The following is a 55,403-nucleotide window of genomic DNA, read 5'->3' as shown; positions in this document are numbered from 1 at the left end:
TTACTGATTTTATTGGGTAGTTTCGTGAATTGGCGCGAAAGCGGGAAAATGGACGGGATATTCCGACGTTTCGCCAGGCGCTTCGATGCCCCCGCTCCATGCCTCATCGCAAATGGCACCCAAGGAACCGCAATTTTGCCGGCGGAGCATTCGCCCGATCCTTATATACGGCTGTCAAAGCACGGGGCCGTGCATTAGAAACGGCCTATGAGACGCTCAAACACCACCCCAGATGCCGCAGGCCTGTTTGCATGACCACAACACCCGTTCCCATAAAGACCGAATTGCCCGAACTTCCCGTCACTGCGGTTCTCAGCGATATCGCCGAGGCCCTGGCTGGGGCGAAGCGCGCCGTTCTTTCGGCCCCCCCGGGCGCGGGTAAAACGACACTCGTACCACTTCATCTCTTGCATCAGGAATGGCGGGGTGACGGCAAGATCATTCTTCTCGAACCACGCCGGCTTGCCGCCCGTGCCGCCGCCGGGCGCATGGCCGAGCTGCTTCACGAAGATGTAGGACAAACTGTCGGCTACCGCATGCGGCTCGACAATCGCGTCTCCTCAAGGACACGGATAGAAGTGGTGACGGAAGGCGTGTTCGCACGGATGGTTCTTGATGATCCCGAGCTTGCCGGCGTTTCGACGGTGATTTTCGACGAGTTTCACGAACGTTCGCTCGATGGCGATTTCGGGCTGGCGCTTGCTCTCGACGTCCAACTTGGATTGCGAGACGATCTGCGCCTCCTCGTGATGTCCGCCACTCTCGATGTGGAACGCATCAGCGCGTTAATGGGTGACGCCCCTGTCATTCAGAGCCTTGGCCGGACATTTCCGATCGACACGCGCTATGAGGACCGGTGGTCGGGTGTGCCGGTTGAAGAGAAAGTCGCAAAGGCGATTACCGAAGCCCATGGATCGGAGACGGGCTCCATCCTCGCCTTTCTGCCGGGGCAGGCGGAGATCACCCGAACAGCCACGCGGCTGGAGGGACGTTTTCCCGATGATACGGATATCATCCCCCTTTACGGCAATCTTTCGCAGCAGGAGCAGGATGCGGCGATCAGGCCGGCACCGGCCGGACGGCGCAAGATCGTGCTGGCCACCTCAATCGCCGAAACCTCGATTACCATCGATGGCGTGCGTGTGGTGATCGACAGCGGTTTGCAGCGACTGCCGGTCTTCGAGCCGGCAACCGGGATCACGAGGCTTGAGACGGTACGGGTGTCTCGGGCCTCCGCCGACCAGAGGGCGGGCCGCGCCGGGCGAACGGAACCCGGTGTCGCGATCCGCCTGTGGCATTCGGGACAGACGGCCGCGCTCAACGCTTTTACGCCGCCGCAAATTCTGGCGAGCGATCTTTCCGGCCTCGCACTCGATCTCGCCCATTGGGGTGTTCCCGATCCTTCCGCGCTCGCATTTCTGGATGCGCCTCCCGAAGCGGCTCTGAAGGAATCGGTCGCGCTTCTCAAAAATCTGGGTGCGCTCGACCAAGGCGGTGCGCTGACGCAGCGAGGTCGTCTGATGCGCGGTCTTTCACTGCCGCCGCGGCTGGCGGCCATGGTGATAGCGGCAACGGATGAGGGTGTGGGGAAAAAGGCGGCGATGCTTGCCGTCATGCTGACGGAACAAGGACTGGGCGGAAACGATACCGATCTCGACGAACGGCTACGGCGCTTTCTTTCCGACAGAAGCGAAAGGGCGCAGGCGGCGCGCAAGCTGGCATCGAGGCTGTTCGACACGATTGGCGGTGCGAAAGCGGCAACCGAACAGGCAAGCGAGGCTGGTCCGTTGCTGCTGCACGCCTATCCGGACCGAATTGCGCTTCAGCGTGGAGCACGCGGCCGTTATGTGATGGCGAATGGCCGGGGTGCCGAACTCGCCGAAACTGAACGGCTTGCGGCAAGCAGGATGCTGGTCGTAGCCGATATTACCGGGCGGGCGGCACAACCGCGCATCCTGGCGGCAGCTATTATCGAAAGGACTGATATAGAGGAGCGGATGCCGCAGCTCATCGTTCAGCAGGACCAACTGCTCTTCGACAAGGCGAGCGGTCAGGCGCGTGCGCGCCGCGTCACGCGCCTTGGCGCCATTATTCTGGACGAGACGCCCCTGCCCCGCCCGGAAGGTGAACAGGCAGCGCAGGCGCTCGCCAACGGCGTTCGGGAATTCGGCATCGGCATTCTTCCTCTGTCTAAAGAAACCCAGCAGCTGCGCGACAGGATAGGGTTTCTGCACGCCAGCATCGGTGACCCCTGGCCAGATGTCAGCGATGCGGCATTGCTTTTACGACTGGATGAATGGTTCGTGCCTTTCCAGAACGGCGCACGCAGCCTTCAGGACATCCGCGCCGGAAGTCTTTCAGAAGGGCTTTTAGCCCTGGTACCCTATGAAGTGGCGCGCGATCTCGGCAGGCTCGCGCCGACGCATTTCGAAGCGCCGACGGGCCAGCGGCATCCCATTCGTTACGATGCGAGCGAACCGACGCTTTCCATTCGCGTGCAGGAGCTTTTCGGACTGACGGCCCACCCTGCCATCGCGCAGGGACGATTGCCGCTGCTTCTGGAATTGACCTCGCCGGCGCACAGGCCGATACAGACGACACGCGATCTTCCCGGTTTCTGGGCGGGATCGTGGAAGGACGTGCGGGCGGACATGCGGGGCCGTTATCCGCGCCACCCCTGGCCGGAGGATCCGGCATCGGCATTGCCGACCAGCCGTGCAAAACCGCGCGGAACATGACGACGATGACAAAGGTGAAGGAGACGAAGGTGGCTGGCCATCCGATCGAAACCACGAGGCTTGGCCGCGCCAGCCGCAGGATAAGACTGCAAACCATCGTATGGTTGCGCTGGCTGGCAGTTGCGGGGCAGACCGCCACGATCCTGTTCGTCGCTTTCGGGCTGAATTTCCCTTTGCCGCTTCTGGCCTGCGGCCTTTTGATCGCGGCTCTGGCGCTTGCCAATCTGTTTCTCACCGCCCGCTTTCCCTCCACCTATCGCCTCGAACCCTGGGAAGCGACGCTGCTGCTTGCTTTCGACCTTCTGCAATTGACCGCGCTGATCTATATTACCGGCGGACTTTCCAATCCTTTCGCGCCGCTGATCTGCGTGCAGGTCATCATCGCCTTTGCCTCGCAGCCGCTTCGGCATTCTCTTATTCTTCTTGCCTTTGCCGTTATCTGCTCGACTGCCATCGCGTTTTCGCCGTTTCCGGTTCCCTGGTATCCCGATGAGGTGCTGCCGATCCAGCTTCTGCTGCATGTCGGCACCTGGGTCGCGATCATTGCCACCACCTCCTTCGCAGCCTTTTATGCCTATCGCGTTTCGCACGAGGCCAACCAGCTGGCGGATGCGCTGGCTGCGACCGAACTGGTGCTGGAGCGGGAAAAACACCTGTCGCAGCTGGACGGGCTGGCCGCCGCCGCCGCCCATGAGCTGGGCACGCCGCTGGCGACAATCAGCGTCGTCGCCAAGGAAATGGAGCGAGAACTCGGCAATGATGACAGGTATGGCGAGGACATAGCGCTATTGCGCAGTCAGAGCGAAAGATGCCGCGATATTCTGCGTCGCCTGACATCGCTTTCCGCCGACAATGAAGAACATATGCGCCGCCTGCCGCTCTCCTCACTGATCGAGGAGGTGATGGCGCCGCACCGGGAATTCGGCATTCGCCTTGAACTCGTGGAAAAGAACAGCCGGGCCGACGAGCCGGTCGGTATCCGCAACGCCGGGATTATTTACGGGCTGGGCAACCTCATCGAAAACGGCGTGGACTATGCACGAGAAAAAGTGACCCTGACCGTGGATTACGATTCGCAGAATGTCGTCGTCGTCATCGAGGATGACGGTCCTGGTTATGCCCATGACGTGCTTGCCCGCATCGGCGAGCCCTATGTGACCGAACGTCACAACGACACGCGGGCCGGTGGGCTGGGGCTCGGGCTTTTCATCGCCAAGACGTTGCTGGAAAGGTCCGGCGCCACCGTCACTTTCGGAAATCGCGGTTCAAGCGAAACCGGCGCGCGGGTCACAATCGTCTGGCCTCGGGCACTTATGGACGATAAAAGAAGCCGTTGACTTTACCATCCACGTTGAAGCGGCGATAAGAAGACAGCCGACGAAGTTGCCGGAAGGCCGGAAACATGAAAACAGAAGATCAGAACCCATCCACCAGCGCGCCGACGGACGACGAAGATCCGATCGGACCCGACAGATCGCTTTTGATCGTTGATGATGACGGCCCGTTTCTGCGCCGGCTTGCGCGGGCGATGGAAACACGCGGTTTTGCCGTCGACACCGCCGAGACGGTCAGCGAGGGTATTGCCCGTTCCAAGGCTGCGCCGCCTAAATATGCGGTCGTCGATTTGAGACTTGCGGATGGCAACGGTCTGGAGGTCATCGAAGCCATCAGGCAGAACCGGGACGATACGCAGATCGTGGTGCTGACCGGCTACGGCAATATCGCCACCGCCGTCACCGCCGTGAAACTCGGGGCGCTGGACTATCTCGCAAAACCCGCCGATGCGGACGATGTCTTTAATGCGCTCACACAGCGCAAGGGTGAAAAGACGGAAGTTCCTGAGAACCCCATGTCGGCCGACCGGGTACGGTGGGAGCATATTCAGCGCGTTTATGAAATGTGCGAACGCAACGTCTCGGAAACGGCTCGCCGGCTCAACATGCACCGACGGACATTGCAGCGCATTCTGGCAAAACGCGCGCCGAAGTAGAGTATTTCCAGTAAAAATGCGAAGCGGTTCTGCGTCCGGAAAATGCGGCCAGAGCCGGCATTATTCACCGAAACTGCGGCCCGTTGTCCATTCCGCCAGCATCAGGCGGGTTGCAGCGGTTCTCGAGAAATCGAGCATCACCGATTTGCGGGTCGCCGGCGGCAATTTGTGCTCCGGCGCATCGCGCAGCATATGCGCGCCATATCCATCCGACAGGATAAGGCCGCATTCCTCGGGGAATATTTCGGTGGGCACTTCCGGGTGCGTGGCGAAAAACAGCCGGTCGCAATGCAGACGATAGTCCGGCCACTTGCGATCGACGCGGAAATCCTCAATCGAGGATTTGATCTCGATGATCCATATCTCGCCCTTTGCCGACAGGCTGATGAGATCAGCCCGCCGTCCGCTGGCAAGCGGAAGTTCCGGCAGCACCGAATGGCGCATCTCGTGCAAAAGCACCTGCACGCCGCGGCGCACCAGCATCGCTTTGTCCGACTGGCGACCATCTATTAACGGATTATTGTTGGTAACGGAAAGAATAGTCATGGATAAAGGCTGCTGAAGCGTTTGGCCTATTGTTGCAAAAAGGCAATCAACCGGCAATTTTAAATGCACAACCGTCTTGCGGCGGCGCAACGGCTTGCCAAGAGCGGCTGAATGGAAAATAACCGATTTATCCAATTAAGCCTACTCCTTCGCACAATTTGGCGAATTTTCCGCGAGAACGACATGCGCATCCGTACCCCATTGACCGCACTCGGTCTGACGGCAGCACTGGCTCTGGCCGGCTGCGCCGAAACCACTTCCCAATCATCTGCGCCGACATCCGGCAAGATCGCGGCCTCCGTGCCGGTCGCCGACCCGGTTCCGGCGAAGGTCGAAACAGTGCAGATCTTCAACGATGTTTACGGCCCCGTGACTGATGCGGGTTATGCGCTGCCGGCCATTCCGATCAATCGTGTGAACGAGAAGTTCCGTCGCCAGATCGTCGAGTTTCAGACCAGCGAACGGCCGGGCACGATCATCGTCAATACGCGCGACCGTTACCTCTATTATATCCTGTCTGGCAACCGTGCGGTTCGTTACGGCATCGGTGTCGGCAAGGCCGGTTTCGCCTGGGCCGGTGAGGCTTATGTCGCCTGGAAGCAGGAATGGCCGATGTGGCATCCGCCAAAGGAAATGGCGGACCGCAAGCCGGAAGTCGCGAAATATGTCGAGGCAGGCATGGGTCCGGGTCTTACCAACCCGCTCGGTGCGCGCGCCATGTATCTCTTCAATGAAAAGGGACAGGACACACTGTTCCGCATCCATGGTTCGCCCGAATGGGCTTCGATCGGCACCGCCGCCTCTTCCGGCTGCATCCGCATGATCAACCAGGACGTCATGGATCTTTACAGCCGCGTCCGTCCGGGCCGCAGCTCCAAGGTCGTCGTGATCCAGTAAAGATCACATACCTGACAAGAAAAAGCCGCCGTGGATTTCCCCGGCGGCTTTTTTGTTTCTCAGGACTGCTGACGGCTTCAGGCCGCCTGTTTTGCCTTCAGTTCCAGACGACGGCGGTGCAGAACCGGCTCGGTGTAGCCGTTCGGTTGTTCACGGCCCTTCAGCACCAGTTCGACAGCCGCCTGAAATGCGACCGATCCGTCGAAGTCGGATGCCATCGGCAGATAGGCCGGATCGCCGGCATTCTGCGCATCGACAACAGCTGCCATGCGCTTCATCGTCTCGACGATCTGTTCCTGTGTCACCACGCCATGGCGCAGCCAGTTCGCCATATGCTGCGCGGAGATACGCAGTGTGGCGCGATCCTCCATCAGCCCGACATTGTTGATATCGGGCACCTTGGAGCAACCAACGCCCTGATCGACCCAGCGCACGACATATCCCAGAATACCCTGTGCATTATTGTCGAGTTCGCGCTGAATTTCCTCCGGCGTCCAGTTGGGACGCGGTGCGACCGGCACGGACAGGATATCGGAGAGCTTCGCGCGGCCGCGGCTTTTCAAGCCTTCCTGAACGGCAGCAACATCAACCTTGTGATAATGCGTGGCATGCAGCGTCGCGGCCGTCGGTGATGGCACCCAGGCGGTGTTGGCACCGGCTTTCGGATGGGCGATCTTCTGCTCCAGCATCGCCGCCATCAGGTCCGGCATGGCCCACATGCCCTTGCCGATCTGCGCATGGCCTGAGAGACCGCATTCCAGCCCGATATCGACGTTCCAGTTCTCGTATGCCGCGATCCAGGCCGCCTGCTTCATATCGCCCTTGCGGATCATCGGACCCGCTTCCATCGAGGTATGGATTTCGTCACCCGTGCGGTCGAGGAAGCCGGTATTGATGAAGACGACCCGGTCCTTTGCCGCGCGGATGCTTTCCTTGAGATTGACCGTGGTGCGGCGCTCCTCGTCCATGATGCCCATTTTCATGGTGTTCGGCGCCATGCCGACAAGCTGTTCGACGCGGGTGAAAATCTCGTTGGCGAAGGCGACTTCCTCCGGCCCATGCATCTTCGGCTTGACCACATACATGGAGCCGGCGCGGGAATTCTGCCGCCGCCCGGACGGACCGACGTCGTAAAGCGCGATCAGAGCCGTGACGACAGCGTCCATGATGCCTTCCGGCACCTCGCGACCATCCCTGTCGAGGATTGCCGGATTGGTCATGAGATGACCGACATTGCGCACCAGCATCAGGGAGCGCCCCGGCAGAGTGAGCGCCGACCCATCGGGGGCGGTATAATAACGATCCGGATTGAGGCTTCTGATGAAGGTCTTGCCACCCTTCGAAACCTCTTCCGTCAGGTCGCCGCGCATCAGGCCGAGCCAGTTGCCATAGACCAGCACCTTGTCTTCGGCATCGACGGCGGCAACCGAATCCTCGCAATCCATGATGGTTGTGAGGGCGGATTCGAGAATGACATCCGAGATACCTGCCCTGTCGCCTCTGCCGATTTCGGTCGACGGATCGATGACGATCTCCGTGTGCAAACCGTTCTTGCCAAGCAGAATCGTTGCCGGCTTTGCCGCCTCACCGGTAAAGCCCTTGAATTGAGCGGCGTCCTTGAGGCCGGTCGTGCCGTCCCCGATTGCAAGCTGCAATGCGCCGTCAACGATCTTGAAGCCAGTCACATCCGACCAGCCCGCCGTTTCGAGCGGGGCCGATTCATCAAGGAAGTTTCTCGCCCAGGCGATGACTTTGTCGCCGCGCTTCGGATTGTAGCCCCTGCCCTTTTCCGCGCCGTCGGCATCAGAAATGGCGTCCGTGCCGTAAAGCGCGTCGTAAAGCGAACCCCAGCGGGCATTGGCGGCGTTCAGCGCATAACGCGCATTCATGACGGGAACAACCAGCTGCGGGCCTGCGACAAGGGCAATTTCCGGGTCGACATTGCCGGTTTCCACCCTGAAGCCGGGGCCTTCCGGCAGCAGGTAACCGATTTCCTTTAGAAAGCCTTCATAGGCATCGAAATCCAGGGGAGCGCCGTTCTGCCGGTACCAGCCATCCAGTTTTTCCTGTAGGGAATCGCGCCTGGCAAGCAGCTCACGGTTCTTCGGGGACAGCTCGTGGACAATGCTGGAAAAGCCCTTGAAAAAGGTTTCGCTGTCCAGACCCGTGCCCGGCAGCACCTCGTCCGTCAAAAAGGCATAAAGCCTGTCATCGATGGAAAGACCGAATTTATCCGTGCGGCTCATATGCGCCTCCTCATTATTCTATGCGTCCAGATTGGACGCTGAGGCGGGCGCTCGTCAATTGCGGCAGGCAGCCAAATATTATTTCCTTTTTGGAAATAATACGATCGATAATCGTCTTTTTCTACAAAAGCGCCTGCAAATCCTTGATGCGGTCATTCACAAGCCAGCCATAGTAGTTTTCTTCCGGCAATAGGGGCTGCTCCCCACCCGAGGCGCGCTGGCGGTTCTTCTGGGCAAGGGCAGCGGCGCGCTGCTGCGAACCACCGACATTATAAAGGGTGGAGGTCACGCCCGGGTTTTTTGAAATATCCATATCGGCAATCGATCTGTAATCGTCGATCGACTTGCGGATCGAAGCGGCCATGAAGGCCAGCGAGCGGTCAGGATCCATGATCGCCGTGTAAACGGCGGTAGCGTCATTCTCATCCAGCTTCTCATAGCCCGACGTTCTCGACACCATATCGGACAGCATCAGTGCCGTCAGCGGATTGATCTGGCCAAGACCGAAAGTCTGGCCGGCATAAAAGGGCTGGAAGAATACGGCGCTGAAACGGTTGTTCGGATAAGCGACGCCATCCACCGTCTTGCCGCGGAAACTGTCTTCCCAGACATCTTCCCGACAGTTCCAGACACTGTAGGAATCCTTTTTCGACTGGCACTTGGCAAATTGCGAATGGGCCAGAAACTGCGCGATGGTTTCGTCCTTATAGCCGAAACGGAAGCTGTTGCCCGCATAAGAGGCCGCTTTGACGTAATAGGACTGCAGCCGATCATAGGCGTCGACATTATAAGTGTGTTCACCGACGATCGCGCCGATCATATGGATCGGATCGATACCGTAGCGTCCGGCAGTCGACTTGATCTTGGCGATCAGCGCCTTGTCAGAGGACAGAAGGTCGATCACCTTCTGATATTTACGGTCGAAAGAGCTGTTGGACGCCTTGGTCCTGCGCGCGGAAGCCCCAGGAACGCCCGGCTGTTCGGCATTGCGATTGCCCGGTGGAACGACCGTCGCAGCCTCGGCATAAGAAGACGAGACGACGGTGAACGTCAAAGCAGCGGCAAATGCCAGAAGAGTTTTGCGCACGAGCGAATGCCTTTTCTCAAGCCTGCGGCTTCCCTTCGAAACACGTGAGGAAAACCGGACCATTCCACGAAAGCGGTTCCAACCGGAATGCAGCCCTTCCCATAAACAAAATGCGGGCTGAATGCGAGATGAGGCAGATAAAATAAAAGAGTGCGGCAAATATGGCCGCACTCCCTTATCTTTAGTCTCTATAGTCTTCAAAGAATATAGCGGGACAAGTCCGTATCGGCAGCAAGATCGCCGACATGTTTTTTGACGTATTCCTGATCGATCTTGACGGCGGAACCGCCGCGATCCGGTGCGTTGAAGGAAATCTCGTCCAGAACCCGCTCCATCACCGTTTGCAGGCGGCGCGCCCCGATATTCTCAACCGAGGAGTTGAGATGAACGGCCACATCGGCCAGCGCATCGATCGCGTCATCAGTAAAGTCGAGGTCAAGTTCTTCCGTCGCCATCAGCGCCTTGTACTGGCGGATGAGGCTTGCTTCCGTCTCCGTCAGGATACGGCGGAAATCCTCCTTGGTCAGCGGCTTCAACTCGACGCGGATCGGCAGACGGCCCTGAAGCTCCGGCAGAAGATCCGACGGCTTTGCCACATGGAAAGCGCCCGATGCGATGAAGAGAACGTGGTCGGTCTTCACCGGTCCGTATTTCGTCGAAACAGTCGTGCCTTCGACCAGCGGAAGCAAATCGCGCTGCACGCCTTCGCGCGAGACGCCGGCACCCATGCCACCGTCGCGGGCGGCGATCTTGTCGATCTCGTCAAGGAAAACGATGCCATCATTTTCGACGGACTTCACCGCCTCGCGCTGGATCATTTCATTGTCGAGCAGCTTGTCGGATTCATCGCGGATAAGATCGGCATAGGATTTCGATACTGTCGTGCGCACCTTCTTGGTGCGTCCGCCCATGGCCTTGCCAAACATTTCCGACAGGTTGAGAACGCCGATATTGGCGCCCGGCATGCCGGGAATTTCGAAACCGGGCATGCCCGAGCCGCTATCCGCCACTTCGATATCGATTTCCTTGTCGTCCAGTTCGCCGTCGCGCAGCTTCTTGCGGAAGCTTTCACGCGTACCGGGCGATGCGGTTGCGCCAACCAGCGCATCGAGCACCCGCTCTTCGGCGCTCTGATGCGCCTTGGCCTGTACTTCGGCGCGTTTCTTTTCACGCACGAGGCCGATGCCGATCTCGACCAGATCGCGAATGATCTGCTCGACATCGCGGCCGACATAACCGACTTCGGTGAACTTGGTCGCCTCGACCTTGATGAAGGGCGCACCGGCCAGCTTCGCAAGGCGGCGCGAAATCTCCGTCTTGCCGACACCGGTCGGCCCGATCATGAGAATGTTTTTCGGCATGACTTCGTCGCGCAGGCTCTCATCGAGCTGCTGGCGGCGCCAGCGGTTACGCAGCGCAATCGCCACCGCGCGTTTGGCCTCATGCTGGCCGATGATGAAGCGGTCGAGTTCCGAGACGATTTCCCGGGGAGAAAAAGTGGTCATTCTATCCTCTCGGCTTTCCTGTTCCGGCCGGCCATTCCGGCCCGGCCCACAGGACCCTTGGGTGAGAAATGGGGTTGCTTATTCGGCGTCGAGCGTTTCGACGACGAGATTGTGATTGGTATAAACGCAGATATCGGCGGCGATATCGAGCGACTGGCGCGCCACGTCCTCAGCCGATTTGTCCGTGTCCATCATGGCGCGGGCAGCCGCGAAGGCATAGTTGCCGCCGGAACCGATGGCGATCGCGCCGTGCTCGGGCTCCAGCACATCGCCATTGCCGGTGATGGCGAGCGTGGTGGATTTATCGGCCACCAGCATCATGGCTTCGAGATTGCGCAGATATTTATCCGTGCGCCAGTCCTTCGCAAGCTCCACGGCGGCGCGCATGAGCTGGCCGGGATATTGCTCGAGTTTCTTTTCAAGACGGTCAAGCAGCGTGAAAGCATCCGCCGTCGCGCCGGCAAAACCGGCAATCACTTCACCCTTGCCGATGCGGCGAACCTTGCGGGCATTACCCTTCATGACGGTCTGGCCGAGGCTTACCTGACCATCGCCAGCCATGACGACCTTGCCGCCCTTCCTGACTGTAATAATCGTTGTCATCAAACACCTGTCTGCCCTGCCGGGCCTGCTGTTAACGGACCGGGATGCGGCCCTTCTCGAGTTCTATGTAAGTTTGCTTTTCGCGATTGCAATCATCCTTGCCACGCGCAGTTTTATGCAGGCCAGACAAGACGATGGAACAACTGGATATTTGTGTCCCGTGCTGATAAGGAACGGCAACATTTCCACGGAGCGGCCAAAATGGCAGAACGTAAAGGCGAGATTATCCGCAAGACCAACGAAACCTCGGTTTCGGTGCGCGTGGATATCGACGGCACCGGCAAATCGAAAATTTCCACCGGCGTGGGATTTTTCGACCATATGCTGGACCAGCTCAGCCGCCATTCGCTGATCGACATGGAGATCGAGGTAGAGGGTGATCTGCATATCGATGATCATCACACGGTGGAAGATACCGGCATCGCCATCGGCCAGGCGATTGCCAGGGCGCTGGGCGACCGGCGCGGCATTACCCGTTATGCCTCGCTCGATCTTGCCATGGACGAGACAATGACCAAGGCCGCCGTCGATATTTCCGGCCGGCCTTTCCTCGTCTGGAACGTCAATTTTTCCGCGCCGAAGATCGGCACCTTCGACACGGAACTGGTGCGTGAATTCTTTCAGGCGCTGGCCCAGAATGCCGGCATCACATTGCATATCCTGAACCATTACGGCGCCAACAACCATCATATCGCCGAAACATGCTTCAAGGCCGTTGCCCGCGTTCTTCGCACGGCAACCGAGATCGACCCCCGGCAGGCAGGCCGCGTTCCCTCCACGAAGGGCATGCTGGCCTGACGCCAAAGCTGTCAGGAAGCCCATGACAAGCTATCTCGTTCTGGAAGCCCCCAACGGGCCGGACAGGGACCACAAGACGACCCGCTTCATTGCAGACCGTTTTGTCTGGCTGGCGCTGATCGCGCCCTGGCTATGGCTTGCGATAAACCGGCTGTGGCTCGCCGCAACCGTCGTTTTCATCGCCCTTCTTCTGGCCGGGCAGGCATCAATGTTACCCGGATTCGAACCGGCGGGCATTTTGTGTGGTTTCGCCATCGCCCTCATCACGGCGCTGGAGGGACGCAATTTCCTTGCCCGGCATCTTGTCCGTAAAGGCTGGAAGATGACATCCATCGTTTCCGCCCCTGATCTTTCGAGTGCCGAAGAGATATATTTCTCCGGTCTCGGCGAAAACACCGAGTGGGCGGAACAGCTGTCCCAGCCGGTCTGGACCCCTTCGCCGCAAAAGAGCGGCGACAAAAACTTCGTCAACGATCCCGCCGGATCGTTTCTTTTCGACTTGAATGGAAGGCGCTGACATGCGTGTCGCGATCATCGACTACGGTTCGGGCAATCTGCGTTCGGCCACCAAAGCTTTCGAGCGTGCCGCCCGTGAAGCCGGCATCAATGCAACCATCGACCTGACCGACAAGCCGGATCATGTCGCCTCGGCGGATCGCATCGTTCTGCCGGGCGTCGGCGCCTATGCGGATTGCCGCGCCGGTCTTGACGCCGTTCCCGGCATGCATGAAGCGCTCATCGAAGCCGTGGAGAAAAAGGCCCATCCGTTCCTTGGTATCTGCGTCGGCATGCAGCTGATGTCCTCGCGCGGGCTGGAAAAGACTGTCAGCAAGGGCCTTGGCTGGATCGAAGGCGATGTCGTGGAAATGACGCCGTCCGATCCGAGCCTGAAGATTCCGCAGATCGGCTGGAACACGCTGGAAATCCGTCACGCCCACCCACTATTCGACGGTATCAAGACCGGCGCGGACGGATTGCACGCCTATTTCGTACATTCCTATCATCTGGCAGCCAAGCATTCGACGGATGTCATCGCCACCACCAATTACGGTGGCGCGATGACGGCTTTCGTCGGGCGCGACAATATGGCGGGCGCACAGTTCCACCCGGAAAAAAGCCAGACGCTCGGCCTTGCCCTGATTTCCAATTTCCTGCGCTGGAAGCCCTGACATGATTCTTTTTCCCGCAATCGACCTTAAAGACGGCCAGTGCGTTCGCCTGAAACTCGGCGATATGGAGCAGGCCACCGTCTATAACGAGGACCCCGGCGCGCAGGCGAAAGCCTTCGAGGATCAGGGCTTCGAATGGCTGCATGTCGTTGATCTCAACGGCGCCTTTGCCGGCCAGACAGTCAATGGCGAGGCGGTCGACGCCATTCTGAAAGCCACGAAAAACCCGGTGCAGCTTGGCGGCGGCATCCGTACGCTCGACCACATCGAAGCGTGGCTCAGCCGTGGGCTTGCCCGTGTCATTCTCGGCACCGTGGCGGTTCGTGATCCGGTTCTGGTCATCGAAGCCTGCAAGCGTTTCCCCGGCCAGGTCGCCGTCGGCATCGATGCCAAGGGCGGCAAAGTCGCTGTTGAAGGCTGGGCAGAGGCGTCCGAACTCGGCGTCATCGAACTGGCCAAACGTTTCGAAGGTGCCGGCGTCGCGGCCATCATCTACACCGATATTGATCGCGACGGCATTCTGGCCGGCATCAACTGGGCTTCGACGCTGGAACTGGCGAATGCCGTGTCGATCCCGGTCATCGCCTCCGGCGGTCTCGCATCCATCGATGACATAAAGCGCATGTTGCAGCCCGATGCCGCAAAGCTCGAAGGCGCAATTTCCGGCCGCGCCCTTTACGACGGCCGCATCGATCCCACCGAGGCGCTTGCCCTCATCAAGGCTGCGAAGGAGGTAAACGCATGACCCTCAAAGCCCGCGTTATTCCCTGCCTGGATGTGAAGGACGGCCGTGTCGTCAAGGGCGTGAACTTCGTTGACCTGGTCGATGCCGGCGACCCGGTCGAGGCGGCGAAGGCCTATGATGCGGCGGGAGCGGACGAACTCTGCTTCCTCGACATCACCGCCTCCTCGGATAATCGCGACACGATCTTCGATGTCGTCTCGCGCACCGCAGATCATTGTTTCATGCCGGTAACGGTTGGCGGTGGGGTTCGCAGTGTTGCGGATATCCGCAAGCTGCTTCTGTGCGGCGCCGACAAGGTCTCGATCAATTCCGCAGCCGTCAAGGATCCGGATTTCGTGGCGCAGGCGGCCGACAAGTTCGGCAACCAGTGCATCGTTGTTTCCATCGACGCCAAGCGGGTGTCGAAAGATAGAGAAATCGACCGCTGGGAAATATTCACCCATGGTGGACGCCAGCCGACCGGGATCGATGCCGTGGAATTCGCCATCAAGATGGTCGAACGCGGCGCCGGCGAATTGCTGGTTACCTCGATGGATCGCGACGGCACCAAGAGCGGATACGATATTGGCCTGACGCGCAGCATTGCCGATCAGGTTCGCGTGCCCGTCATCGCCTCGGGCGGCGTCGGCACCCTGGATGATCTGGTGGCAGGTGTGCGTGATGGCCATGCGACAGCGGTACTCGCCGCCTCCATCTTCCACTTCGGCACCTATTCGATCGGGCAAGCCAAGACCTATATGGCCGAGCATGGCATCGCCATGCGTCTCGACTGATTGCAGGAATTTTCCATGAGCGCATTTTCCCTTTCCGATCTGGAACGCATTGTCGCGACACGCGCCGCTGCCTCTCCTGACGAATCCTGGACGGCCAAGCTGGTTGCTGCCGGCCAGGAGCGTGCGGCGAAAAAACTGGGCGAAGAGGCTGTCGAAGCCGTTATCGCCGCTATCGCGAAGGATCGCGACGGGCTGAAAAACGAGGCCGCCGATCTGCTTTACCATCTGCTGGTGGTGCTGAAGATCGCCGACATTGCGTTGGACGATGTTTTTGCCGAGCTGGAGCGCCGGACGGGTCAAACCGGCCTTGCTGAAAAGGCAGCGAGGCCTAACTCATGAATGTCGGGGCAGGCAGCGGGGAGAGAGGCATGCCGAGCACACTCGATCATTTCCGACCAGATGAATATTCACCCTACCACTTCTTCAGTTCGGAAGAATGGTCGAAGTTTCGTGCCGACACGCCACTGACGCTTTCCGCCGACGAGGTCAAGCGACTGCGCTCACTGGACGATCCGATCGATCTGGACGAAGTGCGGCGCATCTATCTGTCGCTGTCGCGCCTGCTGTCTTCGCATGTGGAAGCGTCGCAGCTGCTGTTCGAGCAGCGCAACCGCTTCCTCAACATGGGGGATGTCAACAAGACGCCTTTCGTCATCGGTATTGCCGGTTCGGTGGCCGTTGGTAAATCGACGACGGCGCGTATCCTGAAGGAGCTTCTGGCCCGCTGGCCCTCCAGCCCGAAAGTCGATCTCATCACCACCGACGGCTTTCTTTACCCGAACGAGGTGCTGAGACGCGAGAACCTGATGGAGCGCAAGGGCTTTCCTGAAAGCTACGATATCGGTGCGCTCTTACGTTTCCTCTCGGCAATCAAGGCGGGCCAGCCCAATGTGAAGGCACCACGCTATTCGCACCTGACCTATGACGTGCTGCCGAACGAATTCACCGTCATCGATCAGCCGGATATCCTGATCTTCGAAGGCATCAACGTCCTGCAATCGCGTGATCTACCCGCAGGCGGGCGGATCGTGCCGATCGTTTCGGATTTCTTCGATTTCTCGATCTATATCGATGCGGATGAGGACTTCATTCACAACTGGTATGTGAACCGGTTCATGAATCTGCGGCAAACCGCTTTCCGCGACCCGAATTCCTTCTTCAATCGCTATGCATCGATCAGCGAGGAAGCAGCACTCAGCATTGCCGAGGGTCTCTGGCAGAACATCAACCTGAAGAACCTGCGCCAGAACATCGTGCCCACGCGCCCGCGCGCAGACCTTATCTTGCGCAAGGGAAAGAACCACCTGATCGACACGGTGGCGCTTCGCAAATTGTGAAAGATGCCGCGCAACGCGGCATCTCCATTGCGATAGTTAAAACCCGTTATTACGCAAGCTCAGGAATACGCAGGACCTGACCGGGATAGATTTTATCTGGATGGGTCAGCATCGGCTTGTTGGCTTCGAAGATGATATTGTTCTTCGCGCCATTGGCCTTGCCGTACTGGGCCTCTGCGATCTTCCAGAGGTTATCGCCCTTCTTGACCGTATAAAAGACGGGTTCCTTCGCCGGCGCCTCAGTCACCTTCAGCTCGCCAGCCTCGACCTTGGAAATGCCAAGCGTATTGCCAACCGCGATGACCGCCTTTTCGAAAACCGACTGATCGGCCACTTCGCCCTTCAGGACGACCTTGTCGTCCACCACCTCGACCTGAACCTTGTCCGTGCCGAGATCGTGAGAAGCGAGTTCCTTCTTGACAGCTTCGACATCGGGAGCATCGTCGCCGCCGCCGATACCAAGCTTCTTTCCAGCTTCCTTGATGAAATTGAATAGACCCATAGCACCCTCCTTGGTTGTAGGGAGGCTTACCAGACGATATTTGAGGCTCTATGACAAGGGCGAAACATTTTGCCGGCCCGAAGCCTATTCACCTGACGGCTTGCCGCGCATTTTCTTGACATCCGAACGTCCGGACTTTGCCTTGAGGCGGCGCTCGACGGACCCCTTGGTTGGCTTGGTGGCCTTGCGCACCGGCGGCGGCGGGGCGGCGGCTTCGAGGATCAGTTCCTTGAGCCTTTCGCGCGCGTCTTCGCGATTGCGCTCCTGGCTGCGAAACCTGCTTGCCTCTATCATCAGCACGCCGTCTTTCGAAACACGCCTGCCGCCCAGACGCAGAGCATTGGTCTTCACCCGCTCCGGCAGGGAGGGGGAATTGGCAATGTCGAAAAACAGCTGGACCGCCGTCGAGACCTTATTGACGTTCTGGCCGCCCGGACCGCCGGCCAGCACAAATTGCTCCGTCAGCTCCCAGCCGGCGATGGTAATACGGTTACTGATGTAAAGCGCGTCGCTGGCCATGATCTTTCTCCGCGCCGGTGATGCCACAGATCGCAAAAAATGAAAACAGCAGGCCAAACGAAAGAACCCGGCACAAGGCCGGGTCCCCTCCTCCTCATAAATGAGGCTTCATTCATTCAGCAGCGAGCAAAAGGCCCGGTGCAGCATCGCGAACCTTGCTGTCGACGTGGTCTTCGAACTTGGTGAAGTTCGTGACGAACATCGACACCAGCTTCTTCGCCTGCGCATCGTAAGCTGCGCCATCGGCCCAGGTCGAACGCGGATCGAGGATCGTGCTGTCGACGCCATCAAGCGACAGCGGCACGGCGAAACCGAAATTCGCATCTGTGCGGAATTCGGCACCCTTGAGCTCACCGGTAAGGGCGGCCGTCAGAAGCGCGCGGGTCGCCTTGATGGGCATGCGCTTGCCGATGCCGTAGGCGCCGCCGGTCCAGCCGGTGTTGACCAGCCAGCAATCGACGCCATGCTTGCCGATCAGCTCGCGCAGCAGATTGCCATATTCCGCCGGGTGGCGCGGCATGAAGGGTGCGCCGAAGCAGGTGGAGAAGGTGGCTTCCGGCTCGGTCACGCCCTTTTCCGTGCCGGCAACCTTTGCTGTGTAGCCGGAGAGGAAGTGGTACATGGCCTGTTCCGGTGTCAGCCGGGCGATCGGCGGCAGCACGCCGAAGGCATCCGCCGTCAGCATGATGATCGTCTTCGGATGGCCGGCAATGCCCGTTTCCGACGCATTCGGAATGAAGTGCAGCGGATAGGCGCTGCGGGTGTTTTCCGTCAGCGAATTGTCGTTGAAGTCGGGAACGCGGTTTTCGTCCAGCACGACGTTTTCGAGAACCGTGCCGAAGCGGCGGGTCGCGGCGTAGATTTCCGGCTCGGCTTCGGCCGAAAGCTTGATCGCCTTGGCATAGCAGCCGCCTTCGAAATTGAAGATGCCGTGTTCACCCCAGCCGTGCTCGTCATCGCCGATCAGCGTGCGCGACGGATCGGCGGACAGCGTGGTCTTGCCGGTGCCGGAAAGGCCGAAGAACACGGCGGAATCACCCTGCGGACCGACATTGGCCGAGCAATGCATGGGCATGACGCCCTTGGCCGGCAGCAGGTAGTTCAGCACCGTGAAGACCGACTTCTTGTTTTCACCGGCATAGGACGTTCCGCCGATGAGGACGAGGCCATTGGTCAGATCGCAGGCGATGACGGTTTCCGAACGGACGCCGTGACGGGCCGGATCAGCCTTGAAGCTTGGCAGGTTGATGATGGTCAGCTTCTGTTTGAAACCCGCCAGTTTTTCCCGCTTCGGACGGATCAACAGGTTGCGGATGAACAGCGAATGCCAGGCAAGTTCGGTGACGACGCGTGTCGGCAGCGCATTTTCCTCATCGGCGCCGCCGATCAGGTCCTGAACATAAAGGGTCTTGCCGGCGGCGTGAGCCAGCATGTCCTTGCGCAGCAGCTCGAAATTCTCCGGCGACAGCGGCTTGTTGTTATCCCACCAGATGGTGTTCTCGGTGGAGGCATCACGAACGACGAACTTATCCTTCGGCGAGCGGCCCGTATGCTGACCGGTGACGGCGCGCAGCGCACCATCGATGGTCAGTTCAGCCTCGCCGTTGCGGATCGCCTCTTCGTATAATTCGCTCTCATTGAGGTTATAAAAGACGCGGGAGGCCTCGCCCAGTCCGAGTTCTGCAACTCCATTGGCAGGATTATGAACCCCAAGCTCGTTCATGACGCGTTCCTTGTTAATGACGATAAGGACGTTGAAATTTCCTCGGAAAATACGTGGCGGCTTTTAGAAACGCAAGAGCCGAACTTTAAAAAACTTAGTGATTTCAATATATTAATCGATTTAAAAGATTTTATTTCTTTTTAAATCGGTTGAAGACGCATTAAAATCCGGCTGCGGCGTTTTCATCGAAATCCCCTGATCGCGCTGCGGATTTGGCTGCGAGATTTCCTTTGCCACAATTTGTTCCACCTTTATACTCAAGAGAGTGGCTCACGGCGCACAACCTTGGCTGGGTGAATGTCGGGAGTTACGAGAAAATGACGATGGAGACCAACTACATGCAGACTATCGCGCTTGTCGACGATGACCGGAACATTCTCACTTCGGTATCGATCGCGCTCGAAGCCGAAGGGTACCGGGTCGAAACGTATACGGACGGCGCGTCCGCGCTCGACGGGCTGATCGCCCGCCCGCCGCAGCTCGCCATTTTCGACATCAAGATGCCCCGCATGGACGGCATGGAGCTTTTGCGGCGTCTTCGCCAGAAATCGGATATTCCCGTTATCTTCCTGACATCCAAGGACGAAGAGATCGACGAATTGTTCGGCCTGAAGATGGGCGCTGACGATTTCATCACAAAACCTTTTTCGCAGCGCCTTCTGGTGGAGCGCGTCAAGGCCATCCTGCGCCGCGCCAGCAGCCGCGACGCCTCCCCCGTTGCCGGTGGCGGCGCGGCGAAACCGACTGCGGACCAGCAGGCGCGCACGCTTGAACGCGGGCAGCTCGCCATGGACCAGGAACGCCACACCTGCACCTGGAAGGGCGAACCGGTAACACTTACCGTTACCGAATTCCTCATCCTGCACTCGCTGGCGCAGCGGCCGGGCGTGGTAAAAAGCCGCGACGCGCTGATGGATGCCGCCTATGACGAGCAGGTCTATGTGGATGACCGCACGATCGACAGCCACATCAAGCGCCTCCGCAAGAAGTTCAAACTGGTCGACGGCGACTTCGATATGATTGAAACGCTTTATGGCGTAGGATATCGCTTCCGCGAAGCGGCCTGAATCGGCACGCAAATCGGAAGAGACCACCCGAAAAGTGGTGGCGAGGACTTAAATACGTGTTGAAGAAAACGCCGGAAACCGTCTCGGATAGTGACGATGCCGAAGAACGCGGCAGCGAACGCCGCCATCGTATCCATCCGCTGACGATCATCCGGCGCATTTTCGGCAATGCGGTGTTTTCCAGCCTCACGCGCCGTATTCTGTTCTTCAACGTTGCAGCGACAGTCGTTCTTGTCGGCGGCATTCTTTACCTCAACCAGTTCCGCGAGGGGCTGATCGACGCGCGGGTGGAAAGCCTTCTGACGCAGGGCGAAATCATCGCCGGCGCCATTTCCGCCTCCGCCTCGGTTGACACCAACTCGATCACCATCAATCCGGAAAAGCTTCTCGAATTGCAGGCTGGGCAGAGCATTACTCCTGCTCCCAATGACGAGGACCTGAGTTTTCCGATCAATCCGGAACGAGTAGCACCGGTGCTGCGCCGGCTGATTTCACCGACCCGCACCCGCGCGCGGCTGTTCGATGCCGATGCCAACCTGCTTCTCGATTCCCGCCATCTTTATTCGCGCGGACAGGTCCTGCGCTTCGATCTGCCGCCGGTGACACCGGAAACCCAGACCTGGGGCGAATGGTTCACCAGCATGTTCAACCGCATGCTGCAACCAAGCAGCCTGCCGCAATACAAGGAAGCGCCGGGCGGCGACGGCTCCATCTATCCGGAGGTGATGAATGCGCTGACCGGCGTTCGTGGTGCTGTGGTGCGCGTGACCGAAAAGGGCGAGCTGATCGTTTCGGTCGCCGTGCCGGTGCAGCGCTTCCGGGCCGTGCTTGGCGTGCTGCTGCTTTCGACGCAGGCGGGCGATATCGACAAGATCGTGCATGCGGAACGCCTTGCGATCATGCGCGTGTTTGGCATCGCCACGCTCGTCAATATCGTGCTGTCGCTGCTCCTCTCCTCCACCATCGCCACGCCGCTCCGACGGCTTTCGGCTGCTGCGATCCGCGTTCGCCGTGGGGCAAGAACCCGCGAGGAAATACCGGATTTCTCAGCGCGTCAGGACGAGATCGGCAACCTCTCGATAGCGTTGCGTGAAATGACGACCGCGCTTTACGACCGTATCGATGCGATCGAAAGTTTCGCTGCCGATGTCAGCCACGAGCTCAAGAACCCGCTAACGTCGCTGCGCAGCGCTGTTGAAACGCTGCCGCGCGCCAAGACCGAAGAGTCCAAGCAGCGCCTGACCGAGATCATTTTCCACGATGTGCGCCGCCTCGACCGTTTGATCAGCGATATTTCTGACGCGTCGCGGCTCGATGCCGAGCTGGCGCGCGCCGATGCCTCGCCGCTTGATCTCGATGTCCTGATGAAGGGTCTGGTGGATATATCCCGCCAGATAAGCACCAAAAAGAAAAGCGTGACGATCGACTATGTCGTCGACCGGAAGGCGGGCACCAAGACCTCTTTCGTGGTGAATGGCCACGATCTTCGCATAGGCCAGATCGTCACTAACCTCATCGAGAATGCGCGCTCTTTCGTTGCAGAGGAAAGCGGCCGTATCACCGTGCGCCTTTCCCGCCACAAGGATCGTTGCCTTGTGCAGGTGGAAGACAACGGACCGGGCATTCAGGCAGAAGATATCGACCGGATTTTCGAACGCTTCTACACCGACCGGCCGGCCAGCGAAGGCTTCGGGCAGAATTCCGGCCTTGGCCTTTCCATCAGCCGCCAGATCGCCGAAGCCCATGGCGGCAGCCTCAGGGCGGAAAATGTCGTCGACAAATACGGCGTGATTTCCGGCGCGCGCTTCACCCTGTCGCTGCCGGCGGCCGAGACCCATGAACGCTGAACGCTTCAACCTGCACGCAACCGCCATCGTCGTAGACAACACCGGCATCCTCTTCACCGGACCCTCCGGCAGCGGCAAAAGCGAGCTTGCATTCAGTTTCCTGGTCGAGGCGGAACGCTGCGGATTGACGGCAGCACTGATCGCGGACGATCAGATTTTCGTGTATCGCGACGGCGAAACCATCATTGCGGAGCGGCCGGAAGCGATCGCCGGATTGCTGGAACTGCGCGGCAGCGGCATTGTTTCACTCAAAAGCGTTGCGAGTGCGCCACTGGATTTCGCCGTCACGACAGTTCTTTCACCCGAAAACCCCAGACTTCCCGAAGATGACGAGGTGGTGTTGCTACCCTGCGGCGGGCATCTTCCGCTTCTGCGCATTCCGCTTTCCAGTCTTACGCCCTATGGAAAATTTGCTGCACTTGCTCAAAATCTTTTTAAAACGAATGTGAAGCGACCGTGATTCGGGCGATTTTAGGCTTGCGATTCGCATTTTCCTCATCAAGATGAAATCCCACCGATGGACAGGATTGCCGCGTTGCGATAGTCGGCAATGAGAGTGCGTGTGCAAGGGAGCATTTCATGATCGGACTAGTGCTTGTCACCCATGGCAAGCTGGCTGAGGAGTTTCGCCATGCGTTGGAGCATGTCGTCGGTCCCCAGAAATTGATCGAGACGGTCTGTATCGGTCCCGAAGACGACATGGATCAGCGCCGGCAGGATATCATCGACGCCGTCACACGCGCCAATGATGGCAATGGCGTCATTATCCTGACGGATATGTTCGGCGGCACGCCCTCCAATCTCGCGATTTCCGTCATGAATAACGGCAATGTCGAAGTCATCGCCGGCGTCAATCTTCCCATGCTGATAAAGCTCGCCGGCGTTCGCAGCGAAGACAACATGGACAAGGCGCTCCAGGATGCATCTGACGCCGGCCGCAAATATATCAACGTCGCCAGCCGCGTTTTGAGCGGCAAGTGAGAAGTCAGCCCATGTCGCCATTCTCCCGGGAATTACCGATCATCAACAAACGCGGTCTCCACGCCCGGGCATCCGCGAAGTTCGTGCAGATGGTCGAGGGGTTCGACGCGACGATTACGGTTTCCAAGGATGGCATGACCGTTGGCGGCACCTCCATCATGGGTCTCATGATGCTGGCGGCCAGCCCCGGCTGCAGCGTCTATGTCGAGGCAAGCGGCAACCAGGCGGAAGAAGCGCTTGCCGCACTCGAGGCACTTGTCGCCGACCGCTTCGGCGAAGAAGCCTAACCTATCCCCCATATAAAGACATAAAGACTTCTTTATATCATCATTGCCAGATCGTTTGTGGCCTGCTAAACCCCTGCTACGTTTAAAAGCCGGGCTGACAGGCGCGGCATTTCTGATCTGGAGAACCTCATGAGCCTTGAGAAGGACTACATCGTCGCCGATATCAACCTTGCCGCATTCGGCCGCAAGGAACTGGACATCGCCGAAACCGAAATGCCTGGCCTGATGTCCTGCCGCAAGGAATTCGGCGAGAGCAAGCCCCTGAAGGGTGCACGCATCACCGGTTCTCTTCACATGACGATCCAGACCGGCGTTCTGATTGAGACGCTCAAGGAACTCGGAGCGGATATCCGCTGGGCGTCCTGCAACATTTTCTCGACGCAAGACCATGCGGCAGCGGCCATTGCAGCAGCCGGCATTCCGGTCTTCGCCGTCAAGGGTGAAAGCCTGACGGAATATTGGGAATATACCGACAAGATTTTCCAGTGGACCGATGGCGGTCTCTCCAACATGATCCTCGATGATGGCGGCGACGCCACCATGTACATCCTGCTCGGTGCACGCGCCGAAGCCGGTGAGGACGTTCTTTCCAATCCCGGCTCCGAAGAAGAAGAGATCCTCTTCGCGCAGATCAACAAGCGCCTGAAGGCTTCGCCCGGCTGGTTCACCAAGCAGCGTGATGCGCTGAAGGGTGTTACCGAAGAAACGACGACCGGCGTTCATCGTCTTTACGACCTTAGCAAGAAGGGCCTGCTGCCCTTCCCTGCCATCAACGTCAATGACAGCGTCACCAAGTCGAAGTTCGACAACAAATACGGCTGCAAGGAATCGCTCGTCGACGGCATTCGCCGCGCAACCGACGTGATGATGGCCGGCAAGGTCGCCGTGGTCTGCGGATACGGCGATGTGGGCAAGGGTTCGGCAGCATCGCTGCAGGGCGCCGGTGCCCGCGTGAAGGTCACCGAAATCGATCCGATCTGCGCATTGCAGGCCGCCATGGACGGTTTTGAAGTCGTTCGCCTGGAAGACGTCATTTCGTCGGCGGATATCTTCATCACCACCACCGGCAACAAGGACGTCATCCGCATCGAGCATATGCGCGAGATGAAGGACATGGCGATCGTCGGCAATATCGGCCACTTCGACAACGAGATTCAGGTCGCATCGCTGCGTAACCTGAAGTGGACGAACATCAAGCCGCAGGTCGACATGATCGAGTTCCCGAAGGGCAACCGCATCATTCTTCTTTCCGAAGGCCGCCTGCTGAACCTCGGCAACGCCACCGGTCACCCGTCCTTCGTCATGTCTGCGTCCTTCACCAACCAGGTGCTGGGCCAGATCGAGCTCTTCACCAAGCAGGGCGAATACAAGAACGAAGTTTATGTGCTGCCGAAGCACCTCGACGAGAAGGTCGCACGCCTTCATCTCGAGAAGCTCGGCGTGCGCCTGACGGAACTGACCGACCTGCAGGCAGATTATATCGGCATCTCCAAGCAGGGTCCGTTCAAGGCGGAACACTACAGATATTAATTTCATAGTTAATATCCACTGAAATTACACAATATCTAGATGCCGCGCGCTTGACAAAGCGCGCGGCATCTTTTTTGCGCGCTCCCTTTCCGCAGATTTATGAAGGCGGTATTGTCATCAGACTTGATTCGGACACGCCAAAGGGCGGCGGGGACGAAATGGGATGTCTTGTCGAAGATGCGGCACATAGGACGGAGACAGACCGGGGATGACGGTTCACAATTCGGATCTGCGCGAGCAGACAGTTCAACGCGTTGAAAACACGCATGCTGGCGTGGCATTGAGCGCGGCTCTTGCGCGTTGCCAGCGGGTCGTCAGTGCGGTTCGGACAGGCTTTTCATGGCTTCCCGTCCTGATGTCGGGTACGGTTCTGGCTGGCTCGGCAAGTGCGGCACTGGCGCAGGACGGCATTGTAGCCAAGACGGGTGCACGGCTGTTTTCGTCCGGGGAAACCATCACCTATTCGCTCTTTGTCGGCATGCTTTCGGCAACGCTGTTCTCCGTCGTCTGGCTGGTGCGCCAGCGCGGCAATATAGAGGCGGAAAGCAGCGAATACCGTCAGGCACTTGCCCAGTCCCACCACAAGATCGCGAAATACGAAGCGCTGATTTCTGACAAAAGCCGACGCATCGTCATCTGGGACGGCGCTGACAAGCGTCCCGAATTTCTCGGGCAATTGCCCGTGGAAACGGGCGCACCGCAGGCCGACCATGATTTTCTGGCCTTCGGGCGCTGGCTGAAACCCTCATCGGCAAGCCAGCTTGAAAAATCGCTGGAAAAGTTGCGCAGCCATGCGCAGAGTTTCGATCTGACCATTGAGACGCAGCGCGGCGAGGTCGTTGAAGTTCAAGGCCGGGTTTCCGGCGGTAACGCCTTTGCGCGTTTCATCGCGCTTAACAATCTGCGTGCTGAGCTTGCCGAATTGCAGGTGGAACGCGAGCGCCTGATTGCCTCTGTCTCCACGTTTCAGGAACTTCTGGATTCGATCGAACAGCCCGTCTGGCGGCGTAATGGCGAAGGCGACCTTACCTGGGTCAACCACGCCTATGCGCAGGCCGTGGATGCGCGCGACGCCGAACAGGCCGTTCACGAGAAACGCGAGCTTCTGAACACTGTCACCCGGCAGAAGATACGCGCGGCTGCGACGCCGGAATCACCCTATCATGACCGTATTTCGACAGTAGTTTCCGGAAACCGAACCTTCTTCGATGTCGTCGATATCAAGACGGCGGGCGGTTCGGCCGGCATCGCCATTGATGCCACCGAAGCGGAGACGATCGGCGAAGAACTCAAGCGGGTTCTGAAAAGCCACGCCGAAACGCTCGACCATCTGGCAACGCCCGTCGCCATTTTCGACGGCCGGCAGCGGCTGCAATTCTACAACCAGGCTTTCGCCACCCTGTGGGGTTTCGATCTGGTTTTCCTCGAATCCGGGCCTGATAATTCCGAGCTCCTGGACAGGTTGCGGACCGCCGGCAAATTGCCAGAGCAGCTGAACTGGAAGAACTGGAAGGAGACGGCGCTCTCCGTCTACCGCTCACTCGATACCAAGACCGATCTCTGGCATCTGCCTAACGGCCAGACCTTGCGGGTCATCGCGACCGCCCATCCGCAGGGTGGTGCAACTTGGGTATTCGAAAACCTGACCGAGCAGGTCGATCTGCAGATGCGTTACAACACGCTGGTAAAGGTGCAGGGCGAAACCATCGACCATCTGGCAGAAGGTGTCGCCGTGTTCGGCGCGGATGGCCGCATTCGCCTTTCCAATCCGGCGTTCCGGGCACTCTGGGGCGTGACTGCGGAACAGGCTGAGACTGGCACGCATATCCGCGCCATTGAGACGGCCTGCACGCCATCCTATGACAGGCCGGACGGCTGGCGCGCCTTCAGCCAGTTCATCACCAGCTTCGACGATGAACGTCCGTCCAAACAGGGTACGCTGGAGCTGCTCTCCGGTCTCGTGCTCGACTTCGCAATCATCCCGCTGCCGGATGCGCAGACCATGCTGACCTTCGTCAACATGACTGACAGCGTGCGGGCCGAGCGGGCACTCAAGGAAAAGAACGACGCGCTGCTCAAGGCCGACGAGCTGAAGAACGATTTCGTGCAACATGTCTCCTACGAATTGCGCTCGCCGCTAACCAACATCATCGGTTTCACCGACCTCCTGAAAACGCCGGGTCTCGGACAATTGACGGAACGGCAGGCGGAATATCTCGACCATATTTCCACCTCATCCTCGGTTCTGCTCACCATCGTCAACGATATTCTCGATCTCGCGACTGTCGATGCCGGCATCATGCAGCTGAATTATTCGGAAAACGATCTGAACGAATTGCTTGAAGACGTTTCGGTGCAGATTGCCGACCGGCTGCAGGAGAGCGGCATTTCGCTCGAGATCATCGCCCCTGCCCATCTTGGCAGTCTGGTGGCCGATCATCAGCGCCTGAAGCAGATTCTCATCAAGCTCCTGACCAATGCGATCAACTTCGCGCCGGAAGGCTCCGCCGTTCAGCTTTCCTGCCAGCGTAGTGAAGGTGACTTCCTGTTCTCGGTGGCGGACAAGGGGCCGGGCATTCCGGAAGACATGCTGAAGAGCGTATTCGACCGCTTCGAGACGCGCGGTAATGGCGGGCGGCGGACCGGCGCAGGGCTTGGCCTTTCCATCGTGGAAAGCTTCGTCAGCCTCCATCACGGCACCGTCAGCATCGACAGCCGGCCGGGCAACGGCACCACCGTCATCTGCCGCATCCCTTCCGGCACACGCCCGCATTCCATCGCTGCAGAATGAGCGAAGACATCTTGCCGATCACCATTTCCCTTGAGGGAGAAAAAGATACCATCCGGTTGGGTGAGGACCTCGCTCTGGCTTTGAAGGCCGGTGATTGCCTCGCGCTCATCGGCGATTTGGGTGCCGGCAAATCCACTCTCGCCCGCGCCTTCATCCGGGCAATGGCGGATGAGCCCTATCTCGAGGCTCCAAGCCCCACCTTCACGATCATCCAGACCTATTCCGCTCGTATTCCTGTCGCTCATCTCGATCTTTACCGGCTTTCGGATGTTTCGGAACTGGACGAGCTTGGCATCGACGAGATGCTGGAGGACGGCATCTGCCTGATCGAATGGCCGGATATCGCCGCCGAGGTTCTGCCGCCAGAGCAGACCATCACACTCACACTCACACATTCGGGTGAAGGCCGTCTGGCCGTCATCGAGGCCCCGGCAAAACTCAAAGCGCGGCTCGAGCGTGTTTTCGCCATTCGCGAATTCCTGGCTAAAAACGGCAAAGGCGATGCGGCCCGCCGTTTTCTGAGCGGCGATGCGTCTACACGCGCCTATGAGACCATTTCCACCGACGGTCCGGACCTCATCCTGATGGATTGGCGACGTCCCTTGAAAGGGGCGATCATTGCGGGCGGTAAGACCTATGCGGAAATCGCCCATCTTGCTCAGGATGCAGGTTCTTTCGTCGCGATCGGCAATTATCTGCGAAACAGCGGCTTTTGCGCGCCAGAGATTCTGGCGGCGGATATCAATCAGGGTATTCTCCTTCTGGAAGACCTTGGGCGGGATGGCGTGCTTGCGCCGGACGGAGCGCCGATAGAGGAACGTTATCTGCAAAGCGTCGCCTGCCTCGCCGCCCTTCATCAATCTCCGCAGCCTGACGTGCTGCAGTTGGGTGACGGCAGCACCTACGAGGTTCCTCCCTTCGACCGGCAGGCGATGAAGATCGAAGTCTCTCTGCTGGTAGAATGGTATCTGCCCCACAAGCGCGGCAAACCACTGTCCGATGGCGAGAAGAGCGATTATTACGCCCTGTGGGACGAGTTGATCGATGCGCTTGGCGGGTGCGAAACGGGGCTTCTGCTGCGCGATTTTCATTCGCCGAACATTCTCTGGCAACAGCAGAATTCCGGCGTCCGACAGGTCGGCCTGATCGATTTTCAGGATGCGATGATCGGGCCGACGGCCTACGATCTCGCCTCCATCGTGCAGGATGCGCGGGTCACCATTTCGCCCGAGCTGCAGGCACGCCTGCTTTCGCGCTATCTCGACAATAGGCGAACCGAGCCGTCTTTCGATGAGGCGTCCTTTCTCAAGGCTTTCGCCATCATGTCGGCGCAGCGCAACTGCAAGCTGGCCGGCATCTGGGTAAGGCTGTTGGAACGCGATGGAAAACCCGGTTATATGAAACATATGCCGAGGACGCTTCGCTATCTCGCTACGGCGCTTTCGCATCCCGAACTTGCGCCGCTCAGAGACTGGTGCGTCCGTATGGGCATGGAATTTTAAAGACTGAAAAACGGTTGACCACGATGACGATCAAGAATGCGATGGTGTTGGCCGCAGGGCTCGGCACGCGGATGCGCCCGATTACGGATACAATTCCGAAGCCGCTCGTCAAGATTGCCGGCAAGCCGATGATCGACTACGCACTCGACGCCCTTGTCGAAGCCGGGGCGGAAAGGATCGTCGTCAACGTGCATCACCACGCTGAACTGATGATTGCCCATCTCGAAAACCGCACCGACGCAGAAATCCTTATTTCCGACGAGCGCTTGCAGCTGATGAATTCCGGTGGTGGGCTTGCCAAGGGTCTCAAGCTCCTGGAGCCCGGTCCAGTTTTAGTTATGAATGCCGATCTTTTCTGGATTGGTGAACAGCGGAACGCCGTCAGCAATCTGCGCAAGCTCGGGCAATTCTTCAGTCCCGCACGCATGGATATGGCCCTGCTCTGCGTCGACATGGACCGCACCACAGGGCATAACGGCAAGAGGGATTTCAATCTCTCCAGTAACGCGACGTTGGCGCGATATCGCGACGGTGACCCGAACCCCGTGGTTTATGCCGGCGCCATCGCCATGGATTCACGTCTGCTCGATGATGCGCCGGCGGACGCCTTCAACCTCAATATCTATTTCGACCGTGCCATCGAAAAAGACCGGCTTTTCGGGCTTTCGCTGGACGGCCACTGGATCACCGTCGGCACGCCTGATGCGATTGACGATGCCGAAAACATCATCCGGCAATTCAGGGAAAAACGCTCTGCATGACGCTCTCCCACCATGAAAAGCGCGTCCTGACGATCGCTGCGGGAACACCGTTCCTCAAGACGCTCGCGGAAACGCTGTGTGACGGGACACTGACATCAGGCTATAAATACGACCCGGCCGATCCGCTCTCACTCGCCAAGGTGACCATCTATGTGCCGACGCGGCGCTCCGCCCGCGTGCTGCGCTCGGAATTCGTCGATCTCCTGGGTGGCCGCTCCGCCATTCTGCCGCTGATCCGGCCGCTCGGCGAAACGGATGACGACAGCGGCTTCTTTGAGATCGAAAACCCTGAAATCATGGATCTGGCGCCGCCTATTTCCGGCACCGGCCGGCTCATCGAGCTGGCGCGCCTCATTCTGGCATGGCGCAACAGCCTGCCGGATGCCATCCGGGCGATCCATTCGGATTCGCCGCTCGTTGCACCCGCCAGCCCCGCTGACGCCATATGGCTGGCGCGCGCGCTTGGCGAAGTGATCGATGCGATGGATACGGAAGAAAAGGAATGGGAGGCTCTTCAGCATCTCGATACCGGTGATCACGCCCAATGGTGGCAGCTGACCGCGGATTTCCTGAAGATCGCCAGTATTTTCTGGCCAGCCCGCCTTGCCGAACTCAACCGTTCTTCCGCAGGCCGGCATCGCAACGGCATATTGAGGGCGGAAGCGAACCGGCTTGCCAATTTGCCGGATACCGGACCGATCATCGTGGCTGGCTCCACGGGTTCCATTCCGGCCGCGGCAGACCTCATCGCCTCCGTCGCCTCCCTGCCCCAGGGCGTCGTCGTGCTTCCCGGTCTCGATCTTTCGATGCCGGAGGAACAATGGGAAGCGATTGCCGAGGACCCCACCGATCCTTCGAGCCGCACCCACTCGCAATATGGGCTCTACATGCTGTTGCAAAAGCTCGGCATCCTGCGTGACGACGTCATTCAGATCGGAGCCATCGACAGTGATCTCGAAAGGCGCGCGGCGGTGTTTTCGGCCGCACTCGCACCGGCCAAATCCACAAGTGACTGGAACCGCTGGCGCGAGGACAGGCAACCCGGCTTTTTCGACGATGCCTTTGGAGCAGCGACCCTTATAGAGGCGGCCAACGAACGCGAAGAGGCAACCGCAATCTCTGTAGCGCTCAGACTGGCGCTTGAAACACCGGGCGCTGGCCGCCCCTCTCAGGCAGCGCTGATAACGCCGGATCGCGGACTGGCGCGGCGCGTGGCGACCGAGTTGCAGCGATTCGACATTGAAGCGGACGATTCCGCCGGCACGCCACTATCCGCCACGCCACAAGCGGGACTGACGCAATTGGTGCTGGAAGCGATCCTCAGACCTGGAGACCCGGTACCGGTCATTTCCCTCCTGAAACATCCGCTCAGCCGCTTCGGGCTTTCAGAGGCGGCATTTACGAAAGCGTCAAAAGCGCTGGAGTTGATCGCACTCAGGGGAGGCCGCGTCGAAACCGAAATCGGCAATCTGGAAGCGGTTGTCGATGCGCAACTGGCGGCGCAGCGCGATGACCGGCACCCACCCGCATGGCGGCTCGCACTGCCTGACGGAAGCGTGGATGCCGCGCGCGATCTGGCGCGCAGGATCACTCTTTCGATAGACCCGCTCGGCGCTACATTCATCCGCCGCGACCGGTCAGGCCGGTCCTTCACGGATAAATTGCCACTTTCCGATTGGGCGGCGCGGACGGGCCGCGTGATCGAAGCCATCTGCGCGGATGACAACAACGATCTTGCCGCACTCTGGTCCGGCGAGGCCGGCGACAAACTTTCCAGCTTGTTTGGCGAATTAATGGAAAGCGGCGACGTTCTCGATGCCGACGGACCGCAATGGGTCGATATATTTGCGGCACTCGTGGCGGGAGAATCGATCAAGCCGCGATCCATGCGCCATCCACGCATTTTCATTTTCGGCGCACTTGAAGCAAGATTGCAGAGTGTCGATACCATCGTCATCGGCGGTCTCAACGAAGGGCTCTGGCCGGGCCAGACGGCAAATAATCCGTTTCTATCCCGCAACATGAAGACAGCCATCGGGCTGGAGCCGCCGGAACGACGCATCGGCCAGCTGGCGCATGATTTCGAGATGGCGAACGGCACCCGACAGATTTTTTACACCCGCGCCCTGCGGCAGGGTTCCACACCTGCCGTCGCCTCTCGCTGGCTGCAACGGCTTCTGGCGCTGGGCGGCGAGGATTTTGCCAGCCAGCTGAAGAAGCGCGGGGAGACCTATCGCCATTGGGCGGCCCTGATGGATGCCAGCATCGACCAGGAAGCGGCAAAGCGCCCCGCCCCGAAACCGCCGGCCGAGTTGCAGCCGAAAAGCTATTCCTTCAGCGAGGTGGGCAGGCTGCGCCGCGACCCTTACGCAATTTATGCGCGGCGTATCCTGCGGCTCGATCCTCTCCACCCGTTCAACCGCGATCCTAACGCTGCTGACCGTGGCACGCTCTACCATGCGATCATCGAGCGCTATTCCCGCGAGGGCCATATTCCCGGCACGCCGGCCTCGCTTGAAGCCATGCAGCGTATTCTGGATGACAGTTTCGATGCGCAGGACCTTCCCCTGCATATCGACGTCATCTGGCGGCCGCGTTTCGAGGCCGTGGCTCGCGCCTTCATCGACTGGGAGAAGGAACGTTATCCATCCATACGCCACAGCTTTTTCGAAGCGCGTGCCGGACAGGAAATCCCCGAGGCGGGTATAAGGCTGACCGGCATTGCCGACCGCATCGACATCAAGACCGGTGGTCAGGCGGATATTATCGACTACAAAACGGGGCTTGCGCCTTCGGTCAATCAGGCACGCGCGCTGCTCGACCCGCAGCTTGCGCTGGAAGCGGCAGCACTGATGCGCGGCGCCTTCCGCGAGGCCGGTTCGCAAACGCCGGAAAACCTGATCTATGTTCGCCTGCGTCCCGGGGAGCGTTTTTTTGCCGACCAGGTGAATAACGAGCATTCCAGCCGGGGCAGCAAGAAAGCACCGAAATCGGCAATCGAACTGGCGACCGAATCCATCGACCAGCTGGCCAAATTCGTGCGTTCGCTACGCGAGGGCGAGAATGGTTTTGCCTCGCGGCTGGTCCCGGAGGAGCAACAGTCCTACGGCGGGGAATATGACCACCTCGCCCGCGTTTCGGAATGGTCTACGGCGGAACCGGGAGATGGCGACGATGATTGATCCTGTCGATCACGGGCCCGCCACGGACACGCCTCAAAGCTGGATTGACTGGACAAGCGACCGGCAGCGGCTCGCCTCCGATCCGGCCAGTTCCGCCTGGGTTTCCGCCAATGCCGGCTCCGGCAAGACCCATGTGCTGACCCAGCGCGTCATCCGCCTGCTTCTGGCAGGATGTCGACCCTCTGCGATCCTGTGCCTCACCTATACCAAGGCCGCCGCATCCGAAATGTCGAGCCGCGTCTTCGACCGTCTGGCGGAATGGGCGACATTGCCGGATAGTGATCTCAAGGACCGCATCGCCGCCATCGAAGGTAAGGCACCGGATCGGCTCAAGCTTGCCGAAGCGCGCCGGCTGTTTGCCAAGGCGCTGGAAACGCCGGGTGGGCTGAAAATCCAGACGATCCACGCTTTCTGCGAGGCGCTGCTGCATCAGTTTCCGCTGGAAGCCAATGTCGCCGGCCACTTCTCCGTTCTCGATGACCGCGCCGCAACCACCCTGCTGGCTGAGGCACGCCGCTCTCTTCTGACGGCAGTTTCGACGGAGGGTGACACGGAACTCGCCCAATCGCTCGCCTATGTGCTTGATCTTGCGGATGAAAGCGGACTGGAATCGCTCCTCTCCGCCATCATCGCCAATCGTAGCGCTCTTCGAAGTTTTCTGCTTGAAGCAAGTCGGTTCGGTAGCATCGATGCGCGATTGCGGCAGGCAATGCAGATCGAACGGGACGAAACCGAGGAAACGGCGGCGGCGGCGTTCTGGCCCCTGCCCGGTCTTTCGGGGCTTCCCCTCGATACCTATCTGACGCTTGCCGATGAAGTGGGCGGATCGCGCGTCATCGATGTCGCTTATGCGCTCAGGGAAGCGAAACGGCAGGCGGATCCCGTGCGGCGTATGGAATTTATCGAGGCCGCGCTGTTGACGGCCAAGGGTGAGAAAAAATCCGATGCCTATGTAATCAACAAAGGCATGCAGAAATCGGCACCTAATCTCCTCGACGCGCTGACGCTGGCGCGGGACCATGTCGCCGCCTGCCGCAACCGCTATCGTCTGGTGCGGATGCTGGCGGCGACAAAATGTGCCCTTGTTCTGGCCGAGCGGTTGATCGGCGATTTCGAGGATTTGAAAAAGCAGCGAAGCCAGCTCGATTTCGAAGATCTGATCGAACGCGCCGCCAACCTCCTCAACCGCGATACGGCAGGCGCCTGGGTGCATTACAAGCTCGATCAGGGTATCGACCATATTCTCGTGGATGAGGCACAGGATACCAGCCCGGTGCAGTGGTCGATCATCCAGTCGCTGGCGGCGGATTTCTTTTCCGGCGAGAGCGCCCGCATGGGCCGGCGCACGCTTTTTGCCGTCGGCGACGAAAAGCAGTCGATCTATTCGTTTCAGGGTGCCCGGCCGGAACGGTTCTCCCAGGAACGCGACGAGACAAAAAGGCGCGTCGATTCGGTGGAGCAGGCGTTTCACCGCATCCGTCTGCCACTGTCCTTCCGTTCCACGGAAGATGTGCTGGCCGCCGTCGATCAGGTCTTCTCCGACCCCAAGAATGCCAGCGGCCTCAGCGCCGATAACGAGCCTGTCGAACACCGTTCCAACCGCGCCGGCCATCCCGGTACCGTGGAAGTCTGGGATATGGTGGCGCCGGAAACCGCCGAGGATGAAGATGACTGGACTGCACCCTTCGATGCGTTGAGAGAAAGCGCGCCGGCCACCATCGTCGCCCGTCGGATCGCGGCGCGCATCGCGGGGATGATCGGGAACGAGACCATCATTGAGAAAGGCGTTGAACGCGCCGTCGAGCCGGGCGACATTCTGGTGCTGGTCAGAAAACGGCACGCCTTCGTCAACGCACTGACCCGTGAGCTGAAACGACGCAAGAACATTCCCGTTGCCGGTGCCGACCGTCTCCGCCTGACCGACCATATCGCCGTGCAGGATCTTCTGGCGCTTGGTGGTTTTGTCGTGTTGCCCGAGGACGATCTTTCCCTCGCTGCGCTGTTGAAGAGCCCGCTTTTCAATCTTTCCGAAGACGACGTGTTCGACATCTCCGCCACGCGATCCGAGAAGGAGAGCGTGTGGCAGAGACTGCAAACGCTTTCTCAGGAGGAAAACAGCCGCTTCTCGGTCGTCGTCAACAAGCTTGAGAACTTCATCGCGCTTTCAAAAACGGCGACGGTGCATGACTTCTTCGCCGCGGTTCTGACGCTGCACGACGGGCGCAAGAAGTTTCTCGGCCGGCTCGGCAACGAGGCGAGCGACGTTCTGGACGAGTTCCTGTCCTTTGCACTCGATCATGAAAGAACCGGTTTGCCCGGCCTGCAGGCCTTCCTCTCCGTTCTGGAAACAGATTCGCCGGAAGTGAAGCGCGAGCAGGACAAGGATCGCGGCGAAGTACGCATCATGACCGTGCATGCTTCCAAGGGTCTTGAAGCGCCGGTGGTTTTTGTCGTCGATGGCGGTTCGAAAGCCTTCAACCACAGCCATGTGCCCAAACTGCGCTTCATCGAAGCGGATGGGGACGCCTTCCCCGTATGGCTACCCGGCAGCGGCTTTTCCAACCATCTCATCCGCGCCGACGAGGACCGCCTGAAGACGGCCGCCGAAGACGAATATCGCCGGCTGCTTTATGTGGCGATGACGCGTGCTGCCGACCATCTGGTGATTTGCGGCTATCGCGGACAGAAAGAAAATCCAGAATGCTGGCATGCCATCGTGAAGGCGGCGCTGGCTGATAATCAGGATCATTGCCAGCCGCAACAGTTCATGGCGGACGGCGAGGAATGGCAGGGGCTTGTCTGGCGCAAATCCGAGGCTCGCCCGGCATCTGCCCCGCAAAGAGCGCCGGAACCACAAGGGCAAGAAGAATACGCTCTTCCGGCGGGACTTCTTGCCCCCTTGCCTGCCCTGCCCCCACTGCCGAGGCCGCTCAGCCCTTCCGGTGCGGGCACAATCATCGATGATGGCGCCGACGACCTTGCCGTGCGTTCGCCGCTGTTCGGCGAAAAGGCCGATGTCTCCTCGCTGGCGCTGCAACGCGGCCGGCTTGTGCATCGCATGCTGCAGGCCCTTCCCGATTTTGCCGAGAGTGAACGGGAAGAGGCAGCCCGCCGTTATGCGGAACGGGCGGCCCGTTTCTGGCCGGCCAAGGAGCGCGAGCACCTGATACGGGCTGTTTTGCGGGTCATGTCCGAACCGGCGGTGCAACCGGCGTTTTCGCCGAATAGTCGCGCTGAAGTTGCCATCATGGGAACCATGACGATCGGCAGGCAGCATTATGCCGTTTCCGGCCGTATCGACCGTCTGGCGGTGGATGGCGACCGGGTCATTCTGGTCGATTACAAGACCAACCGCGTCCCGCCGCGCGAGGCGCGCGAAATACCCTTTTCCCACACGGCGCAGCTTGCCATTTATCGCGAAATCCTCGCACCGCTTTATCCCGGCAAGGAATTTGTCTGCGCGTTGATCTACACGGAAAATGCTGCTTTTGTGACGGTTGATGACGATGCCATGAAGCAGGCCCTTGCCGCAATAAAGACAAAGTGAGATACCGGGGCATTGAAATTTCGCCGCGCCCGCATCACATCATAGCGGAAAAGTTTAGCTGAAAGGAGAGCCAGATATGGCTACCGTAAAAGTCGATGCCGCCAACTTCCAGTCCGAAGTCCTCGAATCCGCCGAACCCGTTGTGGTGGATTTCTGGGCCGAATGGTGTGGCCCTTGCAAGATGATCGCCCCGAGCCTTGAAGAAATTTCTTCGGAGCTTGCCGGCAAGGTCAAGGTCGCAAAGCTCAACATCGACGAGAACCCGGAACTGGCCGCCAAATTCGGCGTTCGCTCCATCCCGACGCTCGCCATGTTCAAGGGCGGCGAAGTGGCCGATATCAAGGTTGGTGCTGCTCCCAAGACAGCGCTTTCCGCCTGGATTTCCGGCGCCGCATAAGCAATTTCTATGGAATGAAAAAAGCCCGGCATATTTGCCGGGCTTTTTTATTGGGGAACCGTGCCGTTCAGGGCAAGCGCATTTCCGGCAAGATAAAGCGAACCGCCGATCAGAATGCGCGGTGCCGGGCCTTCGGGATCGAAGCGGCGTGACAATTCATCCAGCGCTTCGGTAAGGGACGATGTAGGCGCGGCCACCAGGCCCGCGTCGAAGGCGGCGTGGGCGAGTACGACCGGGTCGATGGCCGCATCGGTGCCGCCGATCGGCACTGTGAAGACATATTCGGCGATATCGGCGAAAGCCTTGAAATAGCCCACTGGATCCTTGGTGTTGATCATGCCCGCAATGATGAAGAGCGGGCGTGATGTCTTGTCTTCAAACCCTGCCATGGCTTCGGCAATGACTTCGCCGGCGCCCGGGTTGTGGCCGCCATCAATCCAGATTTCCGCATCCTTCGGTGCCATTTCGGCGATCTTCCCGGTCAGGACACGCTGAAGACGGCCGGGCCATTCCACCGAGGTCATGGCCTTTTCGATCATCCGTTCCGTCACTTCAAAACCGGCAGCCTTGACGGCACGGATCGCGGCGGCGGCATTGGCAAGCTGGTGGCGGCCGGGAAGCCGCGGCAGCGGCGCATCGGTCAGGCCGAACTCATCCTGATAGACCATGCGGCCGAATTCTTCATGGGCGGAAAAATCCTGCCCGTAGACCGAGACCGGGCAACCGAGCCGCTCCGCCGTGGCAACCAGAGTTTCCAGCGCCGCGTCGTATTCCTGGTGGCCAATGACGACGGGAGAACCCGACTTCATGATGCCGGCCTTTTCGGCAGCAATCAGCTCCACACGGTCACCGAGATAGGCCTGATGATCCAGCGAGATCGGCATGATAACCGACACGGCGGGATTATTGATCACATTCGTTGCATCGAAGCGACCACCCAGGCCGACCTCGACAACGGCCGCATCGGCTGGCTGCTCCGCAAAGAGCACGAACATGGCAGCCGTCAGGATTTCGAAAACCGTTATCATCTGGCCGCCATTGGCGGCTTCGATGCGGCGCAACGCGTCCGCAAAGACGGCATCGTCGACATAACGGCCTTTTTCGCCGGAAACGCCGATGCGATAGCGTTCATGCCAGTTGACGAGATGCGGGGAGGTGTGAACGTGGACGGAAAGGCCTGCGGCCTCCAGCAATGCGCGGCAGAAGGCCGTAACCGAACCCTTACCGTTGGTGCCTGCGACATGAATGACCGGCGGCAGCCTTTTGTGGGGATTGCCGAGTTTTTCGAGAAGACGGGAAATTCTATCCAGAGAAAGATCAAAGCCCTTGGGGTGAAGCTGCATCAGCTCTTCGATGATCTTTTCGGCCTCGCCGATTGCGGGCTTCGTCATGTCTTCTGTCCGCCTTTCAGGCGTTGTCTTGGCCATTTTGTCCGCCGCATTCGAGATGAAATCATGCAACGTATAACATCCCCCCAAAGCGATTTGTCGCCTTCGGGGGAGATATTTTTATCAGGCCGAAGCCGCAAGCGGAACGACCGCGTTTGCTTCCGCCGCAGGCGCCTTCGTCATGATCTTGAGAAGGCTGGCGAGCGTATCGGGAATTTCGCGGCGATCGATCACCATGTCGACCATGCCGTGCTCCAGCAGGTATTCCGAGGTCTGGAAGCCTTCCGGCAACTTTTCGCGGATGGTCTGCTCGATCACGCGCTTGCCGGCAAAGCAGATTTCGGCGCCTGGCTCGGCGATATGCACGTCACCCAGCATGGCATAGGAGGCCGTGACACCACCCGTCGTCGGGTTCGTCAGAACCACGATGTAAGGCATTCCCGCTTCCTTGAGCATGTTCACCGCAACGGTGGTGCGCGGCAGCTGCATCAATGACAGAATGCCTTCCTGCATGCGGGCGCCGCCGGAGGCCGGGAACATCACGAGCGGGCAACGCTCGGAAATGGCGCGCTCAAATGCCTTGACGATGGCTTCGCCTGCCGCGATGCCGAGAGAGCCGCCCATGAACTGGAATTCATGCACGACGGCAACGATCTTCAGGCCTTTCAGCAGGCCGACGCCGGCAAGGATCGTATCTTCCTGCTCGGTCTTCGTGCGGCTGTCGCGCAGGCGATCGGTGTATTTCTTGGAATCGCGGAACTTCAGCGGATCCTGCGCCACCTTGGGCTGCGGCAGAGCTTCATAGACGCCGCCATCGAACAGATCGACGAGACGCGCCTTTGCAGGCATCTTCATGTGGTAACCGGAAGCCGGAATGACCCACTTGTTGTCCTCGAGGTCCTTATGGAAGACCATCTCGCCCGTTTCCGGGCACTTGATCCACAGGTTCTCGGGAACCTCCGGACGGCGGCCAAGCATGGAATTGATCCGGGGCCGTACGTAATTGGTGATCCAGTTCAACTGTCTACTCCTGACTGGGCCGCGCGCTTATTCCGCAGCGGCAAGGCGCGATGCACGCACGCCCGTTGAAAGTCCTTTTACCAGCGTTGTAACGGCCGGTACGGTATCGGCGGTCGCCTGCCCGTCTTTGGTCAGGCTGCCCGCAATCTGGTTGACGATGGCGGAACCAACCACCACGCCATCCGCCACGGCGCCGATCGCCTTGGCATGATCGGCCGTCTTGACACCGAAACCGACACAGACCGGCAGTTCCGTATGCGCCTTGATACGACCGACAGCGCCCGAGATCAACGAGGGATCGGGAAGCGCTGAACCGGTAATACCGTTCATCGAGACGTAATAAACGAAACCTGAGGTATTTTTAAGGACGGCAGGCAGGCGCTTGCCATCCGTCGTCGGCGTGGCGAGACGGATGAAGTTTATGCCGCGCGCAAGTGCGGGGATGCAGAGTTCATCGTCCATTTCCGGCGGCAGATCGACAACGATCAGGCCATCGATGCCGGCCGCGATTGCGTCGTCCAGAAATTTTTCGACGCCGTAGATATAGATGGGATTGTAATAGCCCATCATCACGATCGGCGTCGCGTCATCTCCCTTGCGGAACTCGCGAGCAAGATCGAGCGTCGTCTTGAGCGTCTGGCCGCCCTTCAGCGCGCGCTGGCCGGCCAGCTGAATGGCCGGGCCATCCGCCATCGGGTCGGAAAAGGGCATGCCGAGTTCGATGACGTCGGCACCGGCTTCCGGCAGGGCCTTCATGATGCCGAGCGAGGTTTCAAAATCCGGGTCGCCGCCCATGAAATAGGTAATCAGGGCCGGGCGATTTTCAGCGCGCAGATCGGAAAAGCGCTTGTCCATACGTGCAGTCATGATCTTATACATCCATTCCAAGGAACTTGCTGACGGTGTGGACATCCTTGTCGCCGCGACCGGAGAGGTTCATCAGGATGATTTCATCCTTGCCCATCTTCGGTGCGCGCTTGATGACTTCCGCCAAGGCGTGGCTCGGCTCCAGAGCCGGAATGATGCCTTCAAGGCGGGTCAGCATCTGGAAGGCGTCCAGCGCCTCATGGTCCATGATCGGTACGTATTCCACGCGGCCGATATCGTTCAGCCAGGAATGTTCAGGGCCGATGCCGGGATAATCGAGGCCGGCGGAGATGGAATGACCTTCCTTGATCTGACCGTCCTCATCCTGCAGCAGATAGGTGCGGTTGCCATGCAGCACGCCCGGCGAACCGGCGGTGATGGAAGCGCAATGCTCATCACCCGAAAGACCCTTGCCGCCGGCTTCGACGCCGACGATGCGGACATTCTTGTCATCGAGGAAAGGATGGAAGATACCGATGGCGTTAGAGCCACCGCCGACAGCCGCGACGACCAGATCCGGCAGGCGGCCTTCCGCCTCCAGCATCTGCGCCTTGGCTTCCTCGCCGATGACGGCCTGGAAATCGCGGACCATTTCCGGATAGGGATGCGGGCCGGCCGCGGTGCCGATCAGGTAATAGGTATCCTCGACATTGGTGACCCAGTCGCGCAGGGCCTCGTTCATGGCATCCTTCAGGGTGCCGTGGCCGGCCGTGACCGGCTTCACTTCGGCACCGAGAAGCTTCATGCGGAACACATTCGGGGCCTGACGGGCAACGTCCGTCGCGCCCATATAAACGACGCAGGGCAGGCCAAAGCGTGCAGCGACGGTAGCGGAGGCAACACCGTGCTGGCCGGCACCGGTTTCGGCAATGATGCGGGTCTTGCCCATGCGCTTGGCAAGCAGGATCTGGCCAAGGCAATTGTTGATCTTGTGCGAGCCAGTGTGGTTCAGCTCTTCGCGCTTGAAATAGATCTTCGCGCCGCCAAGTTCCGCCGTCAGGCGTTCCGCAAAATAAAGCGGGCTCGGACGACCCGTATAGTGCGCGCCGAGATGCTTGAGTTCCGCCTGAAACGCGGGATCGGTCTTGGCCTTGTCCCATTCCGCCTGCAAATCCAGAATGAGCGGCATCAGCGTTTCGGCAACGAAGCGACCTCCGTAAATGCCGAAACGGCCGTCCTCATCGGGACCAGCGCGAAAAGAATTGGGTGTTGGCGCGTCGTTCACTTCAAGCTCCCTTTGGGCCTTTCGACCAATCATTCACCACATCGAAAAATGCGTCGATCATGGACAGATCCTTGACGCCCGGCGCGCTTTCCACACCGGACGATAAATCTAGTCCGCTTGCCCTGGTCTCCGCCAGCGCCTCAGCGACATTGTCCTTGTTCAATCCCCCGGAAAGCATGTAATCCACACCTCCGTCAAGTGATCGCAGGATGGTCCAGTCGAAGGAGACGCCGTTGCCGCCCGGAAGCGCGGAACCGGCGGGCGCCTTGGCATCCAGCAGAAAACGGTCGGCTATTCCAATATAGGGGTCGATTTTGGCAAGATCAGCGGCATCGCGAATGGAAATCGCCTTCATGACAGGCAGGCCGTACAGCGCCTTGATGTTCAGCAGCCGTTCCGGGCTTTCACTGCCATGCAGCTGCAGGATGTCCGGCTTTACGAGATCGACGATTTCATCGAGATAATCATTATCGGCATTGACGGTGACGGCAACCACCTTTGCGGCACCACGGGCACCTTCCGCCAGCCTGCCGGCAATATCGGGCTCGATGTTGCGCGGACTTTTTTCAAAAAAATAAAACCGACATGGGACGCACCACGCCTGACGGCGCGCTCGAGCGCTTCCGGTGTCTTCAATCCGCAAATCTTGATATCCGGTTTCATACCCGCGACCTGACATGAAATGCGACAAGAGTCGAGCCAAATCGCATCCATTTCCGATGGAATGTTTCACGTGAATCCAGATGGCGATCCGCGCTGCAGGTTTCAATCGAAATCGATGGCGTGGAGTTTGGAACCATGGCGTTTCAGCCAGCTCTTGGCTTCTGCCGTGTGCGGGCAGAGCTTTTCGCATAATGCCCAGAATTTCGGGCCGTGGTTCATTTCGCTCAGATGTGCAACCTCGTGGGCGGCGAGATAGTCGATGACCTTTTCGGGGGCCATGACGATACGCCATGAGAAGCTCAAATTTCCATCATGGGAACAGGAGCCCCAGCGGCTGCGCGTATCCTTCATGCTGATGGAGCGCACCGGCCGGCCAGCGGTGCGAGCATGAACAGCCACAAGCCGTTCCAGATCCGCCTTCGCTTCCTTTTTGAGGAATGTCGCTATCCGTCGTCTCAGATGTTCCGGCGCGCCGCTGACCTTCAGAACGGCCACCCCATCGGCGTCTTTCGTGACATGTGTCAGCCCTCGCAGGCTGCCAGTATGGTCAATACGGTGAGATATGCCGCGAATATCGATGGTCGCACCCGGACGCAAACCGTCGTCTGGGCTGAATTTCACAAGCTTGCCTTCCAGCCAGCCCTGATGCCTTTCGAGAAAGTCATCCACCTGGCGGTGATGCAGGCCCATCGGGATCGTCAGCTTCAGTGCCCTGCCACCCGGTTCGATGCGCAGCGTAATGCGCGTGGCGCGCGGATTTTCCCTGACCGTAATCGGCACCTGCCTGCCCGCCACCGCAACGGTGCGCTGGCTGGGCAGCGCCTTCTTTGGGGCCGGTGATTTCAGGGATTTTCTGAGGAGCGAAAACATGAACTCTTCATAACCGATTCGTCCGTCGGTTGGCCATGCAAATGCGCGGCATGGCCCGCCGTCTGCCCTTAAGCCGTCTGGTGTTTACGGATAAAATCCAGCATGCGCGGCACGATTTCCTTGCGGAAGCGCGAACCGTTGAAGACGCCGTAGTGCCCGACATCCGGCTGCATGTAATGGGCGCGTTTGTCTTCAGGGATGTTCCGGCAAAGATCATGGGCCGCCTTTGTCTGGCCGACGCCGGAAATATCGTCGTTCTCACCTTCCACCGTAAACAATGCGACATTGCGAATGGCCGCAGGATCGACCGCCCTGCCCCGGTGCAGCATGTTCCCTTTCGGAAGCGCATGGTCGATAAAGACGGTTTCCACCGTCTGCAGATAGAACTCTGCCGTCAGATCCATGACGGCCAGATATTCATCGTAAAATTCGCGGTGTTTTTCAGCGGAATCGCCATCATTCTTGACGAGGTTGAGGTAAAAATCCTTATGCGCTGTCATGTGCTTGTCGAGGTTCATCGACATGAAACCGGACAGCTGCAGGAAGCCGGGATAGACATTGCGACCAAAAGCGGGCTGCGGCCACGGCACCTGCATGACGACATTGTCGCGGAACCATTCAATGGGTTTCGCCTTGGCAAGATCATTGACGGCTGTGGGATTGATGCGGGTGTCGATCGGACCGCCCATCAGCGTCATGGATGCCGGCGCGAATTTATCCCCATCCGTCTCCATTAACGAGACGGCGGCCAGCACCGGCACGGATGGCTGACAGACGGCAACCACATGCGCCCCGGGCCCGATCGCGCGCAGCATCTCGATGACGTAGCTGATGTAATCGTCGAGATCGAAAGTGCCCTCACTCACCGGCACCGTGCGGGCATCGGCCCAATCGGTGATGTAAATATCCGCCGAAGGCAGCAGGGCTTCCACCGTCCCCCGTAACAAAGTGGCATAGTGGCCGGACATCGGCGCCACCAGCAGCACCTTCGGATCGGACTGGCGGGCTGGATCAAGTTCCTTCTTGAAATGAAGCAGATTGCAGAACGGACGCGACCAGACGGTCTCTTCGACAGCATTGACGGTCTGGCCATCGACAATCGTACTGCCGAGAGCGAATTCCGGTTTTGCGTAACGGCGCGTCATGCGCTCAAAGACCTCAAAACCGGCATCGAGGCTTCTTCCGAAAGCCGTGCTGGAAAGCGGATTGAGCGGATTATTGCAGGCCTGGCGCATCATGTCGGCACCGGCGCGCAGCGGCGCCATGGCCGCATGGTTCATTTCATAGAGGTGGTAGAACACTGATGACGCCTCCCTCGCGATCACGCTCTTTTTTCAACCATAGCAGCTTTTCGCAGGTGCACAAAATCGAAGGCGCCGGCGGTTTCCCGCCAGCGCCTCACTTTCCGTTGAACGCCTTTGCGATCAGATGTCGGCGACGAAAGTCTGCTTCTGGGAACCGAGGCCTTCAATGCCAAGTTCCACGACATCGCCGGTCTTGAGATAACGCGGCGGCTTCTGGCCCATGCCAACGCCGGGAGGTGTGCCGGTGGAGATGACGTCACCGGGATGCAGCGACATGAACTGGCTGAGATAGGAAACGACATGGGCGACACCGTAGACCATGGTCTTGCTGGAACCATCCTGCATCGTCTGACCGTTCACCTTCAGCCACATGCCGAGGTTTTGCGGATCGGTGATTTCGTCCTTCGTGACAAGCCAGGGGCCGATCGGACCGAAAGTGTCGCAGGACTTACCCTTGGTCCACTGCCCGGCACGCTCCGTCTGGAAGGCACGTTCGGAAACATCATGCGACACGCAATAACCGGCGACGTAATCGAGAGCATCGGCTTCCGAAACATATTTTGCCGTCTTGCCGATGACCACACCAAGCTCGACTTCCCAGTCGGTCTTTTCGGAGCCGCGCGGAATGACGACGTCGTCGTTCGGACCGACGATCGCCGAGGTCGCCTTCATGAAAATGACGGGTTCCGGCGGTACGGTCGCACCTGTTTCAGCGGCGTGGTCGGAGAAGTTAAGGCCGATGCAGATGAATTTTCCGGTTCCCGTAACGCAGGCGCCGATGCGCTCTTCGTTGAGGACCGGAAGAGTGCCAAGATCGATGGCGGCAATCTTCTTGAGGCCTTCGGGAGAGATGGCGTCGCCGCCAATGTCTTTCACGTGGGCGGACAGATCGCGGACTTTTCCTTCCGCGTCGAGGATCGCAGGCTTTTCCTGGCCAGGCTGGCCAACGCGCATCAATTTCATGGAACTCTCTCCCGGTTGTCTGACAAGGTGATGCATATATGAACGATGCATTCATACTTGTCACCCCTTGACTGCTCCGACTTTCGAAAAATACCTTTTCCTTCCCGGCAATCAAAAGGACATGGCCCGTGACGAACAGCAATTCCCGACAATCAGAATATCCCGTCGATCAACTTTTCCTCGATCGCTGGTCTCCGCGCGCCTTCGACGGAAATGCCATGCCGCAAGAGCATCTGCTGACCATTCTCGATGCGGCGCACTGGGCGCCCTCAGCATCCAATCATCAGCCATGGCGGTTTGTCTACGCACACAAAGATGGCCAGGACTGGCCTCTCTTCGTGGAACTTCTGATGGAAGGGAACCAGCGCTGGGCAAAAAATGCCTCCGTGCTGCTTTTCGTCATTTCCCGCGACCACAATGTCTCACGCGAAGGCGAGAAAAAACCGTCGGCGACCCATTCCTTCGATGCGGGTGCAGCATGGTTTTCGCTTGCCATGCAGGCGCATCTGCTCGGTTACCATGCCCATGGCATGGCCGGCATATTCAAAGACCAGATCGTGGAAAAGCTCAATGTTCCTGATGGGTACAAGGTGGAGGCAGCAGTTGCCATCGGCACGCTGACCGACAAGACCGTTCTTCCCGATGATCTGGCGGAACGGGAAGTGCCGAGCAAGCGCCTTCCCCTTTCGGACGTCGCTTTCAAGGGGCGTTTTACCGGTAAGGCCGATTGATATCCGAGCATCCATATCAACAAAAAGGCCCGGCGGAAAACGACCGCCGGGCCTTTTGTTAAAGTTTCGTTTCACGTGAATCGTTACGTGAGACGCCCCACAGAATTAAATGTCGAGGTTGGCAACGCTCAGGGCATTTTCCTGAATGAAGTCACGGCGCGGCTCCACCTCGTCGCCCATCAGGCGGGCAAACAGGCCATCGGCATCGGTCGCATCATTGACCTTGACCTGCAGAAGCGAGCGGACATTGGCGTCAAGCGTCGTTTCCCAAAGCTGCTCGGCATTCATTTCACCGAGACCCTTGTAACGCTGCATGGAAAGCCCCTTGCGGCCGGCGGCGAAAATCGCATCCAGAAGCGCACGCGGACCTGGCAGTTCCATGGTGCCGTCCTTGCGTTGCAGAACCGGCGGCGTCACGTAGATATCGCGGGTGCGGGCTGCGAGCTGATCGATGTGACGGGCATCGGCCGAACCGATGAGACCCATATCCAGCGTCGAAACTTCCTTGACGCCGCGAACCATACGCTCGAAGCGCAGTCCGCCATCATCCAGTACCGTACCCGTCCAGCCACGTTCGGTTTCTTCCGCAATCATGTCGAGACGGCGGGCAACTTCGGCAACCGTTTCCTCGGCACGCGCCGCATTTGCCGAAAGCTCGGGGTTGAGCGCGCCGGCAATGGCGGCCTGTTCCACAATCGAACGGCTGTAGCGGGAATGCAGACCATCGATCAGCGAGCGCATGCGCAGCGCATCGAGAATAACTTCGCGAAGATCGGCGCCAACGCGAACCTCACCGGTGCCGAGGGTCAGCGATGCTTCCTCAAGACCCATGGAAATGAGGTATTCTTCCAGCGCCTTCTCATCCTTGAGGTATTGCACGGACTTTCCGCGCGTCACCTTATAAAGCGGCGGCTGGGCGATATAGAGATGGCCGCGCTCGATCAGCTCCGGCATCTGACGGAAGAAGAAGGTCAAAAGCAGGGTACGGATATGGGCGCCGTCGACGTCAGCGTCCGTCATGATGATGATCTTGTGGTAACGCAGCTTGTCGGCGTTGAATTCATCCTTGCCGATCGAGGTGCCGAGCGCAGTGATCAGCGTACCGATTTCCTGGCTGGACAACATCTTGTCGAAACGGGCGCGCTCGACATTCAGTATCTTACCGCGCAGCGGTAGGATGGCCTGGGTTTCGCGCGAGCGGCCCTGCTTGGCCGAACCGCCGGCGGAGTCACCCTCGACGAGGAAGAGTTCGGATTTCGCGGGATCGCGCTCGGAGCAGTCGGCTAGCTTGCCGGGCAGAGAGGCGATATCGAGCGCACCCTTGCGGCGCGTCAGTTCGCGCGCCTTGCGGGCGGCTTCGCGGGCGACGGCCGCCTCCACCACCTTGCCGACAAGGATCCTCGCGTCGGAAGGATGTTCTTCCAGCCAGGTAGACAGGGCCTCGTTGACGAGGCTTTCCACGACCGGTCGCACTTCGGACGAAACGAGTTTGTCCTTCGTCTGCGAGGAAAACTTGGGATCGGGAACCTTGACGGAGAGAATGGCCGTCAGACCTTCACGGCAGTCCTCACCCTGCAGGCTTACCTTTTCCTTTTTCAGGATGCCCGATGTTTCAGCATAAGAAGTCACCTGGCGTGTCAGCGCCGCACGGAAACCGGCCATGTGGGTGCCGCCATCGCGCTGGGGAATGTTGTTGGTAAAGCAGAGCACGTTTTCATGGTAGCTGTCGTTCCACCACAGCGCGACCTCGACGGTGATACCGTCCTTCTCGCCCTTGATGGCAACAGGCTTGTCCACCAGCGGCTTCTTGGCACGGTCGAGATAACGGACGAAGGCTTCAAGCCCGCCGTCATATAGCAGCTCTTCCTGCTTGATATCGGAATGGCGCTTGTCGGTGAGCAGGATACGCACGCCGGAATTCAGGAATGCCAGTTCGCGCAGGCGATGCTCCAGCGTGCCGTAATCGTAATCCGTCATGGTGAAGGTTTGCGGGCTGGCGAGGAAGGTGACCTCCGTTCCCGAGCGGCCTTCATATTCGCCAATGACCGAGAGCGGCGCATCGGCGACACCGTGGGTGAAGCCGATTTCGTGCAGCTTGCCATTGCGGCGGATTCTGAGCTTCAGCCAGACCGAGAGCGCATTCACCACCGAAACGCCCACACCGTGCAGACCGCCGGAAACCTTGTAGGAGTTCTGGTCGAATTTTCCGCCCGCATGCAGCTGGGTCATGATGACTTCGGCTGCGGAAACGCCTTCGGAGGAGTGGATGTCGGTCGGAATACCGCGTCCATTATCCGTCACCGTCACTGATCCATCGGCATTCAGCGTCACCGTCACCAGATCGGCGTGGCCCGCGAGTGCTTCATCGATGGCGTTGTCGACCACTTCGTAAACCATGTGATGCAGGCCGGAACCGTCATCGGTATCGCCGATATACATGCCGGGCCGTTTGCGCACGGCATCAAGACCCTTGAGGACCTTGATCGAATCGGCTCCATATTCCGTGTTTGCGCCGACTTCGCTTGACGATGTTTCGGTCATAAGTACTCTTTCCAAAGTTTTCCTGGCCAAGTTTTCAGTGAGAAGGCCTGAAGCCAGCGAATCACTCAAATCCGACATGCGACTATAGAAATTCTACACCCAATCCCAAAGGCCGCATGCTTCCGGATGCTGCATAAAGCAGGGGATAGAGGGGTTTCAATCGCAAGAACGGCTTTTTTGCAGCACCGCTGACAGTTCCTCTATCATACTCGGCGGCAGCTTGCGAATATCCCGCGCCAGACGATTGGCGAAAGCCGTATATTGCGGCGGAAGGCCGATCGTGTCGATCACCACTTTCGGGTCGGACGAGCCGGCGAGAAAGAACAATTCCTCCGCCTCGTCCCAGATAATATTGAAATATCCGGCAATGCGCTGAAGCAGATCAAAGCTCGGCTTGCCACGCTTGCCGTGCTCCAGTGCCGAAAGATAGGCTGGCGATACGCCGATGGCCGCCGCCATTTCCTTCTGCGTTACGCCCTTGCGTTCGCGAAGCTGTCGCACGGCTTCCGCAAAGGGTGTCATGATTTTTCACCCCTGCGGCGTGCCAGCCGCACGTAGAGCGCGCCGTCGCCGCCATGATTGGCAGATGCATCCTCGTAGGACGAAATCAAATGGCGATATTCGGGTTTGGAGAACCACATGGGTACCGCCCTCTTCAGCGCGCCGTCGCTGCCGATGGAACGGCCCTTGCCGGTAATGACCAGCACATGCCGGAGACCACGTTCATGTGCGCGCAGCAGAAAATCAAGCAGAACCGCATGGGCCTCGCTTTGAAACATGCCGTGCAGATCGATCCGCCCTTCCAGCGGCAGCCTGCCGCGGGTGAGCTTGCGCTTGACCGGTTTTTCCAGCGGCTGATGAATTCGGGGTTTCTTGTCCGGCGAAGCGGGCGGCACCTCCGCCGGCTCTGCGAGCATGCGCGGAAAGAGACCCTTGCCCGTTTGCGGAACCACGGGCTCGGCCGGGGTTTCCTCTACATCGTCGAAAGCCAGCAAATCCTCCAGCCTGCCTGGGATCGGCCGCGCTGTGCGTGCGACCTTACCCCACAGGATGCGTTCTTCCTTGCCAAGCTTTCGACTGCCCTTCATCGCCGATACCTTTCCGCAGCAACACGTGGCAGCAGTATATAAAAATCGGCGTCGTTGCGCACCGTACCGGCAAGTTCACCGGCTTCGAAACCGGAGCCGGTGAAAATATCACCGCGCGCCGGGCCGACGATGGCCGACCCCGTATCGAGCGCCAGCATCAGCCGGGCGAATGGTTTTCCACCATCCAGATGGGTCAATGACGGCGCATGGATGAAAAAGGGAAAACCGAATGTGTGGATGAGCCTGTCCACCGCAAGCGCCCGGCCGGCGACCAACGGCACCTTGGCGGCGGCAATGGGTCCCATATCCTCTTCGGCAACATCCGCTTCCCGGAAAAAAATATAGGAGCGGTTATGCCAGAGCACGCCATCCACGTCGTCGGGATGATCGGCGAGCCATTTGCGGATCGTCTGCATCGAGACGGTTTTGGGATCGAGTTCTCCGCGATCCAGAAGCAGCCGGCCTATCGGCGAAAACGGATGCCCGGCTTTCGCCGCATAGGTTACCCGTTTTACCGCACCATCTGGAAACACCAGACGGGCGGCGCCCTGAACGTGGACGAAGAACAGGTCGACCTTTGATTTCGCCCAGGCGATCTCAAGACCCCTGCCCTCCAGATATCCTTCATCCATGGCGCGACGGTCGGGAAAATAGGAAATCCCGTCTTCGCCTTCTTTGCCAAAAGCATAGGTCGGATCGAAACCGGCGGGACGATTATCGTCGCCGATATCCACCAGTTCCGGTGGCCTGCGATAGATTGGATAACGCCAGATTTCGTCCGGGGTGGAAGACACTTCCAGTTCCGGTTCGTAAAAGGCGGTAACAAAACCGCTCTTTCCCTGAGCAGGAGAAATCTTGAAGGCAACGCAATTGGTTTCGAAAAAGCGGCGCGCCTGTTCGGGGCTATCCGCTTCGAAGCCTTCGGCGGCTTCCAGAAGTGAAACCAGTTCCCCAGCGGTGACGCCGAGCGCGCCGGTCCTATAGGGTTTCGCATTACGCAGATGCGACAGGATCGTTCCTATGGCTGCAAAAAGCTCGCTGGGATCATCCTCCCGCCACCCTGGCAGATCGCGGAAAGACACTTCGTCGATTGAAAAAGGCGTGCTCATTGCTCGGATTCGGTAGCGATCAGCTTCCAGTTCGGATCGCGCGAACGAATGTCACGCGAGAAGGTCCAGATGTCATCCACTTCCGCAACCGCGTCCGGATCGCCATCCACCAGCTTGCCATCTTTATCATAGGTGGCCGAAATGAGCTGGCTGACCAGCCTCAGCGTGATCTGCACTTCGGAATCACGGACGGCCGCCTGGGTGATATCGGCCTTTTCGATGCCGACGAAGGTGGACTTCACGATCTCGCCGCGACTTTCACGCTCGGAAATGGCTGCATCGAAACCGTCAAAAACCTCCTTCGACAGAAGGTTCTTCAGCGTCTTGCGGTCGCCATCGGCAAAACCCATGACAATCATTTCATAGGCCATACGAGCGCCGTTCAGGAACTCCTTCGGGCGGAATGTCGGATCCTTGGTCATCACCTCTCTGAGGGAGGTATTCAATGCCGAGTCCGCGGGCGCAAGGGCATCAGCTTCGGCAAAGCGGTTTTCATCCTCCGCCTCGCCGCGCTTCGGCAGGGTCACGACCTTGTTATCGTCCGTGACGGGACCTTTCGCGACGTCGCGCGGGCTATAGGGATCGAATGGCGGCTTCTCATTGCCCGTTCGGCGGCCGAGAACGCTACGCAGCTGAAAGAAGATCAGCACCGCTGCAACGAGAAAAAACAATGTGATAAAGTCGCTAAAGCCCATCTTTTACCAAAACCGCCATTTAAATTCGAAAACCACACCATCATATAGTCTGCATCTTACCATCATTCAAATGTGCAGATTCAATCATCGGTGTTCTCGCGAACCGGCAATCTGCCAGAGATGCACACGCAAGGCTAGAAGATGCGTTTTTCCTTTCTCCCCATCGTCATCCTGATGATGCCCATCCTCGAAATTGCCGGCTTCATCATTGTCGGCAAGGCGATTGGTTTATGGCTGACATTGGCGCTCGTCCTGTTCACGTCGTTTCTCGGGCTCTTGATCCTGCGTCTCGGTGGCATCGGCATGGTGAGAAATCTCCAGGCCGCCGGACGTACCGGTGCCCAGCCGGCGGATGAGCTGGTCAATGGCGCCATGCGGGTTGTCGCCGGTATCCTGCTTTTCATTCCCGGTTTCATCACCGACATCCTCGGCCTTCTGCTGTTGTCGAAAACGGTGCGGCGCTTTTTCTGGAAAGCCTTCGGGCCGCGCGTCGTGGTTGCGGGGTCGTTTCGCCAGTCCGGCAGCCAGTCCGGTCCTCAGCCCGGCGATTTTTCCGGCTTCCGCAATGATCAGAGACAGAGCGGGAATTCCAAGGTCGTAGACCTCGACGAGGAAGAGTTTCACCGCGAAGGGCCAAAGGATTCTCCCTGGTCGAGCAAGCCGGATGATCGCGACCTGCCCAAACCCTGAAGGCGCGGCGGAACCGACGCCGGGGCCGGCTCGCGAAGGGTTGTAAGGCTCGGGTCGAAATGATAGACCGCCTTCCACGAATTCACGCCGCGAGGAAACGTAATGACCGCTGAAAATGGTGCACAGGGCGCAGTAAGTCCTTCCCTGAATATTCTTACCCAGTACATCAAGGATCTTTCCTTCGAAAATCCGGGCGCTCCTCGTTCGCTTCAGGCCCGTGAAAACGCGCCGTCGATCAACATCAATGTCAATGTCAACGCAAACCCGATCTCGGGTTCGGATTTTGACGTTGTTCTGGCGCTGAATGCGGAAGCCAAGGATGGCGACAAGGTTCTGTTTGCGGCCGAGCTGGTTTATGGCGGCGTGTTCCGCATCGCCGGTTTCCCGCAGGAACATATGCTGCCGGTGCTGTTCATCGAATGCCCCCGCCTGCTGTTCCCCTTCGCGCGCCAGATCATCGCGGATGTCACCCGCAACGGCGGCTTCCCGCCGCTGATGATCGATCCGATCGATTTTGCGCAGATGTTCGCTCAGCGCGTTGCCGAAGAACAGGCGAGAGCCAAGGTTCAGGCTGTACCGAACTGAACGGCGCCTATTGCGTTTCAGAATCTCTGACAAAACAAAACCCGGGTTATTCGCCCGGGTTTTTCTTTGACGCATTTTCCATTTCAGCGTCCAGGCAGGCGTCAATTCTGGTAGCGGTTCCAGATCGCCTTGTCGCCCATGCCGAGAACAAGTTTGCCATGAGCCGCGACGGTCTCCGCATCCAGTCGCGAGGGCAAAGGGCTTGGCCGTTGTAGCGGCTCAAGTGGTACGTCATCCTCGATGACGACCGTTTCCTGTTTGGCCGCCGAACCGAAACCGAGCGCCGTCTGACGCCCACCGATCATCTCGATGTAGACTTCGGCAAGCAATTCGGAGTCGAGGAGCGCGCCGTGTTTGGTGCGGTGGGAATTGTCGATACCGTAACGCCGGCAAAGCGCATCGAGAGAGTTCGGTCCCATCGGGTGCTTGCGGCGGGCGAGCGAAAGCGTGTCCGTCACCAGATCGGCTGCGACCGGCTCAATGCCCAGACGGGCGAATTCGGCGTTGATGAAACCCATATCGAATGTCGCATTATGCGCCACCCAGCGAGCACCCTCGAAGAAATCGCGGATCTGGTCGACGACATCGGCGAATTTCGGCTTGTCTTTCAGGAAGTCGTCGGTAATGCCGTGAACAGCAAGCGCATCGGGGTGAACCTTGCGGTCTTCCGGGCTGATGTAGAGATGCAGCGTTTTCCCGGTTGGAAAATGGTTGATCAGCTCAATCCCGCCGATTTCGATAACACGGTCCAGTTTCGATTCAAGGCCCGTGGTTTCCGTATCGAAAATGATCTCACGCATTGTTTTCTCCGTGGCCCGAACCGGCGGCCAATCTTTGCAAGATTCCTCTTACCTGATCCCGCGCCGCTTCGACACCATTTCCGGTATCGATGACGAAATCGGCGCGTTGACGCTTTTCAGCATCTGGCATCTGACGGGCGAGGATCATTTCAAACTTCTCTTCCGTCATGCCCGGCCTGGATAAAACGCGCTGGCGCTGTATGTCAGGGGCGCAGCTGACAACCACTATTCTATCGACCCTCTCTTCAGCTCCGGTTTCAAACAGCAGGGGAATATCGAGAAGGGCGAATTGCCGCGCTTCTTCCCTAGCCTTTGCGAGAAAGGCCTCCTGTTTCTCCCGGACAAGCGGGTGAACAATCGCTTCGAGCTTGCCAAAATTAGCCGGATTCTCCCGCAGAACCTCGCTGAGCTTCTCGCGATCCACCGCACCGGAAACGGTCGTGCCGGGGAAAACGGTTTCGATCAGGCCAACGGCTTCCGCCCGATAAAGCGCGTGCACAACCTCATCGGAATCGAGAACCGGGACGCCTTCTTCAGCAAACAGCCTTGCCGTCGTTGTTTTTCCCATTCCGATCGAGCCGGTAAGACCGATGACAATCATCAATGTTTTTCCATATCCGCGATGATGAGGGAGCGGAGGGTTTCGTCCACCTCCGGCATCTGGCCGAACCATCTCTTGAAGCCGGGTTTAGCCTGGTGAAGAAGCATGCCAAGCCCGTCAACAGTCGCAATGCCCTGCGCTTGCGCCATCTGCAGGATGGGCGTTATCAAGGGCACATAAACGATATCCGTCACGACGGCATTTTCTGCGAGCGGTGAGAAATCCAGGTCTGGCGCTTCGGTCCCATCCATTCCGAGTGATGTGGTGTTCACGAAAAGGCCGGCACCCTGCATGACCTCGTGAAGTGCGCCTTGGGGATGGGAGAAGACCCTTGGGCCAAAACGGTCGGCCAGTTCCCGGGCCCGTTCCACCGTGCGGTTCAGAATATGGATTTCAGCAATGCCGCGGTCCCGCAAGGACTGGACCACGGCGCGGCTGGCGCCGCCAGCTCCGAACACCACTGCCCGGTCAATTTTATCCCACCCTGCGTGGCGCTCATCGAGATTGGAGACGAAACCGTAACCATCGGTATTGGTGGCGCGAAGCTTGCCCTCTTCCATCCAGATGGTGTTTGCGGCACCCAGTTCTTCAGCCACCTCATCAGGGCTATCCGCGAGCCTGTAGGCGGCTTCCTTGTGCGGGATGGTGACATTTCCGCCGACGGCGGATCCCGGCCCCTGCGCCCTTATTGTCGCAATGAAATTCGGGAAATCGTCCGGCGTGACCTCCACGGCCTTATAGGAGCCGGAAATGCCAAGTTTCTTCAGCCAGTAGGAATGAATGATCGGCGAGCGGGAATGCTTGATCGGGTAACCGGCAACGAAGGCATTTATGGTTAATGTTTCACGTGAATCAGCCATCGATGACATCCATGTCGCGCAGTTTCGTTAATAGGGGCAAAAGCGGAAGACCAAGAATGGTGAAATAATCTCCCTCGATTGAGGTGAATAGCTGGATTCCCTCACCCTCGAGCTGGTAGGCGCCAACGCTGCTCAAGGCCTTTCCCCCGACCCGTTGCAGGTGGCGGGAGATAAATTCGGTGCTCAAATTCCGTACGGAGAGCTCGGCGCTGGAGACAGTCTGCCATAACACTTCCCCTCCCCGGACAAGAACGGCCGCGCTGTTCAGCCGGTGAGTTTTGCCGGACAATGACAGCAGGTGCGCCTCGGCTTCCGGCATGGTTTTAGGCTTGT

51 protein-coding genes and 1 pseudogene (1 of these 52 cut by a window edge) are annotated in these 55,403 nt (G+C 58.9%); 27 read left to right on the top strand and 25 right to left on the bottom strand.

Features of this window, described 5'->3' with window-relative positions; all coding sequences use genetic code 11:
• The 4 genes from AGR13A_RS25070 to AGR13A_RS14375 all read left to right on the top strand — a co-directional run.
• On the top strand, nt 1-198 hold a 198-nt coding region (locus AGR13A_RS25070), incomplete at its 5' end, for a hypothetical protein (RefSeq protein WP_208612400.1).
• 53 nt (nt 199-251) lie between these two features.
• Nucleotides 252-2,738, top strand: coding sequence for an ATP-dependent helicase HrpB (gene hrpB, locus AGR13A_RS14385; RefSeq protein ID WP_080836384.1), 2,487 nt, complete (start codon nt 252-254; stop codon nt 2,736-2,738).
• A gap of 29 nt (nt 2,739-2,767) precedes the next feature.
• Nucleotides 2,768-4,075: a two-component system sensor histidine kinase ActS gene (gene actS, locus AGR13A_RS14380; protein WP_080723096.1), complete on the top strand. Its 1,308-nt coding sequence runs from the start codon at nt 2,768-2,770 to the stop codon at nt 4,073-4,075.
• Nucleotides 4,076-4,140: 65 nt separating this feature from the next.
• Complete coding sequence (locus AGR13A_RS14375) at nt 4,141-4,728, top strand: ActR/PrrA/RegA family redox response regulator transcription factor (protein WP_003492893.1); 588 nt, start codon at nt 4,141-4,143, stop codon at nt 4,726-4,728.
• Between the two features lie 60 nt (nt 4,729-4,788).
• On the opposite strand, the gene AGR13A_RS14370 is transcribed toward AGR13A_RS14375, so the two are convergent.
• Nucleotides 4,789-5,274 carry an MmcB family DNA repair protein gene (locus tag AGR13A_RS14370; protein ID WP_035222151.1) on the bottom strand — a complete coding sequence of 162 codons (486 nt, stop codon included), beginning with the start codon at nt 5,272-5,274 and terminating at the stop codon, nt 4,789-4,791.
• Nucleotides 5,275-5,457: 183 nt separating this feature from the next.
• On the opposite strand from AGR13A_RS14370, the gene AGR13A_RS14365 reads away from it, so the two are divergent.
• The gene (locus AGR13A_RS14365) at nt 5,458-6,171 is read left to right on the top strand and encodes a L,D-transpeptidase (protein WP_080836382.1); all 714 of its coding nucleotides are present in this window, start codon (nt 5,458-5,460) and stop codon (nt 6,169-6,171) included.
• A gap of 77 nt (nt 6,172-6,248) precedes the next feature.
• Here the strand turns inward: AGR13A_RS14365 and AGR13A_RS14360 are convergent, their stop codons facing one another.
• The 4 genes from AGR13A_RS14360 to hslV form a co-directional block, all read right to left on the bottom strand.
• On the bottom strand, nt 6,249-8,417 hold the full coding sequence (locus AGR13A_RS14360; RefSeq protein ID WP_080836380.1) for a malate synthase G: 2,169 nt from the start codon (nt 8,415-8,417) through the stop codon (nt 6,249-6,251).
• Between the two features lie 121 nt (nt 8,418-8,538).
• Nucleotides 8,539-9,504, bottom strand: coding sequence for a DUF1402 family protein (locus AGR13A_RS14355; RefSeq protein ID WP_080836907.1), 966 nt, complete (start codon nt 9,502-9,504; stop codon nt 8,539-8,541).
• Between the two features lie 197 nt (nt 9,505-9,701).
• Nucleotides 9,702-11,009, bottom strand: coding sequence for an ATP-dependent protease ATPase subunit HslU (gene hslU / locus AGR13A_RS14350; RefSeq protein WP_080836378.1), 1,308 nt, complete (start codon nt 11,007-11,009; stop codon nt 9,702-9,704).
• A gap of 78 nt (nt 11,010-11,087) precedes the next feature.
• Nucleotides 11,088-11,612 (bottom strand): ATP-dependent protease subunit HslV, encoded by a 525-nt coding sequence (gene hslV, locus AGR13A_RS14345; RefSeq protein WP_035222043.1) that lies wholly within the window; start codon nt 11,610-11,612, stop codon nt 11,088-11,090.
• 201 nt (nt 11,613-11,813) lie between these two features.
• Here hslV and hisB point away from each other — a divergent pair, with 201 nt between their 5' ends.
• From hisB to coaA, 7 genes are read left to right on the top strand one after another with little or no spacing between them, the layout of a single operon-like run.
• On the top strand, nt 11,814-12,410 hold the full coding sequence (gene hisB / locus AGR13A_RS14340) for an imidazoleglycerol-phosphate dehydratase HisB (RefSeq protein ID WP_059759671.1): 597 nt from the start codon (nt 11,814-11,816) through the stop codon (nt 12,408-12,410).
• A 22-nt stretch (nt 12,411-12,432) separates the two neighbouring features.
• On the top strand, nt 12,433-12,927 hold the full coding sequence (locus AGR13A_RS14335) for a DUF2628 domain-containing protein (protein WP_080836377.1): 495 nt from the start codon (nt 12,433-12,435) through the stop codon (nt 12,925-12,927).
• Nucleotide 12,928: 1 nt separating this feature from the next.
• Nucleotides 12,929-13,579, top strand: coding sequence for an imidazole glycerol phosphate synthase subunit HisH (hisH, locus tag AGR13A_RS14330; RefSeq protein ID WP_080836375.1), 651 nt, complete (start codon nt 12,929-12,931; stop codon nt 13,577-13,579).
• Nucleotide 13,580: 1 nt separating this feature from the next.
• Nucleotides 13,581-14,324 (top strand): 1-(5-phosphoribosyl)-5-[(5-phosphoribosylamino)methylideneamino]imidazole-4-carboxamide isomerase, encoded by a 744-nt coding sequence (gene hisA / locus AGR13A_RS14325; protein WP_035222033.1) that lies wholly within the window; start codon nt 13,581-13,583, stop codon nt 14,322-14,324.
• The gene (hisF, locus tag AGR13A_RS14320; RefSeq protein ID WP_080836372.1) at nt 14,321-15,097 is read left to right on the top strand and encodes an imidazole glycerol phosphate synthase subunit HisF; all 777 of its coding nucleotides are present in this window, start codon (nt 14,321-14,323) and stop codon (nt 15,095-15,097) included. The genes hisA and hisF overlap by 4 nt, the downstream gene beginning before the upstream one ends.
• A 15-nt stretch (nt 15,098-15,112) precedes the next feature.
• Nucleotides 15,113-15,436: a phosphoribosyl-ATP diphosphatase gene (locus AGR13A_RS14315; protein ID WP_080836370.1), complete on the top strand. Its 324-nt coding sequence runs from the start codon at nt 15,113-15,115 to the stop codon at nt 15,434-15,436.
• The gene (gene coaA, locus AGR13A_RS14310; RefSeq protein ID WP_208612399.1) at nt 15,433-16,434 is read left to right on the top strand and encodes a type I pantothenate kinase; all 1,002 of its coding nucleotides are present in this window, start codon (nt 15,433-15,435) and stop codon (nt 16,432-16,434) included. Before AGR13A_RS14315 ends, coaA begins: the two co-directional genes overlap by 4 nt.
• Before the next feature lie 49 nt (nt 16,435-16,483).
• On the opposite strand, the gene lysM is transcribed toward coaA, so the two are convergent.
• From lysM to AGR13A_RS14295, 3 genes are all read right to left on the bottom strand, one after another.
• Entirely contained in the window at nt 16,484-16,936 is a 453-nt protein-coding gene (gene lysM / locus AGR13A_RS14305; RefSeq protein WP_035222026.1) for a peptidoglycan-binding protein LysM, read from the bottom strand.
• Between the two features lie 84 nt (nt 16,937-17,020).
• Nucleotides 17,021-17,455 carry an alternative ribosome rescue aminoacyl-tRNA hydrolase ArfB gene (gene arfB / locus AGR13A_RS14300; protein WP_035222023.1) on the bottom strand — a complete coding sequence of 145 codons (435 nt, stop codon included), beginning with the start codon at nt 17,453-17,455 and terminating at the stop codon, nt 17,021-17,023.
• Nucleotides 17,456-17,567: 112 nt separating this feature from the next.
• The gene (locus AGR13A_RS14295) at nt 17,568-19,178 is read right to left on the bottom strand and encodes a phosphoenolpyruvate carboxykinase (protein WP_080836366.1); all 1,611 of its coding nucleotides are present in this window, start codon (nt 19,176-19,178) and stop codon (nt 17,568-17,570) included.
• Between the two features lie 338 nt (nt 19,179-19,516).
• Here AGR13A_RS14295 and chvI point away from each other — a divergent pair, with 338 nt between their 5' ends.
• From chvI to trxA, 12 genes are all read left to right on the top strand, one after another.
• Complete coding sequence (gene chvI, locus AGR13A_RS14290; RefSeq protein ID WP_080600208.1) at nt 19,517-20,245, top strand: two-component system response regulator ChvI; 729 nt, start codon at nt 19,517-19,519, stop codon at nt 20,243-20,245.
• A gap of 56 nt (nt 20,246-20,301) precedes the next feature.
• A complete protein-coding gene (chvG, locus tag AGR13A_RS14285; RefSeq protein ID WP_035222014.1) occupies nt 20,302-22,092 on the top strand; it encodes a two-component system sensor histidine kinase ChvG in 1,791 nt (596 codons plus the stop codon).
• Complete coding sequence (locus AGR13A_RS14280; protein ID WP_080836364.1) at nt 22,082-22,552, top strand: HPr kinase/phosphorylase; 471 nt, start codon at nt 22,082-22,084, stop codon at nt 22,550-22,552. Before chvG ends, AGR13A_RS14280 begins: the two co-directional genes overlap by 11 nt.
• A 119-nt stretch (nt 22,553-22,671) precedes the next feature.
• Entirely contained in the window at nt 22,672-23,073 is a 402-nt protein-coding gene (locus AGR13A_RS14275; protein ID WP_035222011.1) for a PTS sugar transporter subunit IIA, read from the top strand.
• Between the two features lie 11 nt (nt 23,074-23,084).
• Entirely contained in the window at nt 23,085-23,360 is a 276-nt protein-coding gene (locus AGR13A_RS14270; protein ID WP_003492846.1) for an HPr family phosphocarrier protein, read from the top strand.
• A gap of 129 nt (nt 23,361-23,489) precedes the next feature.
• Nucleotides 23,490-24,890, top strand: coding sequence for an adenosylhomocysteinase (ahcY, locus tag AGR13A_RS14265; RefSeq protein WP_035222009.1), 1,401 nt, complete (start codon nt 23,490-23,492; stop codon nt 24,888-24,890).
• A gap of 208 nt (nt 24,891-25,098) precedes the next feature.
• Nucleotides 25,099-27,681, top strand: coding sequence for a sensor histidine kinase (locus AGR13A_RS14255; protein WP_080836362.1), 2,583 nt, complete (start codon nt 25,099-25,101; stop codon nt 27,679-27,681).
• Nucleotides 27,678-29,183, top strand: coding sequence for a tRNA (adenosine(37)-N6)-threonylcarbamoyltransferase complex ATPase subunit type 1 TsaE (gene tsaE / locus AGR13A_RS14250; RefSeq protein ID WP_080836360.1), 1,506 nt, complete (start codon nt 27,678-27,680; stop codon nt 29,181-29,183). The genes AGR13A_RS14255 and tsaE overlap by 4 nt, the downstream gene beginning before the upstream one ends.
• Nucleotides 29,184-29,206: 23 nt before the next feature.
• A complete protein-coding gene (locus tag AGR13A_RS14245; protein WP_080836359.1) occupies nt 29,207-29,944 on the top strand; it encodes a nucleotidyltransferase family protein in 738 nt (245 codons plus the stop codon).
• Nucleotides 29,941-33,126 carry a double-strand break repair protein AddB gene (addB, locus tag AGR13A_RS14240; protein WP_080836357.1) on the top strand — a complete coding sequence of 1,062 codons (3,186 nt, stop codon included), beginning with the start codon at nt 29,941-29,943 and terminating at the stop codon, nt 33,124-33,126. Before AGR13A_RS14245 ends, addB begins: the two co-directional genes overlap by 4 nt.
• Nucleotides 33,119-36,673, top strand: a complete 3,555-nt coding sequence (gene addA, locus AGR13A_RS14235) for a double-strand break repair helicase AddA (protein ID WP_080836356.1) — start codon at nt 33,119-33,121, stop codon at nt 36,671-36,673. The genes addB and addA overlap by 8 nt, the downstream gene beginning before the upstream one ends.
• A gap of 76 nt (nt 36,674-36,749) precedes the next feature.
• Complete coding sequence (gene trxA / locus AGR13A_RS14230; RefSeq protein ID WP_003492832.1) at nt 36,750-37,070, top strand: thioredoxin; 321 nt, start codon at nt 36,750-36,752, stop codon at nt 37,068-37,070.
• 47 nt (nt 37,071-37,117) lie between these two features.
• Here trxA and AGR13A_RS14225 read toward each other — a convergent pair whose 3' ends face one another.
• From AGR13A_RS14225 to AGR13A_RS14190, 8 genes and pseudogenes are all read right to left on the bottom strand, one after another.
• Complete coding sequence (locus AGR13A_RS14225; RefSeq protein ID WP_374701179.1) at nt 37,118-38,497, bottom strand: bifunctional folylpolyglutamate synthase/dihydrofolate synthase; 1,380 nt, start codon at nt 38,495-38,497, stop codon at nt 37,118-37,120.
• Nucleotides 38,498-38,581: 84 nt separating this feature from the next.
• The gene (gene accD / locus AGR13A_RS14220) at nt 38,582-39,478 is read right to left on the bottom strand and encodes an acetyl-CoA carboxylase, carboxyltransferase subunit beta (protein WP_035221996.1); all 897 of its coding nucleotides are present in this window, start codon (nt 39,476-39,478) and stop codon (nt 38,582-38,584) included.
• 27 nt (nt 39,479-39,505) lie between these two features.
• Complete coding sequence (gene trpA / locus AGR13A_RS14215) at nt 39,506-40,345, bottom strand: tryptophan synthase subunit alpha (RefSeq protein WP_035222143.1); 840 nt, start codon at nt 40,343-40,345, stop codon at nt 39,506-39,508.
• A gap of 4 nt (nt 40,346-40,349) precedes the next feature.
• Nucleotides 40,350-41,570 carry a tryptophan synthase subunit beta gene (gene trpB / locus AGR13A_RS14210; protein ID WP_003521170.1) on the bottom strand — a complete coding sequence of 407 codons (1,221 nt, stop codon included), beginning with the start codon at nt 41,568-41,570 and terminating at the stop codon, nt 40,350-40,352.
• A 1-nt stretch (nt 41,571) separates the two neighbouring features.
• A pseudogene (locus AGR13A_RS14205) lies at nt 41,572-42,233 on the bottom strand (phosphoribosylanthranilate isomerase).
• Between the two features lie 102 nt (nt 42,234-42,335).
• Nucleotides 42,336-43,103, bottom strand: coding sequence for a M48 family metallopeptidase (locus AGR13A_RS14200; RefSeq protein ID WP_080836354.1), 768 nt, complete (start codon nt 43,101-43,103; stop codon nt 42,336-42,338).
• A gap of 68 nt (nt 43,104-43,171) precedes the next feature.
• Nucleotides 43,172-44,404: a polyhydroxyalkanoate depolymerase gene (locus AGR13A_RS14195; protein ID WP_080836353.1), complete on the bottom strand. Its 1,233-nt coding sequence runs from the start codon at nt 44,402-44,404 to the stop codon at nt 43,172-43,174.
• Nucleotides 44,405-44,527: 123 nt separating this feature from the next.
• A complete protein-coding gene (locus tag AGR13A_RS14190) occupies nt 44,528-45,370 on the bottom strand; it encodes a fumarylacetoacetate hydrolase family protein (RefSeq protein WP_080836351.1) in 843 nt (280 codons plus the stop codon).
• Between the two features lie 128 nt (nt 45,371-45,498).
• Here AGR13A_RS14190 and AGR13A_RS14185 point away from each other — a divergent pair, with 128 nt between their 5' ends.
• Nucleotides 45,499-46,101 carry a nitroreductase family protein gene (locus tag AGR13A_RS14185; RefSeq protein WP_080836349.1) on the top strand — a complete coding sequence of 201 codons (603 nt, stop codon included), beginning with the start codon at nt 45,499-45,501 and terminating at the stop codon, nt 46,099-46,101.
• A gap of 105 nt (nt 46,102-46,206) precedes the next feature.
• On the opposite strand, the gene gyrB is transcribed toward AGR13A_RS14185, so the two are convergent.
• The 5 genes from gyrB to AGR13A_RS14160 all read right to left on the bottom strand — a co-directional run bounded on the left by gyrB (nt 46,207) and on the right by AGR13A_RS14160 (nt 51,534).
• Complete coding sequence (gene gyrB, locus AGR13A_RS14180; protein ID WP_035221980.1) at nt 46,207-48,642, bottom strand: DNA topoisomerase (ATP-hydrolyzing) subunit B; 2,436 nt, start codon at nt 48,640-48,642, stop codon at nt 46,207-46,209.
• A 156-nt stretch (nt 48,643-48,798) separates the two neighbouring features.
• Nucleotides 48,799-49,164 carry a helix-turn-helix domain-containing protein gene (locus tag AGR13A_RS14175; protein WP_003492812.1) on the bottom strand — a complete coding sequence of 122 codons (366 nt, stop codon included), beginning with the start codon at nt 49,162-49,164 and terminating at the stop codon, nt 48,799-48,801.
• Nucleotides 49,161-49,730: a Smr/MutS family protein gene (locus AGR13A_RS14170; RefSeq protein ID WP_035221977.1), complete on the bottom strand. Its 570-nt coding sequence runs from the start codon at nt 49,728-49,730 to the stop codon at nt 49,161-49,163. The genes AGR13A_RS14175 and AGR13A_RS14170 overlap by 4 nt, the downstream gene beginning before the upstream one ends.
• On the bottom strand, nt 49,727-50,839 hold the full coding sequence (gene mltA / locus AGR13A_RS14165) for a murein transglycosylase A (RefSeq protein WP_080836347.1): 1,113 nt from the start codon (nt 50,837-50,839) through the stop codon (nt 49,727-49,729). The genes AGR13A_RS14170 and mltA overlap by 4 nt, the downstream gene beginning before the upstream one ends.
• A complete protein-coding gene (locus AGR13A_RS14160) occupies nt 50,836-51,534 on the bottom strand; it encodes a Tim44/TimA family putative adaptor protein (RefSeq protein ID WP_139786058.1) in 699 nt (232 codons plus the stop codon). Before AGR13A_RS14160 ends, mltA begins: the two co-directional genes overlap by 4 nt.
• Nucleotides 51,535-51,675: 141 nt before the next feature.
• Here AGR13A_RS14160 and AGR13A_RS14155 point away from each other — a divergent pair, with 141 nt between their 5' ends.
• Nucleotides 51,676-52,224, top strand: coding sequence for an FxsA family protein (locus tag AGR13A_RS14155; RefSeq protein ID WP_080836346.1), 549 nt, complete (start codon nt 51,676-51,678; stop codon nt 52,222-52,224).
• Nucleotides 52,225-52,326: 102 nt separating this feature from the next.
• On the top strand, nt 52,327-52,809 hold the full coding sequence (gene secB / locus AGR13A_RS14150) for a protein-export chaperone SecB (protein ID WP_035221967.1): 483 nt from the start codon (nt 52,327-52,329) through the stop codon (nt 52,807-52,809).
• A gap of 101 nt (nt 52,810-52,910) precedes the next feature.
• Here secB and dnaQ read toward each other — a convergent pair whose 3' ends face one another.
• The 4 genes in view from dnaQ to AGR13A_RS14130 are tightly spaced (each overlapping or abutting the next) and all read right to left on the bottom strand, a layout consistent with a single transcriptional unit that may run on beyond the window.
• Nucleotides 52,911-53,609, bottom strand: a complete 699-nt coding sequence (gene dnaQ, locus AGR13A_RS14145) for a DNA polymerase III subunit epsilon (protein WP_035221965.1) — start codon at nt 53,607-53,609, stop codon at nt 52,911-52,913.
• On the bottom strand, nt 53,602-54,210 hold the full coding sequence (coaE, locus tag AGR13A_RS14140; RefSeq protein WP_080836344.1) for a dephospho-CoA kinase: 609 nt from the start codon (nt 54,208-54,210) through the stop codon (nt 53,602-53,604). The genes dnaQ and coaE overlap by 8 nt, the downstream gene beginning before the upstream one ends.
• A complete protein-coding gene (locus tag AGR13A_RS14135; protein ID WP_080836342.1) occupies nt 54,210-55,070 on the bottom strand; it encodes a shikimate dehydrogenase in 861 nt (286 codons plus the stop codon). The genes coaE and AGR13A_RS14135 overlap by 1 nt, the downstream gene beginning before the upstream one ends.
• A protein-coding gene (locus tag AGR13A_RS14130; protein WP_080836339.1) for a Maf-like protein crosses the window boundary here: on the bottom strand, nt 55,063-55,403 show its 3' portion. 259 nt of this gene lie beyond the right edge of the window; only the last 341 of its 600 coding nucleotides appear in the window; its start codon lies beyond the right edge, outside the window; its stop codon occupies nt 55,063-55,065. Before AGR13A_RS14130 ends, AGR13A_RS14135 begins: the two co-directional genes overlap by 8 nt.

The organism is Agrobacterium genomosp. 13 str. CFBP 6927, from assembly GCA_900012615.1.
In the GTDB taxonomy this organism is placed as follows: Bacteria; Pseudomonadota; Alphaproteobacteria; order Rhizobiales; family Rhizobiaceae; genus Agrobacterium.
This window is presented reverse-complemented; position numbering and strand designations above follow the sequence as displayed.

What these genes read in the sequence shown, in the direction of transcription:
- hisF (WP_080836372.1), top strand. Translation starts at nt 14,321, where the DNA reads ATGACCCTCAAAGCCCGCGTTATTCCCTGCCTGGATGTGAAGGACGGC.
- AGR13A_RS14375 (WP_003492893.1), top strand. Translation starts at nt 4,141, where the DNA reads ATGAAAACAGAAGATCAGAACCCATCCACCAGCGCGCCGACGGACGAC.
- chvI (WP_080600208.1), top strand. Translation starts at nt 19,517, where the DNA reads ATGCAGACTATCGCGCTTGTCGACGATGACCGGAACATTCTCACTTCG.
- hrpB (WP_080836384.1), top strand. Translation starts at nt 252, where the DNA reads ATGACCACAACACCCGTTCCCATAAAGACCGAATTGCCCGAACTTCCC.
- secB (WP_035221967.1), top strand. Translation starts at nt 52,327, where the DNA reads ATGACCGCTGAAAATGGTGCACAGGGCGCAGTAAGTCCTTCCCTGAAT.
- trxA (WP_003492832.1), top strand. Translation starts at nt 36,750, where the DNA reads ATGGCTACCGTAAAAGTCGATGCCGCCAACTTCCAGTCCGAAGTCCTC.
- AGR13A_RS14155 (WP_080836346.1), top strand. Translation starts at nt 51,676, where the DNA reads ATGCGTTTTTCCTTTCTCCCCATCGTCATCCTGATGATGCCCATCCTC.
- AGR13A_RS14270 (WP_003492846.1), top strand. Translation starts at nt 23,085, where the DNA reads ATGTCGCCATTCTCCCGGGAATTACCGATCATCAACAAACGCGGTCTC.
- hisA (WP_035222033.1), top strand. Translation starts at nt 13,581, where the DNA reads ATGATTCTTTTTCCCGCAATCGACCTTAAAGACGGCCAGTGCGTTCGC.
- AGR13A_RS14280 (WP_080836364.1), top strand. Translation starts at nt 22,082, where the DNA reads ATGAACGCTGAACGCTTCAACCTGCACGCAACCGCCATCGTCGTAGAC.
- AGR13A_RS14175 (WP_003492812.1), bottom strand. Translation starts at nt 49,164, where the DNA reads ATGACACCCTTTGCGGAAGCCGTGCGACAGCTTCGCGAACGCAAGGGC.
- AGR13A_RS14160 (WP_139786058.1), bottom strand. Translation starts at nt 51,534, where the DNA reads ATGGGCTTTAGCGACTTTATCACATTGTTTTTTCTCGTTGCAGCGGTG.
- AGR13A_RS14190 (WP_080836351.1), bottom strand. Translation starts at nt 45,370, where the DNA reads ATGAAATTGATGCGCGTTGGCCAGCCTGGCCAGGAAAAGCCTGCGATC.
- gyrB (WP_035221980.1), bottom strand. Translation starts at nt 48,642, where the DNA reads ATGACCGAAACATCGTCAAGCGAAGTCGGCGCAAACACGGAATATGGA.
- lysM (WP_035222026.1), bottom strand. Translation starts at nt 16,936, where the DNA reads ATGGGTCTATTCAATTTCATCAAGGAAGCTGGAAAGAAGCTTGGTATC.
- trpA (WP_035222143.1), bottom strand. Translation starts at nt 40,345, where the DNA reads ATGACTGCACGTATGGACAAGCGCTTTTCCGATCTGCGCGCTGAAAAT.
- AGR13A_RS14295 (WP_080836366.1), bottom strand. Translation starts at nt 19,178, where the DNA reads ATGAACGAGCTTGGGGTTCATAATCCTGCCAATGGAGTTGCAGAACTC.
- AGR13A_RS14370 (WP_035222151.1), bottom strand. Translation starts at nt 5,274, where the DNA reads ATGACTATTCTTTCCGTTACCAACAATAATCCGTTAATAGATGGTCGC.
- AGR13A_RS14200 (WP_080836354.1), bottom strand. Translation starts at nt 43,103, where the DNA reads ATGTTTTCGCTCCTCAGAAAATCCCTGAAATCACCGGCCCCAAAGAAG.
- dnaQ (WP_035221965.1), bottom strand. Translation starts at nt 53,609, where the DNA reads ATGCGTGAGATCATTTTCGATACGGAAACCACGGGCCTTGAATCGAAA.
- ahcY (WP_035222009.1), top strand. Translation starts at nt 23,490, where the DNA reads ATGAGCCTTGAGAAGGACTACATCGTCGCCGATATCAACCTTGCCGCA.
- hslV (WP_035222043.1), bottom strand. Translation starts at nt 11,612, where the DNA reads ATGACAACGATTATTACAGTCAGGAAGGGCGGCAAGGTCGTCATGGCT.
- hisB (WP_059759671.1), top strand. Translation starts at nt 11,814, where the DNA reads ATGGCAGAACGTAAAGGCGAGATTATCCGCAAGACCAACGAAACCTCG.
- AGR13A_RS14275 (WP_035222011.1), top strand. Translation starts at nt 22,672, where the DNA reads ATGATCGGACTAGTGCTTGTCACCCATGGCAAGCTGGCTGAGGAGTTT.
- AGR13A_RS14315 (WP_080836370.1), top strand. Translation starts at nt 15,113, where the DNA reads ATGAGCGCATTTTCCCTTTCCGATCTGGAACGCATTGTCGCGACACGC.
- hslU (WP_080836378.1), bottom strand. Translation starts at nt 11,009, where the DNA reads ATGACCACTTTTTCTCCCCGGGAAATCGTCTCGGAACTCGACCGCTTC.
- addA (WP_080836356.1), top strand. Translation starts at nt 33,119, where the DNA reads ATGATTGATCCTGTCGATCACGGGCCCGCCACGGACACGCCTCAAAGC.
- AGR13A_RS14335 (WP_080836377.1), top strand. Translation starts at nt 12,433, where the DNA reads ATGACAAGCTATCTCGTTCTGGAAGCCCCCAACGGGCCGGACAGGGAC.
- AGR13A_RS14360 (WP_080836380.1), bottom strand. Translation starts at nt 8,417, where the DNA reads ATGAGCCGCACGGATAAATTCGGTCTTTCCATCGATGACAGGCTTTAT.
- AGR13A_RS14255 (WP_080836362.1), top strand. Translation starts at nt 25,099, where the DNA reads ATGACGGTTCACAATTCGGATCTGCGCGAGCAGACAGTTCAACGCGTT.
- AGR13A_RS14365 (WP_080836382.1), top strand. Translation starts at nt 5,458, where the DNA reads ATGCGCATCCGTACCCCATTGACCGCACTCGGTCTGACGGCAGCACTG.
- coaA (WP_208612399.1), top strand. Translation starts at nt 15,433, where the DNA reads ATGAATGTCGGGGCAGGCAGCGGGGAGAGAGGCATGCCGAGCACACTC.
- hisH (WP_080836375.1), top strand. Translation starts at nt 12,929, where the DNA reads ATGCGTGTCGCGATCATCGACTACGGTTCGGGCAATCTGCGTTCGGCC.
- AGR13A_RS14225 (WP_374701179.1), bottom strand. Translation starts at nt 38,497, where the DNA reads ATGGCCAAGACAACGCCTGAAAGGCGGACAGAAGACATGACGAAGCCC.
- AGR13A_RS14245 (WP_080836359.1), top strand. Translation starts at nt 29,207, where the DNA reads ATGACGATCAAGAATGCGATGGTGTTGGCCGCAGGGCTCGGCACGCGG.
- AGR13A_RS14170 (WP_035221977.1), bottom strand. Translation starts at nt 49,730, where the DNA reads ATGAAGGGCAGTCGAAAGCTTGGCAAGGAAGAACGCATCCTGTGGGGT.
- AGR13A_RS14135 (WP_080836342.1), bottom strand. Translation starts at nt 55,070, where the DNA reads ATGGCTGATTCACGTGAAACATTAACCATAAATGCCTTCGTTGCCGGT.
- tsaE (WP_080836360.1), top strand. Translation starts at nt 27,678, where the DNA reads ATGAGCGAAGACATCTTGCCGATCACCATTTCCCTTGAGGGAGAAAAA.
- addB (WP_080836357.1), top strand. Translation starts at nt 29,941, where the DNA reads ATGACGCTCTCCCACCATGAAAAGCGCGTCCTGACGATCGCTGCGGGA.
- arfB (WP_035222023.1), bottom strand. Translation starts at nt 17,455, where the DNA reads ATGGCCAGCGACGCGCTTTACATCAGTAACCGTATTACCATCGCCGGC.
- mltA (WP_080836347.1), bottom strand. Translation starts at nt 50,839, where the DNA reads ATGAGCACGCCTTTTTCAATCGACGAAGTGTCTTTCCGCGATCTGCCA.
- coaE (WP_080836344.1), bottom strand. Translation starts at nt 54,210, where the DNA reads ATGATTGTCATCGGTCTTACCGGCTCGATCGGAATGGGAAAAACAACG.